Below are 57,671 nucleotides of genomic sequence, written 5' to 3' on the forward strand. Positions count from 1 at the left end.
GTATAGACATTGAATCAATCCTGTTGTATTTAAAATCAACCTTAGCCCAATGCGAGTAGTTTGCTTTCTTATTCTTTTTTCTGCTGTATTTATTTCTGCACAGGCACAAGTAATAAGTATAAAAGCCTTTGAGCCCGATAGTACCGAAACAGGATTTAAGGTTGTGCGGATAAAGGACCTAAAGTTAAAATATCCCACAAGGAGCGCAAAACTTACCAATCCCAGAACGGTACTTAATAGAGTGAAGCCCGTAACAAAAAGATACAAGCGTTTTGTCCCGACCTCTTTTTGGGACAAAGTGAATGAATTTGGCCTTAACATCAATGAAGTGGCTTTTGTGAATTGGAACGCTGGAGGGGATAATTCGATTTCCGCATTGGCCAACATGCGCTTTTTGAGAAACTATAAGTTCAGATATTTCAATTGGAACAATGAAATTAAACTACGCTACGGCATCAATGCTCAAGAAGGAAGGAAACTCCGAAAAACGGACGACCAAATAAGGTTGGCATCAACTATTAGTTATAGAAAAGATACCATTACCAATTGGTATTTTTCGTTCAAATCAAACTTCAACACCCAGTTTTCCAATGGTTTCAAGTATCCCGATAGGGACAACCCCATATCCCGGTTCATGTCGCCCGGCTATCTTTTCTTAGGTGTTGGATTCTCGTATATCCCCCCGGGGAAAGAGTTTGACCTATATATATCACCCGCCACCATGAAGTCCACATTTGTTTTGGATGAGACCCTGTCCCAACAGGGAGCCTTTGGTGTAGATCCTGGCGATAATGTTTTCTTGGAATTGGGTTTCTTGATCACAAATACTTGGGAAAAGGAAATCATCAAAAATGTTTTGATGAACCACCGCATCAGTCTGTACACCGATTACCTGATAAGTTTCGGCAACATTGATGTGGACTGGGAACTGAATTTCAATTTAAAGGTGAACGAATACATCAACGCCAATATCGGCACCCATGTTATCTTTGACGACGACATTAAGTTTGATGAAGTAATTGCAGAAGATGGTACTATAATTGAACCCGGGATTCCCAGAATACAGTTTAAGCAACTCTTGGGCATTGGTTTGCTGTACGCCTTTTAGAACTGCTGCCCCATTATTTTGTTATGCATGTGAACAGCGGCACTGTCGGATAGACTAGCCACAAAACAGCTGGTGTGCAGTAATATTTTATAAAGCGATATATCGGTGCTCCTATAGTTTTCCGGCAAACTTCGAATCAACAATCGATCATAGTTAGTGGCTTTGCCTTCCTTGGCATTGACCCGGCCAGATGTATATACTTCGAGCAAATCGGAAATGATCTTGTAGCCCGCCAATTCTTTATCGATTACTTCTGTAGACCTGTAGACTTTTTCAACACTTAGATCAATAATGTCCTCGACCTGCGCTTTGTATTTTCCTTTTTCCAACAAGGCAACATCAAAACTACCGTTCATTATTGCTGTTTCATTTTGCACAAAAACATCTATTGCGTCAGTAATCAATGTGTTGATGGCCAAAGCTCTCAAATAGCTTAATCGATCGCTTGAAGCGGTCATGGCATTGTACTTTTTGATATTGATGCCATCCTTGACCAGGTTTATGAGGTACTCCAAAGCATAATCTTCAGAGATTAAGCCCAAATTAATCCCATCTTCAAAATCAATAATGGTATAGCAAATATCATCGGCAGCTTCTACCAAATAAGTCAAGGGATGCCTATAAAAACCAACTCCATTATTAGATGGATTCTTGATTAACCCAATTTCATCCACCACTTCCAGAAAAAAAACCTTTTCGGACTGAAAGAACCCAAATTTTTTATCAGCAATGTGTTTCGATGGCTTTTTGGGAAGGGAAGCCTTCGGGTATTTCATAAAAGCGCCCAAGGTGGCATAGCTCAATCGTAGACCGCCAGGAACACCATCCCTTGATTCGGTCAAAAGCTTAAATCCATTGGCGTTGCCCTCAAAATCAATCAAGTCTTGGTATTCCTCCTTGGTAATTCTCTCTTTGTACTTTGCCCCATTCCCACTCTCAAAATAATTGCCAATGGCCTTTTCCCCACTATGACCAAAGGGTGGATTTCCAATATCGTGTGCAAGTGCAGCAGCGGCAACGATGGCGCCAAAATCATTGAAATGATACCCATGAACTTCACTAAGATGGGGGTACTTGGATAGGATTTCCTGTCCTGCTATTCGGCCTAAACTTCGACCAACAACAGAAACCTCCAAACTATGGGTCAGTCGGGTATGCACAAAATCCTTTTTGGAACCGACATTAATGGGCATTGGAATCACTTGTGTCTTATCTTGAAGACTTCTAAAAGCCGAGGAAAAAATAATCCGGTCGTAATCCACCTCAAAACCCAAACGAGTTTCCTTTTGCTCTTTACGCAGTCTTTTATGTGTGTCTCCGTGTCGTTTTAAAGAAAGTAGGCTTTCCCAGTTCATATTACCCTATTGGTGCAATATACAGCTAACCATACTTATATTCCAAGAAAAGTGAAATCTCTGTTTGTTGGCCCTCAAAGAATCAAAGTTTAATGATTACTTAATCTTAACATTACATCTAAGACATGTTTTTGGGCAATTTTTGAAGAGGATTTTTTTATGGTATTTAGTTTTTGTCAACTGTACTTTTAAATCCGAAAGCTACCCGTAAAAAGGTAGCTTTTTTTGTTTTTTAACCCTTAAAATAACACTGAAACAACGTTAACTTAACATTAAGTCTTGTTATTTGCGGTGACAAAAACAAGTACCGTAATGAATTCTATCAAGTTAGCTCTTTTAGGCTGCACTTTACTTTTTTCATTTGTGCCCTATACCAACGCACAAGAAATCAACTCTTCTCCTTTCGGCAAAGGACTGTTCAACATTGTGGGCAAGGATAGCAGCTGGACCATGAAAATTGGTGCCCGGATGCAGATTTTGGCCATTGCAGATTGGAGCAATCAAAACGACAATGGGTTTGGGAATCCAGAACAGAATTTTTTGGTCCGAAGGGCACGACTAAAGTTTGACGGATATGCCTACAGTCCAAAACTTCGATACAAAATTGAGTTGGGCCTTTCCAATCGGGATATTTCCGGCGTGTCCCAATTCACTCGAAACACCCCTCGATATATTCTGGATGCTGTGGTCATGTGGAACTTTTATGAAAACTTTGAACTATGGTTTGGACAAACAAAACTGCCTGGTAATATTGAAAGGGTAATATCCTCCGGTAATATGCAACAGGTAGATCGGTCTTTGGTGAACAGTCGGTTCAACATAGATCGGGACATCGGCTTTCAATTAAGACATCATTTTAATCTAGGTCCTAATTTCCTGGTCAGGGAAAAACTAGCCTTCTCTCAGGGAGAGGGCAGGAATATTACCGAAGGTAACCTTGGAGGGCACCAATACACGGGAAGGTTGGAATTGCTTCCGTTCGGTAAGTTCAAAAACAAAGGAGATTACAGCGGAAGTGACCTTGTGAGGGAGCCAAAACCAAAATTGATGTTGGCAGCGACCTATGATATCAACGATAACGCCGTGAAGACCAGAAGTAATTTGGGTTCCTATATGTTCACCGATACTGGTTTTTACGAAACGGACATTCAAACTTTGTTTGTAGATTTAATGTTCAAATACAATGGATTTTCCCTAATGGGGGAATTTGCCGACCGTAATGCGGACAATCCCATTGCACTAAACTCAGATGGAACAGAAACTGGCGATATTGTTCAGATAGGATTTGGACTAAACCTTCAAGGAGGATATCTTTTTACAAACAATTGGGAAGTTTCAGGACGGTTTACCACCATAAAACTGGACCAAGGTGTAACCGGAAGAAACCCAGAACAACAATATACCTTGGGTTTGTCCAAGTATATCGTGGGACATAAATTGAAGGTGCAAACGGACTTAAGCTACTTAAATGTGGAAAACGGAACTGACGAATTGATGTACAGATTACAATTGGATGTACATTTTTAAAAAATAACCTTTACATAACTTTACGATAGGGCTTTCTCTAGATATTTGAACAATTTTTTTTTGAATTTTAATCATGGACAATATTTACCTTTTAATAATGGTTGCTTTGGCAGTGCTTGCCATTGCCGACTTGGTTGTTGGTGTTAGTAATGATGCTGTCAATTTCCTAAATTCTGCCATTGGATCCAAGGCAATTTCCTTTAGGACCATTATGATTGTGGCCAGTATAGGTATTGCTTTTGGCGCAATTTTTTCAAGTGGTCTTATGGAAGTCGCCAGAAAGGGAATTTTTAACCCCGGTGAGTTCTACTTCGATGAAATCATGTTCATTTTTATGGCTGTGATGATAACGGACATCCTTCTTTTGGATTTCTTCAACACCTTGGGTATGCCCACATCGACAACAGTTTCCATTGTTTTCAACTTACTGGGGGCAGCGGTGGCCATGGCATTACTTAAGATCGGTGCGGAAAGCGGGAATTTTACTGATGTTATCAAATACATCAATACGGACAAAGCCATTAGTATAATTGTCGGCATATTGTCCTCTGTTGTAATCGCGTTCACTGTTGGTGCCTTTGTCCAGTGGATGTCCAGAGTACTGCTTTCCCATGATTTTCTTAAGAAACCCAAATGGGTCGGTGCTATATTTGGAGGTGCTGCATTATCGGCCATCACCTATTTTATCCTCATAAAAGGTATTAAGGGCACTCCTTTTGCCGATCAAACTTATGATATAATTGGAGGCATGAAAATCAAGGATTTTCTTGAAGCGGAAGTATATCGAATTGTTCTGATGAATTTTGCCATTTGGTCCTTGATTTCTTTCGTGCTTATCAAATTTGCCAATACGAACATTTACAAACTTATTATAGGGGTAGGTACGTTCGCTCTCGCGCTGGCTTTTGCCGGTAACGACTTGGTCAACTTTATCGGAGTTCCCATTGCTGCCTGGCAGTCTTACGAGGCTTGGGCCGCTTCGGGTGTGCCTGCTTCAGAATTTAGCATGGAAGTACTTTCCAAAAAGGTGGAAACCCCAACCCTTTTACTGTTTTTGTCAGGTATTGTAATGGTAGTGACATTGTGGGTATCCAAGAAAGCGCGCTATGTAGCGGACACAGAGATAAACCTTTCAAGAGAAGGCGATGCAAAGGAAAGATTCCAGCCAAACTTCCTGTCAAGAGGCCTTGTTAGATACTCAATTGCAGTTTCCGTTTGGTTTACCTCTATAGTTCCCAATTCATGGAAAAATGCCATAGACAAAAGATTTCAAAAGCCGGTAATAACACTTTCAAAAGATAAAATCTTACAACTGCCTGCCTTCGATATGGTTAGGGCCTCAGTAAACTTAATGGTGGCCAGTGTGCTCATTTCCATAGCAACCTCCATGAAATTGCCACTGTCCACCACTTATGTCACTTTTATGGTGGCCATGGGAACCTCGCTGGCCGATCGCGCGTGGGGGGCTGAAAGTGCAGTATATAGAGTAGCTGGGGTGCTTAATGTTATTGCAGGATGGTTCAGTACCGCCATAATTGCGTTCATAGCCTCGGGAACAGTGCTTGCGCTGATAAGCTTTGGAAAAGGTGCGGCCATTGCCATTTTGTTGTTTGCCGCAGTATTGTTATTAATAAGAAACTATTTGAGCTACAACAAAAAATCCAAAGAAATTAAGGCCGAAGACCATCTGAGAAGAGCTGAGAGCAGTTCAGTGCAAGGTGTAATTGAAGAAAGCGCTACTAACATTGCAAACGTTGTAAAAAGAAGCAACAAGATTTATTCCAATTCCATAAATGGTTTGGCCAAAAAAGACCTTGACCTTCTAAAGAAAAATAAGAAACAGGGCAATAAACTGGCCATGGAGATTGAAGATCTTAGGGAACATACTTTTTATTTCATCAAAAATCTGGAAGAAGCCCATCTAGGTGCCAGCAATTTTTACATAAATGCCATGGCCCATTTAACGGATATGTCCCAATCCTTGGAATATATTGGAAAAGTGAGCTATAACCACGTCAACAATAACCATAAAAAACTAAAATATAATCAAGTTAAGGAACTAAAGGAGATTGACGATAAACTGGAAGAAATCTTCAATAGTACCCAAAAAGCTTTTGAAGAAAGATCGTTTGAACAGATAGGAGCCATCCTGAATTCAAAACAAGATCTATACGATATGGTATCGCAAAAAATAGATATACAAGTGGCAAGGACCAGATCAGAGGAGTCAAGTCCAAAGAACACAATCCTGTACTTCTCCTTATTGCTTGAAACAAAAGATTTGATGACCGCCATGATGAATTTACTGGAACAATATTATCGTGAACACGACAGCACCGTGGAACCGGCGCGCATAGAAAAGCAGTAAAGCAACTAGAACTTTATGTACTTTTGTTCCCATGCGCAAACTTGTTTTTTCATTAATGGTACTGGCATGTAGTGGGATTAAACTACAAGCACAAGAACTAAGTTCTTCTGAATTATTGAATAAGGCCATAGCCTTTCACGACCCTAATGGACAATGGAATGCTTTTAAAGGCACCTTTAAGGTGTTGATGAAAACTCCGAATTCCAATGATCGGTTAAGTACTCTTTCCATGAATCATCCGGAACAAACCTTTAAATTGAGTGTGGAAAAGGATGGGGCCTCATATAGCTACACTTTTAATGGTGACCGCTGTATTACCGAACTCAATGGGTCTACTGAAATTTCTGAAGAAGACAGAAAAAAATTACGATTGACCTGCGAGCGGGGCAAAATGATGCGAAACTACTATACCTACCTATATGGGTTGCCCATGAAACTCCGAGATCCCGGGACCATTCTGGACTCTGTAGTGCAAACCAAAACATTCAAAGGAAAGGAATATTTGGTTTTGAAGGTGAATTATGATGAAGAGGTAGGCAAAGACGTTTGGTATTTTTATTTCGATCCCAACACGTTCGCCATGGAGGTGTATCAATTTTACCATGAAGAGGAAAAAAATGACGGCGAATACATCCTTTTGGAAGGGTTGGAGAAAATCAATGGCATTAAAATGCCAAAAGTGCGGGCCTGGTATTTAAATAATACCAACAAACACTTAGGTACCGATTACTTAGAAAAATAACCCGATGAAATCCTTGTTCCAACCCATAGTTCGTATCTTGCTTTTGCTCTCAGTTGTTATTGGGTTTGGGCAAGGGAAAGAAAAAGAGTGGATGATGGGGCCATTTCATAGGGTCCAAAACGCCAAACCTATAATCCAAAAAGACACTGCTTCCTTTTTTGAGGATCCCATCACGGGCCAAAAAGTTCTGTGGGAATCCATGGCTACCTTTAATCCTGCTGCTATCGTAAAAGACAATACCATATATGTGCTTTATAGGGCCGAGGAAAAATTAGGGGAAAAAGAAATTGGTGGACACCGCTCCAGAATTGGAATGGCCACCTCCAAAGATGGAATTAACTACTCCAAAAGACCCGCTCCGGTATTTTATCCTGGTGAAGATGCCCAAAAGCATAATGAATGGCCGGGAGGCACCGAAGACCCTCGCATTGTAAAAACCGAAGATGGGTTGTATGTGCTGACCTATACCCAATGGAACCGAAAAATACCCCGATTGGCCGTGGCCACCTCCACGGATTTGGTCAATTGGAAAAAACACGGTCCAGTATTTCAAAAATACCGAGAAGGAATCTATATGGACCAGGAAACAAAATCTGGGGCCATTGTTACCCAACTCAAGAATGAGGAATTGGTCGCTGCCAAAATAAATGGAAAGTATTGGATGTATTACGGAGTGCCCCATGTTTGGTTGGCCAGCTCGGACAATTTGGTAGACTGGGAACCTCTAGAAACCTATGAAGGCACTTTGGCCTCGGTATTGAGCCCAAGACCTGGCTATTTTGATTCTTGGTTGGTAGAAGCTGGACCTCCGCCCCTGCTCACCGATAAAGGTATCGTAGTCATGTATAATGCAGGCAACTCACAAAATATAGGCGTGGCTGATTTAGGCAATCGGGTTTACACCGGAGGCCAAGCACTCTTTGATGCCCAAGAACCCTGGAAATTGTTGGACCGCTGTACTGTGCCGTTTATTAAACCAGAACTTCCTTTTGAAAAATCCGGACAATACAAGGATGGAACAACTTTCTTGGAAGGTTTGGTATTGTTTCAAGGTGCTTGGCATCTCTATTATGGCACTGCAGATAGCATGGTGGGTGTTGTTAAGGCAAAACAATAGCCTTAAGTTGTGAAACTACCTATAAAAATTCATCTCATCCATATACTTCCACACAGCTTCTGGCAGCATTGGCCTCACATTTTTTCCCTTATTGTGTTGCTTTCGAATAAAAGTAGATGATATTTCCATGATGGGGGCGTCCACTTTCGTGATTTTTGAATGCCCTTTAAATTCATGGTCTATATTTCCTTCGGAAATTCTGGGATACACATAGAGCGAATAATGCTCTAAAATGGTATTGTAGTTCTTCCATTTGTGGAAACTTTTTAAATTGTCTTCACCCATGATCAGCGCAAACTGATATTGTTCCCCATACTGTTCATGCAAATGGGTCAATGTATCCACCGTATAGTTGGGTTGTGGAAGGTCAAACTCGATTGTACTCGGTTTTAGTTTGGGATATTCCTCCACCGCTTCATAGACCATTTGGTGCCGATGATGATTATCCAACAGGGACTGTTTGGTTTTGAAGGGGCTTTGTGGTGTGATGACAAACCACACTTCATCCAAATCTGAAAATTCCACCATATGATTGGCAATGACCAAGTGACCAATATGTATGGGATTGAAGGTTCCGAAAAACAGCCCAACCTTTTTCATGTTCTTATTCCTCTTCCTGGTTAGGTGTGGAGGCCCCAACAAAATCTGCAACTAGTTGATGGGCTTCTTTTAAGGCAATTTCCAGGTCGTAATTTTTAATGACTTTGTCAAACTGGGGTGCAGTTGCCAGTTCCACCGAAGCCTTGGCCACCCGCATATTTATTTTATCGTCGCTTTCTGTACTGCGCTTCTTCAACCTGATTTTTAGTTCATCCACACTGGGTGGTTTCACAAATACCGCAAGTGTCTGCTTCGGATATTTCTTCTTTATCCGCAATCCTCCTACCACATCGATATCAAAAATTACATTCTTCCCTTCTGCCCAAAGACGCGCTACTTCACTTTTCAAAGTACCATAAAAATTATCCCGATATACCTCTTCCCATTCTAAAAAATCATCATTTTTAATATGCTTCTTAAATTCTGAAATGGACATAAAATAATAATTGACACCATGCTTTTCCCTTCCCCTGCGAGGGCGCGATGTTGCTGAAACCGAAAAAGCGAGGTTCAGTTCGGGTTGCTCCAACAAATACTTGACGATTGTAGTCTTACCGCTTCCGGAGGGTGCCGAAAAAATAATAAGTTTTCCTCCTTCCGTCATAATACGTTGAGCATTTGTTCCTTTATCTTCTCCAATTCATCTTTCATCTGTACCACTAATTGTTGCATCGGAGCATAGTTGGCCTTGGAGCCGATCGTGTTGATTTCCCTTCCTATTTCTTGGGAAATAAACCCTAGCTTTTTTCCATTGGAATCATCGGAATGGAGGGTGGTTTCAAAATAATCCAAGTGATTGGCCAATCGCACTTTTTCTTCGGTGATATCGTACTTCTCAAGATAATAGGTCAACTCTTGTTCAAATCTGTTGGCATCCACCTCAACTTTTAGGTCGGCCACGGCCTTGTCCAATCGTTCCCTAATGGTACCCAAGCGTTCTGGGTCCAATCCCTTGATCTTCTCAAGCAAGATATTTAGATTCTTGATCCGCTGCACAAAGTCCTTTTCCAAAACCTTGCCTTCTTCACTGCGGAAGGCGCTGATTTCTTCCAATGCTTGATTCGTTGCCGCCTTTATGGCCTCGTATTCCGCAGCATCAATGTCATCCTTATCGGTTTTTAAGGTATCGGGCATGCGAAGGGCCAGTTCGAGCAACTTTAGGTCATCTCCTTGGGCTATTTGGGACAATTGCTCCATATATTTTTTCACCACCCCTTGATTTACCTCCGCTGTGGTTTCTTCGCCAGTGATTTCCACATACAGTCCAAAATCCACTTTGCCTCTTATCAAAGTGTCGGCGATCATTTTGCGTAATTCCAGTTCTTTTTCACGGTACGATTGCGGCATCCGGGCATTGATGTCCAAGTTTTTACTGTTGAGCGATTTCAACTCGACGGTAATCTTTTTGGAAGGCAGCTGAACCACGTGCTTTCCAAAGCCGGTCATGGATTGTATCATAAACAATGATAAATTTTGCCAAAGGTAACCAAAATAGCCATTTGCCCTTTTGATATAGTTGGCGCAATATTGGGCAAAACAATCACTAATCGAGCTCCCTGACCCAAATGTTCCTATAGCTAACCCGGCTATTGTCCCTATGGTCCTGAAGTATTATAGGAGCCTTGCCATGGGTTTTATATTTGGGCCATCCACGGTATTCTGTGGGACCTTCCAGTTCAAAATTATCTTGAATCAATACCCCATTATGAAGAACCGTCATGGTTGCCGGCTTTACAATATTACCCCCTCGGCTGAACTCAGGGGCATGAAATATTATGTCGTAGGTATTCCATTCGCCAGAGGGCACTGAAGCCATGGCCAAGGGGATGCTCTGCTTGTATATTGACCCCACCTGGCCGTTTACATAAGTATCGTTACCGTTATTGTCCAAAACCTGAACTTCGTACCGGCCCTGAAGAAAGACACCGCTATTCGCTCGACTCTGGCCTTTTCCTTTGACTTCTTTGGGCGATTTCCATTCTATATGCAACTGAACACTTCCAAAATTCCTTTTGGTTCTTATATCTCCGGTCTGGTCTTTTACCGTCATGCTGCCGTCCTCATTGAGGTGCCAATTTGCTTCGGTACTGTCCGCAACACTGATCCACTCATTCAAATTTGTGCCGTCAAAAAGAACAATGGCATCACTAGGAGCAGCCCCGTGCTTGCCAGGTACAACTTGTGGAGGTACCGGTTCATATAACTCGGTGTCCTCAGGTTCGGTGGGTTCTTTATCCTGGCCGAACGTAAAACCGAAAGTCAATGCAAACAATGCTATTAAAATAATTTGTGCTCTAATCATGCTATTTTTTTGATTTTAATGACGATGTTTCGGTGGGCTACAAATTTTTATAATCCCAATATTCTTTTCAGTTGGTCGGAATCGATTTCCGCGCCAGCAAAATCGTCAAATGTTTTTGTGGTTGCCTCTATAATATGGTCTTTAATAAACATAGCGCCTTCCCTAGCTCCTTGTTCCGGACTTTTAATGCAACATTCCCATTCCATAACCGCCCATACATCACATCCATACTGTGTAAGTTTGGAGAAAATGGTCTTGAAATCAATTTGTCCATCGCCTAAGGAGCGATATCTCCCTGCACGATCGCCCCAATCATTATATCCTCCAAAGGCTCCCTTTTTACCAGTGGGATTGAATTCGGAATCCTTTACATGAAACGCTTTGATGAACTCGTGGTAATGGTCGATGTACTCAATATAATCCAGTTGTTGCAGCACAAAATGACTCGGGTCGTACAGAATATTCACCCGTTGGTGGTTGCCCGTGGCTTCCAAAAACCTTTCAAAGGTATCCCCGTCATGCAGGTCTTCCCCTGGATGGATTTCGTAACAGACATCAACTCCCTCTTCATCAAAGTGATTTAGAATGGGCATCCATCTTTTGGCCAGTTCGTCAAACCCCATCTCCACCAATCCTGCTGGTCGTTGCGGCCAAGGATGGGCGGTATGCCAAAGCAAGGCTCCCGAAAATGTGGCATGCGCCTTTATTCCCATCCTTCGGCTGGCGGTAGCTGCTTTCTTTACCGTTTCAATCGCCCATTTTGTCCTTTCTTTCGGTTTACCCTTAAGGACATCAGGGGCAAAATTATCAAACATGATATCGTAAGCCGGATGGACCGCAACCAACTGCCCCTGCAAATGAGTGGATAGCTCGGTGATTTCCAATCCGTATGAATTTATTTTTCCTTTAAGTTCATCGCAATAGTCCTGGCTTTCGGCAGCTTTGTCCAAATCGATAAGAAAAGTCTCCCATGTTGGGATTTGAATACCTTTGTATCCCAGGTCAGAGGCCCATTTGCAAAGTCCGTCAAGCGAATTGAAAGGAGGTTGACTATCCACAAACTGGGCCAAGAATACCGCAGGTCCCTTTATTGTCTTCATTGAAATTGGTTTTTAGGTGTTGGTAAATCCGTCAATAATTACGATTTATACCATATATTTAAGAAAAATCTATGCTCCGTTATGTCTTCGTAGCAAGTCATAAATATAGCGATTCGTTAACAATTAGTGTGTCATAAATCTTCTTAAATACTACTTATGGAAAATGCTTCTGCCCGCAATCTTTGGGGCGATTTTTTAGACAAACACTTGGAGTTCGCCTCCGAAGATGCTCCCAAGGTGATTCATTTCTGCGATAATGAAAAGGATGCCAACATTTGTGCTGATTTGGTCTGCAAGGATGTTAAAAGAGCCACATCACATTCTCTTTTAGGGCTCCAACTCAGACACGAGGAACTGCCCCGAATTGGTGATTTTGCCGTGGTCACCGACTGGGCGGGCAAGGCAAAATGTGTCATCCGGACCACATCGGTTAGATTGATTCCTTTTTTCAGCGTTCGGGAAGAACATGCCCGATTAGAGGGAGAAGGTGATAAAAGTCTACAGCATTGGAAAGAAACCCATTGGGACTATTATACCCGTGAGCTTTCCGAATTTGGCAGAACACCGAGGGAAAGCATGATTATTGTTTTTGAGGAATTTGAAAATCTCTTTCAAAAATAATGGCCGCCCTTTGAGCGACCATCATCTTCATAATTTATAGCAAGGTAGCGTTAGTCCAATCCTACCCAAACATTGCCCTGTTTGTGCGATGCCACAGTACTTTCAATGAAATTAAGTCCGCGAACACCATCGGCCATGGTTGGGAATTCTCCATCATTGTATTCCTCTCCTCTAATGGCCCGTGCAACCCCTAGGTAGATGTTTGCCATGGCATCAAAAATGCCTTCGGGATGTCCGGGAGGTAGTTTGGTACCATCCAAAGATAATTTGGAATTGTACTGATGCCCTGGTTTGTAAACCTGAAGTGGTTCCGGGTCATTCAACCTGTATAGATAGTTAGGATTTTCCTGTTCCCATTTCAACCCCCCTTTTTGACCGTAAATGGCGATAGACAGTCCATTTTCTTCTCCAGTGGCCACCTGACTGGCCCTAATCACCCCTTTTACATGCTTGCCCATTCGAATCAATACCGTTCCATCCATATCCATTTGGTTGTCATCGTATAGGTAATTGAAATCGCACAGCAGTGATTCAACTTGCAATCCGGTGGTAAACTCTATCATATTAAAGGCATGTACACCAATATCGCCCATGCAAGAACTAATACCTGCTTTTTTTGGGTCTAACCGCCATACCGTGGAGCGTTTTTCCTTGTCATGGATTATCGGGTTCATCCATCCCTGATAGTATTGCGCATCCACTTTATGGACTTTTCCAATCACACCTTCCTTAATCATTTCGCGCATTTGGCGAACCATGGGATATCCTGTATAGGTATGGGTTACGGCAAAGACCGTTCCCGCCTTCTTCAGGGTATCTCGAAGAATTTTAGCTTCTTCGTATGTGGTGGTCATTGGTTTTTCGCAAATGACGTGAAACCCATTGTCCAAAAGCTTCTTAGCCATGGGGAAGTGTAAAAAATTGGGGGTCAATATGGAGCAGACTTGTATGCGCTCTTCCTTTGGAAGTTTTAACTCGGCCTCAACCAAGGCGTCCAAGTCATTATAGATACGATTTGTTGGAATGTCAATTTCTTGGGCAAACTTGATGCTTTCATCGTATTCTGCATTGAAGACCCCTCCGGTGATTACATAATTATCGTTAATGAAGGATGCCACTCTGTGCAATACCCCAATCAGGGAATCTCCCCCTCCTCCAAGTATTCCAAGTCTGATTTTTTTTGGCATAGATCTATTCTTTGTATTCTATTTCTTCATTTTTAAAAAGGATTGCAAAAAGTACCAGTACCACTGCGGCAAAAATAGCAGGGAAAGTCCAGATATGTTTCCAATCATGCACATTTTCAGATATCAAGTATGAATCTGTGATTTTTCCGGCCACCCAAAAACCAATCAGCATACCCACACCATAGGTGGCCAAAGTAATCAATCCTTGCGCCGCGCTTTTGTATTTTTCCCCCGCTTTGGAATCGGTATAAATTTGACCGGAAACAAAAAAGAAGTCATAGCAAATTCCATGAAGAGCAATTCCTATCAACAGCATAAAAGCAAGTTCGCCCCCGTCACCATAAGCAAATAGTAGGTAACGAACCGTCCAGGCGAGCATCCCGGCCAAAATGGTCATTTTAAATCCAAAACGTTTAAAGAAAAAAGGCAACAACAACATAAAAAGCACCTCAGATATTTGCCCAATGGTCATTTTACCCGCAGGATTGGTAACCCCAATCTCACCAAGAAACTGTCCTGCATGTTGATAATAAAACGCCAACGGAATACAGATGAGAATGGAAGCAATGAAAAAGATCAAGAAATTGCGATTCTTGAGTAGCTTAAGTGCCTCCAGTCCCAAGATGTCAGAGATAGATACCTTTTCTCCTTTAGAAGTTTTAGGAGGGGTTTTAGGCAGCGTAAAGCTAAAGATTCCCAATAGGGCCGATGCACCGGCGACCATCAGGAAAGTATTTTTTAGCAGTCCCTCCTGTACACCAACCTCGCTGTCCCATCCAAAATAACTGATGGCCAACCCTGCCACTATCCAGCCAATTGTGCCGAATACCCGAACGAAGGCAAATTCTTTCGAAGGATCCTTCATTTGGTTGAAGGCAACGGAGTTTACCAAAGCCAAGGTTGGCATATAAATGATCATGTAACCTAAAACATAGGGATAGAATGCTCCAAAATCCACGGCATTGGCTAATTGATACATTAAAACTGCACCTATCAAATGGGAAATTCCAAGTATACGCTCTGCATTGAAGTAGCGGTCCGCAATCATTCCAACAATAAATGGAGCGATAATGGCTCCCCATGACTGGGTGGAATAGGCCATAGCAATTTCCCCTGCGGAAGTTTTTAGTGTATTGGGTAAATAAATGCCCATAGTCACAAACCATCCACCCCAAATAAAGAACTCTAGGAACATCATAAGGGACAGTTGAAACTTTGTTGTTGAATTCATGGTATCAATTTAGTGGTTAGTTTGATTATCGTTTGTAAAAGATATAGTCCAAGGGTTCAGGAGCAAGTCCACTGGCTCTAAAGTCCATTAAAATCTGTCCCCGATGATGTGTGGAATGGTTCACTATATGGTAAAGAATATCTTTTAGTTCATTGGAAAAGGTCCGACCTTCGCTGTTTTCATAATCCACTCTTCTCGTAAAATCATCAGTGTTCGTTATAATTTCAAAGGATGTTCTTTGATTGTCATAGTGGATGTCACCCCATTTCGCCAAATCATGTATTTGCCATATGTCAAATTCTATTGGATTTGAAAGCATTCGTTGGTTCCAAATGTGATGCGCATTCAATATATGACTGAACAGCTTAATGCTCTGCTCTGGAATTTGTTCCATGGAAGTGCATTGCTCAATCAGTTTTCTGTTGCTATAGAAATTATAATCGAAGAGCTGTTGTAAAAATCCCTTCATAAGGTTTTTTTTAAGTCAAGGTGTCCATTGCGGTTTGCAATAGTTTTTTGGTAGCCATTATTCCATCTTTCTCGCTAAGCTCGTTCCCTTCATATTCAACTCCAATGAAACCACTGTATCCTGCGTTTTTCACAATTTGAAGCATTTTGGGGTAATCGATAACCGTTTCGTTGCCGTCCTCATCAAAATTATAAGATTTTGCACTTACTGCTTTGGCATACGGCATCAATTCCTCAACGCCTTTATACTTATCATACTCCTCCAGACATTTAGACTCATAATAAGACCCATCCTCCCGCTTGATGCAGAAATTACCAAAATCGGGCAGGGTGCCACAATTGTCCATATCAACTTTTTTCATCACCTCAACTAAAAGTTTGGCATTGGATGAGGGGCCTCCGTGGTTCTCCACGATAATGTTGATGTTTTTATCCTTGGCATAGGCAGCCAACATGCTTAACCCGTCCACAGAGGCATCGACCCAAAGGTCTGGGTCCATGACACCGTTTAAATTAACGCGTATGGAATGGCAGCCCATGGCGGCGGCGGCATCGACCCATTTGTGATGGTTCTCAACGTTCTTTTTTCTTTGGTCGGCACCTTCGGCAGCCAAGTCGCCTTGACCATCTACCATGATCAATAAATTTTCCAGTCCATGTTTCTTGCTTTCTGCATTACATCTATCCACAAAAGCTTGCATGGCCTCTTCAGAAAAATCACTCTTTTCCAGTTCTGAATAATAGAGGTAACTTACGTACTCTAACCCTTCAAATCCCCAATCTTTTGCCTTTTCTGCAAACAGGTAGGGGTCAACACCATCTTCTAATATCATCCTATGAATGGACCACTGTGCCAAGGAGAGTTTAAACAGAGGAGATGTCTGCTCTGCCATTGCATCCTCGGTTTTTGAAGCATCCTCTTCTTTTTTGTTATCAGTCTTACAGCTATAAATTCCAAACAGTGAAAGTGCGATGCCCGCTCTGGAACCATTCTGAATAAAATTTCTTCTTTTCATAGGATGCTAATTTGGCGATTTGCAGTGAATCCAAAAACTACAACGTTATAGTAGTGAATTCGCAATAAACATAGGGTTTAAATGTAGAAAATTAATTTAATAATTAATACATTTAGGAATTAAACAATACTCATAAATGAACAAATTTTATTACAACGAGGAGCAAGAATCCTATGATGCCATTGTGGTGGGAACGGGCATCAGCGGCGGTTGGGCCGCCAAGGAACTTTGTGAAAATGGCCTTAAAACTTTGGTCTTGGAGCGGGGCCCTATGGTAAAGCATCGTGAAGACTACCCCACTGCCAATAAAGACCTTTGGGATTTTCCACATGCTGGAGAGTTGCCCAAGGAAAAAGCGGCTCGACAGGAAAAGCAGGCCAGAACAGGGTATACGGTCAGAGCTCCTCATAATTTTTGGTTTGTAGACGATATTGATCATCCGTATAATGAAAAAAAGCGTTTCGATTGGATGCGTGGATACCATGTAGGAGGACGTTCCATAATGTGGGGAAGGCACAGTTACCGTTGGAGCGACCTCGATTTTGAGGCGAACAAAAATGATGGTATTGCCGTAGATTGGCCCGTGCGATATAAAGATATTGCTCCGTGGTACGACAAAGTAGAAAGCTATATTGGTGTATCAGGAGAAGCCTTGGGACTTCCACAACTGCCCGATGGGGTGTTCGAACCCATGATGGAATTGAACTGTTTGGAACAACACGTTCGGGAAAAAGTAGCTGAAAATTTTGATGGACGTGTTATTACCGCTGGGCGTGTGGCACACATCAATAGTGATAAAAAGTTTGAAGGTGATGGACGGGTGCGCTGTCAGTTTAGAAACCGTTGTATTCGAGGGTGTCCTTTCGGTGCTTATTTCAGTAGTGTGTCCTCAACCCTTCCTGCCGCTGAAAAAACTGGGAACATGACCCTTCGTCCCGATTCCATCGTACATGAGGTAATCTATGACCCAAATACCAAAAAGGCAACTGGTGTCAAAGTAATTGACAGAGAAACAAAAGAAGAGCATGTTTTTAACGCCAAGGTGATTTTCCTTTGTGCTTCAGCCATTGCTTCCACAGCAATTTTAATGCAATCAAAATCGGATAGATTCCCCGATGGTTTGGGCAATGACTCCGACCAACTCGGAAGAAACATTATGGACCACCATCTAAATGTAGGTGCTTCTGGAAAATTTGATGGTTTTGAAGATAAGTTTTACAAAGGCAGAAAACCGAATGGGGTATACGTTCCACGATTTAGAAATTTAGGAGGCAATTCCAATACAGATAAGTTCATACGAGGGTATGGGTACCAAGGTGGTGCCACACGCGATAATTGGGAAGATATTATTGCAGAAACATCGCATGGGAAAGACCTGAAGGAAGCCATATTAAAGCCTGGAGGTTGGAACTTCGGGATGGGTGGTTTTGGTGAGGTACTGCCTTACGAAGACAACCGAATGACCCTTGACTATGACAAATTGGACCAATGGGGTCTGCCTACAGTCACTTTTGACGCAGAACTAAGAGACAATGAATGGAATATGCGTGAAGATATAAAGGAGCAAGCGGTGGACATGCTCAAAATAGCTGGCTTAAGAGACGTTGAGCCTCATGACAATCCCGGTGCTTTGGGCCTTGGAATCCATGAAATGGGCACTGCTAGAATGGGACTCAATCCTAAAACCTCGGTGCTCAACGGATATAATCAAGTGCATGCGTGCAAAAATGTATATGTTACCGACGGGGCCTTCATGACCTCTGCTAGCTGCGTAAATCCATCGTTGACATATATGGCCTTTACGGCGAGAGCAGCCAACCATGCCGCACAAGAACTTAAAAAAGGAAATTTATAATGGAAAGAAGATCTGCGCTAAAAAATATGGGCATGGCTTTTGGCTATGTGGTAGCCACTCCGACACTCTTGGGAATATTACAGAGTTGTGAGAAGAAACCTGATTATGCAGAATGGGTTCCCAGTTTCTTTGACAAGGACAAGGGATATGCATTGGCCCAGACCGTCGACATAATCCTGCCCAAAACGGATACTCCCTCGGCAACTGAAATTAATGTCCATGGCTTCATTGATGCATTCATGGCCGAAGTTTTACCAGATGAACAACGGGATTTTGTGAAAATGAAAATGGACAAATTCTATGAAAAGGTCTTAATGAATTCTGGAAAGGAATCTTTGATGGATGTCGATTCGGAAGATATAGAACCTACGTTGAAGACCTATTTGAAAAAACGGAGTGAAGAAGACGAAGAATCACATATTGAAAGCATAAATAGCTATATGGAAGCTATAATGCAAGGCGGTGAAGCTTCACTTGATGATGATGTGGCCTGCTTTTCCTTTGCCAACGATATAAGGGATATCACCATCTGGGCCTACAAGTCTTCTGAGTATATTGGTGAAGAAGTATTGGCATATTTGCCCATCCCTGGGGAATATATCCCCTGCGAAGATGTGAATGTGCTGACTGGTGGAAAGGACTGGTCTGTGAAACGTTAAAGGCCATAGCCATAAATATAAAAAAGCCTCCTAAAAGGAGGCTTTTTTATTGTTGGCGTGTTTGCACAGCGCAAAAAAAATACCTCGGATGCCTTTCTTGTGGGGTGGACTTTCCGAGGTATTAAAATCAATAAACACTATCACATGCTAAACCAGTTTAGCACCAAATTATGATCCGCACATCAAGCAATCATCATCTGCTTGACCTTCCTTAGACCGCGCAATCAATTCTTTCATTTCAGCTTCCGTCATAGGCTTCACATCCATCTCTTGTTGTACCACAGGGGTGGTTTCTACTTTTAATGCCTTTGCCGCCACAGCTTCTACTTCCGCATCTGCGGCAACACTAACGGGCACTTCTTTCTTTTTGGTATTGTCCAAGGTAAACTTGATGGCATCCACGGCAGCTTTGGTCCTTAGGTAATACATTCCTGTTTTTAAACCACTTTTCCATGCATAAAAGTGCATTGAAGTCAGCTTGGAATAGTTCGCATTTTCCATGAAGAGGTTCAAGGATTGGCTTTGATCGATAAAATAACCACGTTGCCTACTCATATCAATGATGTCCTTCATACTGAGCTCCCAAACAGTTTTGTAGAGTTCTTTGATTTCATCTGGAATTGCATCAATGTGTTGAACCGAACCGTTGGCTCTCATCAATTCTTGTTTAAGACCTTCGTTCCAAAGATTCAATTTTACCAAATCTTCCAAAAGGTGCTTGTTCACCACAATGAACTCACCTGACAATACCCTTCGTGTATAAATATTGGAGGTATAGGGTTCAAAACATTCGTTGTTGCCCAAAATCTGAGAGGTGGATGCGGTCGGCATTGGAGCTACCAAAAGGGAATTTCGCACACCATGTTTTTTAACATCTTTTCGGAGCTTGCCCCAATCCCATCGACCGGATAGTTCTTCATCTTTGATTCCCCATAAATTATGCTGAAACTCTCCCTCGGCTATTGGAGATCCTTTATAGCTGGAATAAGGGCCTTCTTCTTTGGCAAGTTCCATGGAAGCAGTTGTAGCCGCAAAATAAAGGGTTTCGAATATTTCTTGGTTCAATTTCTTGGCCTCATCACTGGTAAATGGTAATCGTAACATGATGAAAGCATCAGCAAGACCTTGTACGCCCAAACCTATGGGCCTATGCCTCATATTGGAATTTTCCGCTTCTTTTACAGGATAAAAATTGCGGTCTATTACTCGGTTCAAGTTTTTGGTTACTCGTTTGGTGACCTTAAAAAGCTCTTTGTGGTCAAACTCTCCCTTTTTGATGAACATGGGCAACGCAATGGATGCCAGATTGCACACAGCTACTTCATCTGGCGAGGTGTATTCCAAAATTTCTGTGCAAAGGTTTGAGGAACGAATAGTACCTAAATTCTTCTGATTGCTCTTTCTGTTGGCTGCATCTTTGTAAAGCATATAAGGAGTTCCCGTTTCAATTTGGGATTCCAATATCTTTTCCCACAGTTCTCGGGCTTTTATGGTCTTACGGCCTTTTCCTTTGGCTTCATATTCGGTATAGAGTTTTTCAAACTCTTCGCTATGCGAATTGTACAGTCCGGGGCACTCATTGGGACACATCAACGTCCATTCGCCATCGGCCTCTACTCTTTTCATGAACAAATCAGGAATCCACATGGCATAGAACAAATCACGGGCTCGCATTTCTTCTTTTCCATGATTCTTTTTCAAATCCAAAAAGTCAAAAATATCAGCATGCCACGGCTCTACATAAATGGCAAAGCTTCCCTTTCTTTTTCCACCACCTTGATCAACATATCTGGCAGTATCATTAAATACGCGGAGCATGGGTACAATCCCATTGGAGGTTCCGTTGGTTCCAGCGATATATGATCCGGTGGCCCTAACGTTGTGGATAGACAATCCAATTCCACCTGCTGATTGTGAAATTTTTGCGGTTTGCTTTAAGGTGTCATAAATACCATCGATGCTATCTTCTTTCATCGTCAAAAGGAAGCAGGAGGACATTTGTGGTTTTGGAGTCCCTGAGTTGAATAGTGTTGGCGTAGCGTGGGTAAAATATTTTTTGGACATCAACTCATAGGTCTCAATGACGGAATCCAAATCATCCAAATGTATTCCCACAGCTACTCGCATGAGCATGTGCTGGGGACGTTCTGCTATTTTCCCATTGATCTTGAGAAGATATGAACGCTCCAATGTCTTGAAGCCAAAATAATCATACCCAAAATCCCTGTTGTAGATTATGGTGGAATCCAAGATGTCGGCGTTTTCTGAAACCACTTTATATACCTCGTCGGACAAGAGAGGGGCTTTCTTCCCTGTTCTAGGATTAACGTACTCGTACAAATCCTTCATGGTTTCAGAGAAGGATTTTTTAGTGTTCTTATGTAAGTTTGAAACGGATATTCGTGCAGCCAGTTTTGCGTAATCTGGATGTGTGGTGGTCATAGTAGCGGCAATTTCAGCGGCCAAATTGTCCAGTTCAGAGGTGGTTACCCCATCATAAAGGCCTTCAATGACCCTCATCGCCACTTTTACCGGGTCTACCAAATTGTTGAGCCCATAACAAAGTTTTCTTACCCTGGCCGTGATCTTATCAAACATTATCGGCTCTTTTCTTCCGTCTCTTTTAATTACATACATGTTCTACTAGTGTTTTAAGTGATATGTTGGTTATACCAATTTGCATTTGTGTGCAGCGAAAATACACTGCATGGTTAAGATCAAATAAACCCTTGAGGCGGGGGTTTGTTTTTTATTAAAAGTCCGCGTCGAAACTTATCTTTTGCGAATCTGCATCCTTTTCTTTGTTGAGCACTCCCGCTTTCTGGTATTCGGACACCCGTTTTTCAAAGAAATTTGTCTTCCCTTGAAGTGAAATCATATCCATGAAATCGAATGGATTGGTCGAATTGTAGACCTTTTCACATTGCAGTTCCACCAATAATCTATCCGTTACAAACTCAAGGTATTGGGTCATCAACTTTGAGTTCATCCCGATAAGGCTTACCGGCAACGATTCGGTAATGAATTCCCTTTCTATGTCCAAAGCATTCGTAAGGATTTCGGTGATGCGCTCTTTAGACACTTTGTTCACCAAATGGTTGTTATGTAGGTGCACGGCATAGTCGCAGTGCATTCCTTCATCCCTTGAGATCAACTCATTGGAAAAAGTGAGTCCTGGCATCAAACCTCTTTTCTTCAACCAGAAAATGGAACAGAAAGCTCCGGAAAAGAAAATACCTTCTACGGCTGCGAAAGCTATCAAACGTTCAGCGAAGCTTGGCGAGTCAATCCATTTAAGCGCCCAATCGGCTTTCTTTTTGATGGCAGGAAAATTTTCGATGGCCTTGAAAAGAATTCCTTTTTCTTTTTCATCTTTCACATAGGTGTCGATGAGTAGAGAATAGGTTTCTGAATGGATGTTTTCCATCATAATCTGAAATCCGTAGAAAAATTTAGCCTCGGAATACTGTACTTCGTTTACAAAGTTTTCTGCCAAATTTTCATTTACAATTCCATCCGATGCGGCAAAAAAGGCCAGGATGTGCTTGATGAAATACCGCTCATCATCACTCAATTTGTTGTTCCAGTCCGCTAAATCCTGGTGGAGGTCAATTTCCTCCGCCGTCCAAAAACAAGCCTCACATTTTTTGTACCATTCCCATAGATCATGGTGTTGAATCGGAAAAATTACAAATCGGTCTTCATTTTCTTGCAAAATAGGCTCGTGGGCAGTAGACATAGTGTTCTGTTTAAAAAAATTAATGAATTCGGACTGAAAGTTACCTTGCGGTAGGGACTTACAAAGATTCAAAAATGTTAGGGAATTGTAAAGTTTGTTTGGGCAGAAAGAGCTCAAAGTTTTTAACACAAACTGTTGAAATCTAGGATGGCCAGTGATGTTCGTTGGGCTTCTGCCATTGTAATTGTTAGGAAGTTTTTTTTTGAAGGTTGAACAAGAAAAAAAGACCAAAAAGTATATTTCGATATACTCTTTGGTCTTGTTCATGAATGGATATTACGCACTATGTTGCGTTTGTTCCCTATTACCAACCTGTACGGCCACTTCGTTCTTTTCCATGTGTTGGAAATGGTTCTAGGTAGTTCCCCCGAAACCCAAAACCCATCCTCGATGGTCCAGCCGAAGCTATTTTTTACAAGCGGTTCCCATTAAAAAGGAGATTGGTTGCTCGGCCGTACGGTTCTTTGGTAATATGTTATGAACTTATTTAGGTTGGACCTCGTTGTCTCGGAGTCCATGTTTCATTGCAAAAGCAAAGCAGCCAAAACCAGCGCCATCACAAATACAACAAATAGTATGGCACATCTTTTCATAATGACTTTTTGAATGTTTTTCTTTAGACAGGGCCAAGTTAACGAAGCAAGTGTCCAAGGTTTTGTTGATTTGTATGGACGGTCCTGTTTTTTGTATAATCGGTCCTTTCATTTTTTATTAAGAACGCATTGTTTTTAATTTTCACAGATTACACCCTGCTCCTTATCGAATTCCACGTGTTGTCCTTTTCTATCCAGTTATACGCGCAAAATGTCCATTAGCACATAATTTTGAAAACTGTATACATAATAATCCTAAATTTGGATTGTATTACTATTTTAAGGATGTTAGAAGCTGTTATTGTCGATGATGAGGTAAAGGCACTTCAAAGCTTAAGTTGGGAACTGACCAACCTAAGCGATGAGGTGGACATTGTTGCTTCTTTTACGGATGCCCACGAGGCTTTGAAGTATCTTGAGCAGAACACCCCGGATTGTCTCTTCTTGGATATTGAAATGCCTGCCATGGACGGCTTTCAGTTCATCAAAAATTTAAAGAACAAAAATTTTCCCGTGGTCATCACCACAGCCTACAATCAATATGCGCTCAAAGCCTTGAAGAATGAGGCCATAGACTATCTGCTAAAACCGATTGATACGGATGATTTGGAACTTACCATTGCCAAAATAAAAAAATACAACGCCAAGAACTTTACGGCTGAGAAACTGGAAAAAATCCTGTTGAACTTCAATGCAGAATCGCACAACAAAAAAATCACCATCAACACGGATGGCAAATTAGTGTTCCTGAACAGTGATGACATTCTTTACGCAGAATCTGACGGAAATTACAGCACGCTTTTTTTGAGTGATGGGCACAAAATGTTGCTGACAAAAAAATTAAAAGAAGTAAACGCCATTTTGCCAGAAAACAGTTTCTTCAGAATCCATAACTCCTACATCATCAACCTGAACAAAATAAAGGAGTTTCTTAAAACGGACGGCTATGTTGTGCTCGAATCCAATCATAAAATCCCTGTTTCCCGGCAAAAGAAATCCGACTTTTTGGATATGCTGTAACTTCCCCCTTACCTGTGTTCAATATTGACCATTTTACCATAACGAAATCATTTCTGCTGCAAAAGGTTGTTCCGGTGGCCCTTTTTGCGCTCTTTTCTTTGCGCCCGGCTCACTCCCAAAAAATTCCTGAATCTTTTAGGAGCAAAACCGAAAAACTGGTCAAAATGGCCCCAAAGACTTACTTGTCACTGGATACAGACCTCAAGTCCGAAAAAAGGGATACCACCTTGCTTCGTTATTTTGCAAACAAGGCCAAAGAAGCAAATTATCTAGAAGGTCAAGCCTATGCCCTTAACCAAATAGGCACCAAGTATCGGAACATCTCTCAATTTAAAAAAGCAGCTGACCTGCATACGGAGGCTTTGCAGCTATCTGAAAAAGCCAACAGTACAGAGCTTAAGGTGCTCAGTTTGAACATGCTGGGAGTTGTCTATAGGCGAACGGATGCCATCAAAACAGCCCTGGATTACAACCAAAAGGCTTTGGAATTGGCCGAACAGGTAGAGAATCCCTCACATCATATTAGAAGAAGCATCAATGTTTCTTTGAACTGTATTGGCAACCTTTACCAAACCCTAGAGCAATACGATTTGGCCATCATGCAGTTTAGAAGAGCCCTTAAACTTGAAGAGGAACTTGGGAACAAACTGGGGTTGGCCATAAATCATCAGAATATTGGTGATTGCTTGGAAGAAAAAGGAGACTTGGAAGGTGCCCTGGAGAATTATAGAAAGTCTTTGGCCTATAACGAAGAAATCAATTCTGATATTGGAAGGGTCATTTGCAAAAATAGTTTGGCACAGGTATATCTTAAACAGGATATGCCCTACGCAGCACTGGTGCTTTTAGAGCCGCTTCATGAGCAATCAAAATCCATTGGAGATTTTTATATAACCTCGTCCGTTTTTATAAATACGGGATGGGCGCATACCGTTTTGGGTGAATACGACAAAGCAGAACAGTTTATTGAAGAGGGTTTGGAAATGGCCCAAAATCACAATATGCCCAGCAACGTACTCTTTGGTCTTCAAAAACGCTCAGCATTGGAAAGCAAAAGAGGCAATTTTAAAGAGGCTTATGAGTACTACAAGAAGGCCGATGAATTTGATCGTGAGATTTCCAGTGCCACCAACCTAAGGTACATGAACGACATTATTGTGCGCTATGAAGCGGACAAGAAGAACAATCAAATTTCCGTACTGGCCAAGGAAAATGAGATTGTTCGATTAAGGCTCCGAAAAAACCAGACCACCCTTTTGGTCAGCGCCCTTATTGTGGGTCTGGTTGCATCCATTCTGTATATTTTGTACCGTCAGTACCAGAATAAGAACGAGAAAAGAGTACTAAGTCTGGAACAGAATATGTTGCGAAGCCAAATGAACCCGCATTTTTTGTTCAACTCGTTAAACTCCATTAAACTTTACATCATCAACAATGAACAGAAGAACGCCGTTCATTATCTGAACAAGTTTTCAAAATTGGTTCGGAAAATACTGGAAGCCTCCTCGGTAAAAGAAATTTCATTGGAAGACGAGTTGGAAACCGTAGAGCTGTACATGAATATCGAAAACATCCGGTTTTCCAATGAAATTGATTTTAAAATCACCTTAGATGATGATATCAATCCCGATGTGATCAAAGTACCTTCGTTGACCCTGCAGCCCTTTTTGGAAAATGCCCTGTGGCACGGTCTTTCTCCCAAAAAAGGAGAGAAAAAAATCCATATTCATGTGAAAAGAAAGAACAAGAACCATGTTTCCATCGAAATTGAGGATAATGGTGTTGGCCGCGGAGCTGCTGAAGTCAACAAAGAAAAAAGGGTGCTAAAAAGAAAATCGGTAGGCATTCGGATCACCAAAGAGCGTTTGGCCAACTTCGCCAAAGACTATCAAAACAACTTTGATGTGGATATTGTGGATTTGTTCGATGACAACGGAAACCCCAAAGGAACCAAGGTAGTTCTTGACATTCCTACCGTTTAGCAGTCTGTGAAGCTACTTCTTCCAACTCCTTGTACCATGCCTCGCCAAATTTTCGCATCAGTGCCTCTTTTACGAACTTGTAGATGGGCACTTTCAACTCTTTTCCCAAACTGCATGCTGCATCACAGATTTCCCACCGATGGTAATTTACAGCTGTAAAAGAAGAGTACGCTTTTGTTCTTACGGGATACAAATGGCAGGATATGGGCTTTTTCCATTGGGTAGCTCCAGCTTCATGAGCGGCTTCCAAACCACATTTGGCTATACCCGATTCTGAAAAAGTGACGTAGGCACATTCCCTGTTCTCGACCAAAGGGGTCTCCCATTCGCCATCCTCCCCTTTTACAAAAGTCCCTTGCTGTTCAATGGCCCTTATTCCCTCTGGCCTTAGATAAGGTTTCACATTTTCAAAAATCTGCTCTAGCATTTCGGTTTCCAAATCTTCTAAGGGGGCACCATATTCGCCCCCTACACAACACGCACCTTTGCACGCATTCAAATTGCAAACAAAATCATGCTCAATTATTTCCTCTGAAACAATGGTTTTTCCGATTTGGAACATTGGATGGGACAATTTTCAGCAAAGGTAACCCAAAACAAAATTTTGATGTTTTCTATACCTTATTTTATCATCCAAAAGTCTTTTTTACACGTAAATTTGCCAATCTAAAAAGTAAGTCGATGAATTTGAACTTTAAGGAAATAGCAACGGCTGGGATGATTCTTTTTGCCGTTATTGACATTGTGGGCAGCATCCCGATAATTATATCACTACGCAAAAAGGTGGGACATATACAGTCGGAAAAGGCATCGATAGTAGCCGCATGTATTATGGTTGCCTTTCTCTTTGTGGGAGAACGTATTTTGCACCTCATTGGAATCGACGTCAATTCTTTTGCGGTAGCAGGGGCGTTCATCATTTTCTTTTTGGCCATTGAAATGATTTTGGGCATTACCCTTTATAAGGATGACGAACCAGAAACAGCCTCCATAGTACCTATAGCATTCCCCCTTATTGCTGGAGCGGGCACCCTTACTTCCCTATTGGCACTTCGTGCTGAGTATCATGTGGAGAATATCATCGTGGCCATTATTCTAAACACTATCTTTGTGTATATCGTTCTTAAATTCAGTGCCAAAATAGAAAGGGTTTTGGGAAAGAATGGCCTCAGTGTTATCCGTAAGGTTTTTGGAGTAGTGCTTTTGGCCATTGCGGTAAAGCTTTTTGCTGCGAACATAAATCAACTTTTGGCCCAATAATTAATGTATAGTCATGAACAAGACATTGAGTATAATACTAATTGTTCTAGCCCTTGGCTTGATTGCCTATAATGTAACTTTGGTAGACTTTGAAAATCCTTTCCAAGGAGACAGCACTATAGCATTGATCGGGATTTTGGCCTCATTATGCGCCGTGGTCCTGTTGCTGATTTTTATTGCCTCAAAGAAAATTGAGAAAAAGTTAAAAGAGGATTAATTCTCTACATGTGAAATTTCGGCCCCTGCGGGTTTTATTTCTAAAGCATCCAGGGCTTTCACCTTTTTCAACATGGCATCGTGTTCACCTTTGATTTGTGCAGAAATGTTGGGTGAGAACAGTTGTTCGGCAATATTGGCTTTGAGGTAAGCCTTTATTTTCTCCTCCTGGGCATAAAAGTCAAGCCTGATTTTTCGGTTCAGGACGAAGTCGATAAAATTGTCGAACAGAATATCGTCAACCCTGAACTCTTCCAAGAATTGATTTTTTGTATAATCGGCATAACGATTTCTGTCCTCTTCCAGGTGTTCAAAGATAAATCGGGAGAAAAACTGATAGGTGTCATCCATACTTTCTATGGCTTCTTCCTCATTACTGCCAATGGGCACAAAAACGTCTGGAATAATTCCCCCTCCCCCGTAGACCACTTTACCTTTTGGAGTTACAAATTTCAGGGAATCGGCCACTTTAATACTGTCCACAGAAATCATTTCTCCAGAACGATACCGTTCCATAAATTTTTGATAGTAATCCCGATGGCCATTTTCATACGATTTTTGGATGGACCGCCCAGTTGGAGTATAGTATCTTGAAACTGTCAAACGGACGGCAGAACCGTCTCCTAGATCCATTTCCCTTTGCACCAATCCCTTGCCAAAAGAGCGTCTGCCCACAATGGTTCCAATATCGTTGTCCTGCAAGGCCCCAGCAATGATTTCACTGGCCGATGCCGACCGTTCATTGATTAAAACGTATACTGGCTTGTCCTCAAAATCGCCTTTGTCCGTAGCATAGGCTTTCTTTATTCTTCCCTTTTTGTTCTTGGTAAAAAGAATCAGTTTGTCCTCCTCCAAAAACTCGTCCGTCAACTTTTCGGCAATGCCCAAATACCCTCCTGGATTATCCCTAAGGTCCAGCACTAGCTTTTCGGCCCCTCGTAACTTAAGCTTTCTTAATGCATCTTTGAATTCATTAAAGGTAGATTCGGCAAAACGGTTAATTTTTAAATAGCCCATATCTTTAGTGAGCATGTAATAAGCCACCACGCTTTTGATTGGGATTTTGTTTCGGGTCACCGTTACATCCATGAAGCGGTTCTCCGTTTTTCGAAAAACTTTCAGGTCTACCTTGGTACCTATTCTTCCTTTCAATTTGGAGACTACGGTATCGTTTGGTATTCTTTTTCCAAATAAGGTGTCCTTGTCGGCCATTAAAATGCGATCGCCTGGCATAATTCCGGTGATATAGCTTGGACCGTTTTTGATGGTGCGGATTACCGTGATGGTATCGCGAAACATATAGAAACTGATTCCGATTCCTCCAAAATCACCTTTCATGTTCTCAGACACTTCCTGCATTTCACTCCTAGGAATATATACCGAATGGGGGTCTAGTTTTCCAAGTATATTATTTACGGTGACATCGACAATACTATCGGTGTCCACATCATCGACATATTCATAATCGATGTAGTCAATCAATCGGTTCAGCTTGTCTTTCTTGGAATTTGTGGAAAAGAGTCTTTCCGGGGTGTCGTTAAAATGGAGCTTGCCCCCAATAAAAACACCAAGGGCCACCGCAAGGGCGAACAATGTGGGCCATAAATAACTATTTTTCTTTTCCATGGGGCTTAATAATCTATACCATTTCCTCCAAAATGGGCAAATGGTGGGTTTGTACTCCGGCTCTTTCCAAAAACTTCAAACCGGAGTCATCTTTATAGGTTTTTTGGTACACCACACGTTTTATGCCAGATTGATGAATCAATTTACTACATTCCCGGCAAGGAGATAGTGTTATATATAATGTGGCTCCCTCACAGGATTGGGTTGATGAGGCCACTTTTGAAATGGCATTGGCCTCTGCATGCAGCACATACCATTTTGTATATCCTTCGTCATCCTCACAAAAATTCTCAAAACCAGTAGGTGTGCCATTATATCCATCGGATATGATCATACGATCTTTTACAATGATCGCCCCTACCTGCTTTCTTTTGCAATAGGATAGTTTGCCCCATTCCTGGGCCATGCGCAAATAGGCCTTATCGTATTTCTCTTGTTTTCCTTCTTTCATTTTGAAATTAAACGGACAGTAAACTAAAGATACCTGCTTTGGCAGACCCATACAACCTTATTCGATTAAATTTAACGAAGGCCCTATGATGGAAACGTGGCGATGAGCAAGGGTATTGTAATGGCAATGACTAAAATTGATGCCAAAGTGATAAATACGGGCCTTTTTACTTTCAAAAAGTCCAAAAACAAGAATGCCAAGGCAAGTACTACCAAAATAATAGTTACCTGGGCAATTTCTATTCCTGTTGCAAAACCCAATAACGGGGTGAGCTTATCTTCCTCCTCTGCCATGAGCATTTTAAAGTAATTGGAAAACCCGAAACCGTGAATCAATCCGAAAAAAGCCGTTGCCGCAACATGAAGCCATAGACCTACTTGCATCGCTTCTTTGAACACATAGGTAAAATTGAACAGCGCTGTCAACATAATGGTCACGGGAATCAAAAATTCTATGATGCCCACATCGACCGTAAATATTTCATAGACCGACAGCCCAAGCGAAACACAGTGCGCAATGGTAAATATAGTGGTCAAAATCACAACCCGTTTCCAATACTTAAAAGTGAATGGAATCGCCAAGGCTGAAAGAAACAGAATATGGTCATAAGCGCCAAAATCCAATACATGATTCAATCCCAATTTAATGTAAAACCAAAATTCTTGCATATCCTTTTCTATGAAATTCCTCGTTCTTTTTGAATGGTGTCGTAGGCCTTTTGCACTTCCTTGAACTTCTCCTCGGCTCCTTTTTTTATGGCTTCATTTTCAGTGACCACACGATCGGGATGGTATTTTTTGGCCATACGTCGGTACGCCTTTTTTACCTCTTCATCTGTAGCTGTTTTTTCAATTTCAAGAATCTTGTACGCATTGTCCGCCGATTTGATAAACATGGCCATAATACTCTCAAAATCATATTGCCCCACCCGAAGGTAACCAGCCAATTCACGTAATTTATTTACTTCCGCTTTACTTATTTGTCCGTCGGCCTGAGCGATGCCAAATAGGAAATGAATCAATTGTAACCTCACTTCGTAGCGTGTACGTTGCACTAAATAAGAACAAATTCGTTGGGCGGAAATTTCCCTTTTTTTGATTACATCATTAAAGGTCCTAAAAATGGCATTGGCCTTCTCCTTGCCATAGGTGCTGATAAAATATTGACGCACATAATCCAACTCCCGTTGACTTACCGTTCCGTCTGCTTTAATGACAATGGAGCACAATGATAAAAGATTCAGCTCAAAATCGGCGGGGGATACCGTTTGTCTGGTAAAATCTTCAAATAGGGTACTCCCTTGCCTGGACCCTCCGAGACCATCCAAAAAACTTCCGACAATAAATCCCAGTATCGCTCCAGGTAGTCGAAAAAGAAAATATCCAAGCACAGCGGCAACCCACTTAATCATTCTTCTAAAATTTAAAGCCCAAATATAGGGTTTTGACCAACAAGGAAAGCTTTACAGGATGTTAACGATGGTGAAAAAAATGCTGTAAAAACCGTATCTTTGAAACCCAAACAAAAAAATAGACTATGTATCCAGAAGAATTGGTTAAACCCATGCGAGAGGACTTGGCTTCTGCCGGGTTCGAAGAACTATATACCAGTGAAGCGGTTGAGAACGCACTTAAACAAGATGGTACCACATTGGTCGTGGTAAATTCCGTTTGTGGTTGCGCAGCGGCCAACGCCAGACCTGCTGCAAAATTAAGTTTGCAAAATGAAAAAAATCCAGACCATTTGGTAACTGTATTTGCCGGAGTAGACATGGAAGCCGTCGAAACAGCACGAAACCACATGGTGCCTTTTCCTCCATCATCACCTAGTATGGCCCTTTTCAAGGACGGTGAGTTGGTACACATGATTGAAAGACACCATATTGAAGGAAGACCCGCCGAATTGATTGCCGAAAACCTAATGGAGGCCTACAACGAATTTTGCTGATTAATCCCTTTCTATAAAAAAACAAGCCACCCTTAAAGGGTGGTTTTTTATTTTTACATCAAATATTGGCATTACCAAACAATGTTACCATGGCAAAATTGCTTTCTTATCTTTTGACCATACTTTTCTTTCTCTTTTTTGGATTGACGTTGATCATCTTCCATCCCATCCAGTGGTTTTGCCTAAACGTTTTAGGATATAGTGCGCATAAGCAAAGTGTTTCCATTTTAAACTGGTTTCTTATGCGATGTACCAATATTCTGGGAACGCGATATACGTTTGAAAACCAACATGAAATTCCAACTGATCGGCCATTAATTATAGTCTCCAATCATCAGAGCATGTATGATATCCCTCCCATAATTTGGTACATGCGGAAGCACCACCCAAAGTTTGTGAGCAAGATGGAGTTGGGAAAAGGAATTCCGAGTGTGTCTTTTAATCTTAGGCATGGAGGTTCCGTGTTGATTAATAGGAAAGACCCCAAGCAATCCATTGCCCAGTTGGAAAAGCTAGGAACATACATTGAAAAACATAACAGAAGTGCAGTTATTTTCCCTGAAGGAACTCGGAGTAGAAACGGAATCCCCAAAACTTTCCGCACCACAGGCCTAAAGGTTCTAATGCAAAATGCACCTTCGGCACTTGTGGTACCAATCAGCATCAACAATTCTTGGAAATTGCTCCGTTATGGAAAATTTCCGATGGGCCTGGGCAACCATTTAAAGTTCAAGGTTCATAAACCTTTGGAAAACCAGGAGCCTCCGGAAAAGATAATCGCTCAGGTAGAGGAGCAAATTACAAAGCATGTAAAGCCTTAGCATGGAAGATACAAATCTTATAAAGCGCACCATCTCCTTTGTAAAAGAGACTCTTAAAAACGCGGAGGGCGGACACGATTGGTTCCATATTGAAAGAGTTTTCCGTACAGCAAGAATCATTTCCAAAGAGGAAAAAGTAGATGCTACAGTAGTTGAACTGGCAGCTCTGCTTCATGATATTGCCGACCCGAAATTTCATAACGGGGACGAGGAAATTGGTCCGGAAACTGCCCAAAATTTCATGGAATCTGAGGAAATTGACAAGGATGTTGTAGTTCATGTGGTCAGCATCATAAAACAGATGTCGTTCAAGAACAGTTTAGAAACTAAGACAAATACATTCTCGTCGAAAGAACTACAAGTGGTTCAGGATGCTGACAGATTGGATGCCCTGGGTGCCATTGGCATTGCACGTGCTTTTAATTATGGTGGCTATAAGAACAGACCCTTATACAATCCTGATGTTCCCCCAAAATTCAATATGTCCAAAGAAGAATATAAAAATACCAAGGGCCCGACCATAAATCACTTCTATGAAAAATTACTGTTGCTGAAAGACAAAATGAATACAGAAACAGGGAAAAAACTTGCCATTAAAAGACATGAGTTTATGCTGACTTTTCTAGAGCAATTCAAAAACGAATGGGAATCCCTTGAACCCATTGACTAAATTCGTCGGCCTTAACTAAAACATCTGATGGCTACTTTGAGGGCAATCCCCGTGTAAGCCAGCCCCCTTTGTTCACAGTGGCAATCGAGTAAGGTGTGATCCAAAATAAACCAAACGTATAAAGAATACTATACGAATATGCCCAAAAGGATTCTGACAAATTATACCGTCTCGCATAGAAAATGACCGGAAAGGTAGTGAACAACAAAACCCCAAACAAAGTAGAGCTTAAAAACAATATGGGATGTGAAAATACAAAGAACAGCATGAATGCCATTGCTGGGTAACTCATCATTATGTCCACGGATTGACTTATGAACAGCAGCCTTGCGCCGAATTTGGAATCTTTTCTAAAATTGGTAAAAACATATTTGGACATGGCAATGTTTTCCCTAACATTGCTTCTTCCCCATCGGATAAACATTTTATAGAGTCCCCTATAGTTCTCGGGTACCTTAGTATATGCATAGGCATTTCGCTGGAAGAGCACATGATGCCCCCGTTTCAATATCATGTTGGTCAAAGCACGGTCTTCTCCTATATCCGAAAGCTCACCCATAAAGGTTTGATCCATCCATTCTGTAAGACAGTCCATTACGGCCGACCTCCTATATGCGGCTAGGGCTCCAGGAGTGCACAATACGGTGCGTAAGTTGCTCTCCACTGAACGAACGAACTCGAAACTTAAAACAAAACTGACATCCAGCATTTTTGGAAGTAACGCCCGCTCGTTGTTCAGCACCCTGATATTTCCGGCAACTGCTCCACATTCAGAATTGGTCACCAAAGGACTTACCAAATTTCTTAAAGTATCCTGATTAACCACGGAATCACTGTCAACCGTGACGAAAATTTCTCCCACACCTTCTTTAAAGCCATGGTTCAAGGCATGTTTCTTCCCTTTATTCTCGGGTTGCTTGTATATGGTCAATGTATTTCCTAGTGCTTCTTTGGCTTCCTGAATCCAATGCCAAGTATCATCCTCACTGCCATCATCAATGGCTAAGAGCTGAAGTTTTTCCTTCGGGAAATCGCTCTCAGCCAGGCTCATTAGTGTATGCCATACTTGTTTACCTTCATTGTATGCCGGCACAATTACAGTACATGTGGGAAGCTCTTCATCTTTTACTGATTTGATGGGCCTGTATTTGAAGTAATGATAGAGCGTATATAAAAAGAAACATGCTTTGAACACAAACAATGCACCGCTGAAAATGAGAAACGCAAACCCTAATCTTGATTGCATTTGGTGTGTATTGAAAAGTGTAAAGTCATTTTGTAAAATATGAACCAAGTAGGCAGATCCAATCATTAGAACAAACGTGCTTCCCAATACAAAAACACCCCATGGATCAGCAGAATCAAGAAAGTTTTTTACTCTATTAGACCATTTGGACTTGTTTTCCACAGCGTGGTAAAATTTCATTTTCATGTTGTTTCAATTATCTTTTTGGTTACTCAGAATTCTAAAATGGGATGTCAACATTCACATTTACGAGTGAATCGGAATTTTAGATTTTGACTATTGGTTTTTAACGCATCTCTAACATCAAAGTGGCATCAATATCCATGCACATGAGCTACGACTAAGAATACGATTCATTGTAATTTGATGAAAAGGCCGATTTAAGCTTCATGTTTTTTGTATCTTGATTAGCTCAAAATCCAATATCAGATGCAAAGAAGAAAGTTTCTTAAAAATGCTGCGGCCGCCTCCGCGGCTTTTTCCATTGTACCAAGTCACGTACTTGGAAAATCACACGTACCGCCCAGCGACACCCTTTATGTAGGTGCCTTTGGTGTTGGCGGTCGTGGAAATGGCGTCATCACTGGTATGGCGGCCACGGCAAAAGTTAAATTTGTTGCCTTCTGTGATGTGGACGACCGGCGCGCCCAACCTACATACGAGCTATTTCCCGATGTAAAAAAATTTAAGGACTTCCGGAAAGTGTACGACAAGCATCTAAAAGACATTGACGCGATAATGGTAGCCACTCCAGACCACACACATGCGAGCATAGCTCTTCCCTTTATGCGTGAAAAGAAACATGCCTATGTCGAAAAGCCTTTGACCCATAATATTCGTGAGGCCCGTTTGATGACACAAGTGGCCTCCGAAAACGGGATTGTTACCCAAATGGGCAACCAAGGAGCTTCCAGCGATGACAGTCGTATAGCTCGCGAATGGGTGGAATCTGGAATAATAGGCAAGGTACATACCATCGATTGTTGGACAAACAGACCCGTTTGGCCACAGGGAGTGCCCGTTCCTACCGAAAAACATCGTGTACCTAGGGAATTGGATTGGGATCTTTGGTTGGGACCCGCCACCACACGCGATTATAATGATGCCTATTTGCCCTTCAAGTGGCGGGGTTGGTGGGATTTTGGCACAGGCGCTTTGGGGGATATGGGTTGTCATATTATGGAAACCCCTTTCAGTGTTTTGGACCTCAGCTATCCAACAGAGGCAGAAGCCAGCTGTACCACGGTTTGGGTAGGTGATTTTGTAGAAGCGGATTACAGCCCATCATGTCCCCCATCTTCTAAAATCCATCTAAAATTTGAACACGAACATCATGGGGACATAGCCCTGAATTGGTATGATGGTGGAATTAAACCGGACTTACCTGATGAACTAAAGGATAATGAAACCATAGGAGATGGTGGCGGCGGAACGGTGATGTATGGTGACAAAGGAATCATTGTCTGCGACACCTATTCCAGAAATGCAAGGTTATTGCCTTCGGACTTAATGGGACTTTTCAAATCCCCTGCCCCCAAATATCCAAGAATACCCAATAGTATGGATGGCCATATTGCCAGTTTTGTGGATGCATGCATTCAAGGGGGAGAAACCGCATCTGATTTTGCAAAAGCAGGTCCCCTTACCGAAACTGTACTTATGGGAAATTTGGCTGTTAAAGCTTATCAATACAAAGTATTGAAAGAAGGCAAACAAGTGGGCGATTGGGCCCCATACGAATATCCGGGCAGGCGCAAATTGCTTTGGGATGGTGAAAACATGAAAATCACCAATTACGAAAAAGCCAATGAATGGGTTTCTAGGGAATATCGTAAAGGTTGGGAATTGACCTAAGGCTGAAGAAAATTGTATCTTTGCATGCAAAATTTTGAGAACCTAACAACATAAACATGAAAAGAACGCTTGTACTGCTTTTTGCGGCATTATCCTTCTTTACCTGTAAACAAAACTATCAAAAACAACACGAGCAAAGTACGGTCGAAGAACCAAAAGGGGCAGATAATATTGCCCATCAATGGAGTGAAATAGCCATCACGGCGACGGCCAACGACACCGACCGATTTACACCACGCCCTACCATTACCTCACGCTATTTAGGGCTTATTTTCGTCTCTATTTTTGATGCATGGTCTCGTTATGACGAAAAATCCATCCCTGTTTATCTTGAAGGTGTGGAAAGAAGACCATCGGATGAACACACTTTGAAAAACAAGGAAATTGCCATTAGTTATGCAGCTTTCAGGGCAATGAATGAATACTACTATACGGACAAGGAACTATTTGCCAACTTTATGAAAGAATTGGGCCTAGACCCCAATGATGAATCGCTGGACCCTACCACTCCTGAAGGGATTGGAAATCTTGCCGCAAAAGCTGTTATAGAAGCCAGAAAAGGAGATGGTGCCAACCAATATGGCGAAGAAGAAGGTTCCAATGGGGAAGCCTATTTCAATTATGTAGGATATGAGCCCATCAACTCAGCAGATAAAAATATGGACCCCAACCGCTGGCAACCCAAATATTTTTCTGATGGCAAGGGAGGAAAGTTCGCTCCCGGTTGTCTTACCCCATTTTGGGACAAGGTAAAGCCCGTTGCGTTAAAATCAGCTGACCAATTTCGGCCAGGACCACCTCCAATGATTGGCTCGGAACAATTAGAAAAAGAGGTGCAAGAGGTTATTGAAATGCAGGCCAACCTTACAGACGAGCAAAAGGCTTTGGTAGAATTTATGCGAGACGGTCCACAGTCTGTGCAACAAGCAGGTCATTGGCTTAAATTTGCCCAAGAAGTTTCCATACGCGACGACCACACTTTGGATCAAGATGTAAAAATGTTCTTTTACAACCAATTGGTGGCCATGGATGGCTTTATAGCTTCCTGGGATTCCAAAATGTTCTACGATTACGCAAGGCCCTATGCACTGGTACATGAATACTACGACAAGCAAAAAATAAAGGCTTGGGGCGGAGTTGGAAAAGGCGTCGTGGAAATAGAGGGAGGCGAATGGAGACCCTATTCCCCTGACACCTTTTTATGTCCCCCATTTCCAAGCTATGTATCCGGACATAGTACCATTAGTGGTGGATGTGCCGAAGCTTTAAAATTATGGACAGGAAGTGATGCGTTTGGCTCTGAAGTGGAACTGGTAGCAGGCTACTTAACAGAACCTGATAATTTGGGAGATACGGTAACTCTCAAGTTCCCAACCTTTACCAAAACTGCTGAAATGGCAGGAGTATCCCGTGTTTTAGGAGGATATCATATTCAAGCTGACAATGTCGCCGGATTGGAATTGGGGCGGGATGTGGCCAGAGAAGTCTGGAAATTCTATAAAAAACATGTAGGGGAAGAATTATAAACCTATCAGGTTCAGTTTTCTTTCGAGATGTTTTTTCACCAATTCGTTTTCAACATGACCGATGGCCTTTTGCAGGGCTTCTGTTTGTTCCTTTGAACGATTCAACTCAGCTAATAGTTCCGCCTTGATGGCATAAAACAAGCTCTGTTCATCAAAATCCGAGCCTTGTTCCAGTTTCTCAAGTTGATTCAGTGCTTTTTTAGGTCCACGGACCTTGGCATACGGAATTATTCGGTTCAGCGCAACCATGGGTGTATACTGCAGCTTCAATTGTACATCATAGAGATATAGAATGCTCTTCCAGTCCGTTTCATCAAAATTTTTGGCGATGCAGTGATAGTAGGACCGGGCTGCCTCCAAATGATAGTTGGATGGTGTTTTATCCAAAGTCCCCGCATTTTCCAGATGATGGATTCCTATTTGTATGAGCTCTTGGTTGTATTTGGAGCGGTCCTGATGTTCCAAGGTTGCCAATGCACCATTTTCATCCAATCGGGCTTCAAACCGGGAAGTATGAAAACACATTAAAGCTATCAATGCCTCCAAATTAGGGTGCTGACAATATTTGTTCTTCCTAAGCAGCAAGGCCAAACGAAGTGCTTCATAGCATATGTCCTTTTTTACAATCTGTACCCCCGTGGTGGCCTTATAGCCTTCGGAGAACATCAAATAAATGACCTGAAGCACTCGAAATAAACGAGATTGCAATCCCATTTGAACAGGGATATGAAGCAATTGAACCTTCTCTCGGAATTTTTTCTTGGCGCGAGTGAACGATTTGGCCACAGCCTCCTCCTTTTTTAAAAGGGCCTCCGCCAATTCTTTGTTGCTGAATCCTCCGATGAGTTTTAAGCTCAAAACCAGTTGATGCTCCTGTGAAAGTACTGGGTGACAACAGGCGAATATCATTTTTAACTGGCTGTCTGAAATGGTATGATCCCAAGAGGTTTCACTATCTACATGCCCGTGTTCACCCTTCTTTGCTTCTTGGGGGTCTTGAAGACTTACCTTCCTCTCCCTACGAAGCACATCTATCAAAGCATTGTTCGCCACGCGATACAACCATGCGGTGGGACGGTCGGGAATGGACTGATACGCCCATACTTGCATGGCCTTTATAAATGTATCTTGGGTCACATCTTCTATTCGTTGCAAATGGGATGGGCCATATTTATGGGTCAAAACCGCGACCACCTTTCCGTACTCTGTCCGAAATAGGTGGTCTATGGTTTGGTTCACGTTGTTTCCCATGGTTTTGTAGCCCTTAATTTTTATAGCCCTGTCATTTCGATGATAGCTATCTACTGCTCCAAACTGAGTATCTCCCTTACTTCCACAAATGCACCTTCATAATCGAAAATGGGGCATCCTTTTGAAATTTCCACTGCTTCATCTATGTCCTTTGCAGAAACAATTAGGTATCCTCCTACCATTTCTGCTCCTTCGGCGAATGGTCCGTTGGTGACTACCTCCCCCCGGTTCCTTACTACTTTACCATCTTTGTCCAAGGGAAGTCCATCCAAAAGCGTCCCCTTTTCCCTTAGGCCACCCATCCATTTCCCCCACAGTTCCATATGGGCCTGTTTTTCTTCTTGGGACAGTTTGGCATAAGCCTCATCCCCGCCTCTAAACAAATACAAAAAATTACTCATTGGTCTACGTTTTACGTTCTGTTATAAGAACTGGTTATACTTATTTTCATCATTTCGACGAAAAAGAAACCGCTCTTTGGACAGTTCTTTAAATTTATTCAATATCAAGCTTTCTTCTTGAGCAAATGTGAGAAATCTTTTTTTTCGACTACCCAACCCACGTTACATATCCTGTGTTGAACCAACGCCATCAAAATAATCGCATTTGTCCATTCTTGAATTGTTCATGTAAATCTGTTCTCAGCGTCGGAAAAGTGCGCCCCTTAAAGTAACGTTGTCTTGCTAATTTGGCCATGTCATGTATTTGGGTGGCAATTTTTCCTTCCCCTCGATTTCGAAGTCCAAAGCGGCTGTCGTTCAACGAACCACCATGGCACTCTTGAATCATATTGAGCACTTTTTGGGCCTTGTCAGGCATAGCCTTGTGGATCCAATCGGTAAAAATTTGGCCTATAGCACCATTCAATCGCACTAAGGTAAACCCAAAGGAAAGCGCCCCATGGTCGGCAACCGTTTTCGCCAAAGGCAACAATTCGTGACTATTGATTCCGGGTATTATTGGAGCCAACATGGCATTGACCGGAATATTGTTTTCTGAAAGCTTCTCAATGGTTTCCAATCTTTTTTGGATGGATACGGTTCTAGGCTCTAATTTTCTTCGCGTTTTTTCTGAAAGCGAGGTCACGGAAATATGCACACCGACAAGGCCTTCTGCGTTGAGCTTCTTTAAAATATCCAAGTCTCGCAGTACAAGAGCGTTTTTGGTTATAATACCAACGGGGTGCCTGTACTTCAAGAAGACCTCTAGACATTTTCTGGTAATTTCAAACTTTTGTTCAGCGGGTTGATAACAGTCGGTGTTTCCAGAAAGCACAATGGTCTTGGTCCTCCAGTTTTTGTGCTTTATTTTGGCCTCCAATAATTCCGGGGCGGATTTTTTTACCAATATTTTTCGCTCAAAATCCAATCCTGCACTGTATCCCCAATACTCGTGAGCGTTACGGGCATAGCAATAGACACAACCATGCTCACAACCTTGGTAGGGGTTCATGGAATAGAGCATGCCCACATCTGGACTATCGACTTTGTTAACGATGCTCTTGGGGAAAATGGGAATATAATTTGTTTTGTTACTTTCAGCATTTTCCCCTTCCAAGCGACAGAATTCCAAAAAATCTTCTCGTATTTCATAGATATGTTGAAAGAACTTATTCGGCGTGTTTTTTTGGGCACCTCTTCCTTTTATGAAGTCTTTATTAATCATTATTGTTATTTGGATTAATTCCAAAATTATGGATTATTTCCTTTTTCTTGATTAAAAATTAAGGAATCAATAGGTAACGGTACTAGGTAGACACGAATTACACGAATGTGCACGAAAGATTTTGTCGCTGGGCTATTAGTTTTATTCTGAACAAAGTGAAGAATACCCGGTTGGGTTAAGGGTTAAGGGGTTGGGAAGAAAGATAAGAGTGTTGACACGAATTTTACCAATTAGCACCAATCAACATAGGTGCCATTCGTCATTTCGAAGCGAGCGTGAGGAACCTGTTATAGGGCAATAGGTTAAAGGTTAAAGGCGAAGTGGTGAACAAGCGGGCCAGTTGGCAGGTTTGCCAATTGGAAGTTGTTTCTCTGGAATCCGTACCGGGATTACCGACATCTTACCCATTAACTTTGATAACCAGTCTTATAAAATATCAGGTATAAAAAAACCGCCGATAACCCTTGGGCCACCGACGGTATTTTATTTATTTTTTGGTGAACTAGTTTTAGTTACAATCTACCTGATAACCCAAATTCCCAACAAACTCCCATCCATGATTGCTGAACAGATTGTTTGCGGCCAAAAGAGCATCATTGCCGCAATAGGTAAGGCCATCCACACCGAGGACAATATTCTGCGGACCATTGTTCTGTTCCACAAAATCGTTCCAGCCTATCAAGGTGCTGCTCAGGTTTTCTGGGGACATCCCAGAATCGTCTAGCATAAGTTGGGCTGCTGTTACGCTGGAAATATCCCAGGAACCAAGGTTCTGGTCAAAGACATCGGCAGCAGCGAACATAGAATTCATAAAGATCACATTGGAGGTGTCCCAATTCCCGATATCTTGGTTAAAGGACAAGGCTCCAGAAAACATAGCAACCATATTTGTCACATTGGAGGTGTCCCAACTCGATATGTCCTGGTTGAAAGATTCGGCTAAATAGAACATTAAATTCATAGAAGTTACCTTGGAAGTGTCCCAATCCCCGATGTCTTGGTTGAAAGATTCGGCTAAATAGAACATACCGCTCATGTGCTCAACACTTTCAGTATTCCATCCCCCGATATCTTGGTTAAAAGATGCTGCATATGAAAACATACTTGCCATATTAATGACATTTGAGGTGTCCCAATCCCCGATATCACCGTTAAAGAGGCCGCAATCTCCGAACATGCCTGCCATCGACTCCACATTGGAGAGATCGGGCGTATCTGTCGCGGTATATTCGGCAAGTTTTGTACATTCAAAAAAAGCGGATTTCATGGTCTGCCATTGGATGTCGCCCCACTGCTGTATGCCCACCAGTTTGTTGGCCGTGGCATTGCCGCTGCTCATTTGTATTGCGGGGAACTGCCCCTCTATGGCAATGGTATAGGTCCCTGGCTCCACATAGGCATGGAAGAACACTGACTCATTGGAGAAGGAAATGTTTTCCACCTTGCCATCGCCCCAGTTTATGGTAAAATCATATTCTGTATTTTCCTGAACGCCTATAATTATGGACTCAAAGGCCTGTTGGGTGGACCACGTGGTCACAAAGGTGGAGGGATCCTCGGCGGAGGTGACATTCTCTACGATCACGGTCACAAAAATCTCGAGCTTGTTGGCCCCGTCGCTGGCGATCACGGTGATATTGTGGGCCGTGTTGGTCTCATAGTCGAGGTTCTTGCCCTCGGCCAGGCTGAGTTCCCCATTGTCGTTGATCTCGAAAAGGTCGTTGTCGTTGGGGTCTATGGTGAAAGTGATGGCCTGTCCCTCGGGGTCCTCGGCGGTGATCACGCCGATGGTCTCGGTATCGGCAATGGTCTCGGCCACCGTGAACTCGTATTCCACGTCCCCGGTGGGCGCAAGGTCCTCGGTGACGTTGATGGTGATCTCGGCGGTATCGGTGCCCCCGTTCCCATCGCCCACCTGCACGGTGATCATGTGCTGTGCCTGTTCTTCAAAGTCCAGGGTGGTGCCGGCCGTAAGGCTCAATACCCCTTCGGGGGTTATCTCAAAACGGTTGTTGTCGTTCACGGTGATGGAGAAGGACAGTGCGTCCTGGTCCTGGTCCGTGGCCGTTACGGTCCCAATAGCCTCGGTATCGGCGATGCTCTCGACCACCTCAAAGGCTTGGGCCGCGATTACCGGGGCCACATTGTCGGGCTCGGGCTGTGTCACGGTAAAGTTGTCTGTGCTGGTGGCGGTCTTCCCGTCCACGGCGACGCTCACCTTACCGGATGCGGCGCCCTGGGGCACGGTTATGGTCAGTTTGGTGGCGGTGGCGGACCCGACCGTTGCTGTGGCGCTGCCGATCTTCACGGTGTTGGCGGAAGCGGTGGTACCGAAGTTGGTCCCAGTGATGGTGACAAGGGTGCCCACAGGGCCCGTTTTGGGGGTGAATCCGGTTATGGTCGGCGTCTGTGCCGTTGGCGTGCTGGGCCCGTCGTCCTTGGAACAGGAGCTGACCGCGATGGCCAAGAGGGCCACAAAAAATACGTTCTTCAGTTTCATGATAATAATGATTAATAAGTTCTAAAACGGCAAGTTCCAATCTTTTGTGAACACTCTGGGGCATGGATTGACGGATGGGGGATATCGGTTGATGGATAAGGGGTAAGGGCGAAGGGTCAACGGTCAATGAACAATTATCCATGTCATTTCGAACCGAGCGGAGAGTGTATAGAAATCTATAACAGAAGAAGAGGTTTCTCAATCGTCACGTTGTTCCTCATGTCGAAATGACAGAAACTATGCAAAATGTAAAGAAATGAAAAAGCCGGGCAGTGCCCGGCTTGTCTTACATAAATATTTGTTTAAACATTGGGAACAGGACTTATTAATTTAAACCAAAGTATGCTGCCACTTCATTGTAGTCTGAAGTGTCAACTCCAGCGGCCTTTAATTCTGTCATTATATTTTCACTACTCTTAGCCCCGTTTGAAAGTTCTATTGCAACTACAATAACTTGGGTATATTCACCACCTGGAATAACGGCATTCGAATCATCACTTACATTGTGAAATCGTATTGTAAGCTCTCCTATACTTAAGTCGGTAAAGACTCTTGCATAAACAGCATTATTATTAAGATGACCTGGCATGGAATATCTAAGACCATTATTGTGATCTATATAAAATAAATAAGCATAATTCTGAGGTTCATTTACGATGTTGTTCAAGTCAAGGGTAAGTAAGCTGTAATTAAAAAATACATCTAGGTTAAAAGCAAACTCTTGTACGTTGGCATTGCCATCAACACCGTCTGTACCATTTGCACCATCAGCGCCATCAGCACCATCGGCACCATCCGCTCCCTGGCAATCTAGAGCGTCAAAATTGCCGTCATCGTTCAAATCTTCTTCAGGATCTCCAATGCCATTACCGTTAAGATCCCAACAGGCCAAACCGTCGGCACCATCAGCACCATCAGCACCATCAGCGCCATCAGCACCGGCTACACCTGCAGGTCCTGTAGCACCATCTGCTCCGTCTTCTCCATCGGAACAGGAAACTAGGGTTATGGCCAAACACAACAAGGCCATATTAAATAACTTGATTGTTTTCATAATTCTTTTGTTTTAAATTTTTAATAAGGTTATGGCCCAAAAGTAGGGGTGTTGGTTTGGTATTTTATGTTATAGTTGATACAGCCCAACTATGGATTGATGGATGGGGGTTTGTGATTGATGGACAAATTATCGAAGTAGGATTATTCCTATAGCAAACTGGAGGCTTGAAGATGCCAACAAGAATTTTGGGCTGTTTAGAGGTCTATCGTGGGCGGCAAAACAAAAGTGAGGACATATTGAATCCGGAATTGTCAGGGACTACAAAAGATATTTGAATCGAAAACTTTTCGAAACGTTTAATCTTTAGTTTTTAAATTAGCAAAGAGCAATCAATTGAAATTGACCTTGACCAACTGTTTTTTACCTCCGCGTTTTGCATAGAAGAGCATGTTCTCGTCGGCATCGTTCTTTAGCGGTTTGGAAACCATAAGGGGAAGACGGGCCTCCTGGCTATCGATTATTTTTTCATAGTCCATTTTGCCTTGTTCGTCCAAAGAGATTAAAAAGACATTGCGATTTCGGCTCAAGCCTTGTTTGAAGATCAGGCGTTCATTGTTGATCAACTGTGGATTGTCCGCAGCTGTGCAGATGAAAAAATAGGTTTTACCATCTTTGGCATAGGAACTGTAGGAAGCGTAGGCTCCATCGCCTTGGGTGACCTCTGTTTTGTTGATGTTCCTTGCCCACTTCATTTCCCCGCTGGGGCTCAGTTTTACGCTAACAATGTCGTTATGGTGATAGCGTTCTATCCGCACGCGTTGTCCAGCCCCGGTAACCTCGAGTCCTGAGGTCACGAAATATTCTTCGGCATTGAAGAATATTTCATTGTTGGCCGTAACCTCAACGCCTTTAAACACCAGATTTTTGATGACCTTGTCTTCCTCTCTTCCGAATTTGTCCTCCATGAATTGCTCCGAAAATGGATTGTACATTCGTTTGTTGATCTCGAGGGAGTTGGGATTAACATCAAAAAAGGCAATTCCATTATAGCGATTGTCCTTTCTGTCCGCATAAAAACCTACACAGACCAGTCTGTTTTGTAGCCAGATGGGATACAGCGCTTCGGGGTACTTTCCAGAATCAACGAAAGACTGGGTATTACTGGACCCTTCTGTTATTTTAACCAATTCGTACTGGAACTTGCGCTCATCGACCCGAAATCGCTTTTTCTTGAAATAGGCTTTTCCCACCACGTAGGCCGTTTGTAGGTCGGACGAAAAACTTACATTTTCAAAGGCGTAGTTCTTCTCTTCAATTTCATCGGAAAAATCGTGCTCAAATTTTTTGTTCAAGGCCGTGTCATAAACATGGATAAGATGCTTGTTTGTTTTGCCACGTTTGTGGTGCGTGCTTATGACAAATCCCGTTTTTTCATTGTTGAACAATACGGTTGTTGAAAATCCACGTGTGAAGTTTCGGTTGTAATAGTTTTTCCCTACAGGATTTTGGACCTGTTCGGATGCTATGGAAAGTAGTTTTTTGGACTTGAAGTTGAAAGCAATTATTGGACTACTGTGCACCCAATATTCATATTGGCCGCGATCATAGTTATAGTCTAAAAACAGAAGGTGCAGCTGTCCGTTTTTAAAGAACCCATCCACAAAATTGAGGCCTTTCAACTTATAATTGTATTCTTCAATAAGTTCCAACTTATTGTTGTACCGTTCTATCAAGTATCCTTTGGGCTTTAAGATCAACCCTTGAAAATAGGCCCTGACCAAAATATACCCTCCTGCGCCATCATCTTCCATGGTAAGTAGATTGGAATATCGGTATCGGTCGCCATACTTTTCACCAAAATCGTAGGAAACTGGCGTTTTTTGGGCATCGACTGTAGCCCATAGCGCCATCAAAAAACACAAAAAGACAAGTGGTTTTTTCATCATAGCTTAGTTGGATTATTTAACCAACCACTATGATCCGGGAAAGTCTGCTTTTCGTTTCTCCAAAAAGGCCGATGTTCCTTCTTTAAAGTCATCCGTGCCAAAACAGGTGCCAAAAGCTTCAATCTCCGCGGCATAGCCGTCGGCATCATACATAAAACCAGCATTTACCGCTTTTATTGCATATTTTATCGCCACAACGGAATTATTCGATATCCTGCTGGCTATTTTAATGCATAGGGGAAGTAATTCCTCAGGAGACACCACATGGTTAACCAAACCATATTCCACTGCTTTTCCACCATCAATCATGCCTGCCGTCATAATTAATTCCATGGCACGACCTTTTCCTATGAGTTGCGGAAGTCTTTGTGTACCGCCATAGCCAGGAATTACGCCCAAGGATACTTCGGGCAATCCCATTTTGGCATTGGTGCTGGCCACCCGAAAATGACATGCCATGGCCAATTCCAGTCCGCCACCCAAGGCAAATCCATTGACGGCCGCTATAACCGGGGTGGATAGGTTTTCCACCATGTTAAATAGTTTTTCTTGACCTTCGGCTGCCAATTTTTGTGCTTCCTTCACCGAAAAATCGGCAAATTCAGAGATGTCTGCCCCAGCCACAAAAGCCTTCTCGCCGCTTCCTGTTAAAATGATCACCTTGATTTCTTTGTCATCTTCCAATTCCTTAAAGGCCACATGGAGTTCTTCAATGGTTCTTCTATTAAGCGCATTAAGTTTTTTGGGGCGATTAATGGTAATAATGCCTATTTGATCGTCTTCTTCAATGTAAATGTTTTCGTAGTTCATATATGTCAAGTTTATGTGGGGCCGTTCCCCCTATCACACATCTATATTACTTTTTTCTTTAGGAAATTTGATGGTAAACACAGTTCCCTTTCCAATTTGGGAGGTAAAGCTAATAGTGCCATTATAGTTTTCCACAATATTTTTTACCATGCCAAGCCCAAGCCCCATTCCGCTGGATTTGGTGGTAAATTTTGGTTCGAAAACCTTATGCTTTAAGTCATCCGAGATGCCGATGCCATTGTCTGCCACCGATATTTTAACCGTATCTCCCTCGCTGGCCACGGTAACCAGAATACGTGGTGATTCTACATCGGGCACAGCTTGTATGGCATTTTTTACAAGATTGGTAATGACCCTGATCAATTGGGTCCGGTCCAATTTAGCTATGATCTCTTCTTCATCAGAAATGAAATGAATGTAATCTTCATTGAATATTTCCAATGCCAATTTTACAATTTTCACCACGTTCAAGGTTTCATTTTGTTGCGCCGGCATTTTTGCAAAACTGGAAAATGCTCCTGCAATATTGCTCATGGTATCTATTTGCTGAATTAAGGTTTTGGAAAATTCCTTGATCTTGGTTTGGGCATTGGGGTCGGTGGGGTCGAACTTTCTTTCAAAACTCTGAACGGTCAATCTAAGCGGGGTCAATGGATTTTTAATCTCATGGGCCACTTGCCTTGCCATTTCCCGCCAAGCTTGTTCGCGCTCACTTCGAGCCAGTTTTACGGCACTTTCCTCAAGTTCATCTATCATTCGGTTATAGGAGTCCACCAGTTTTCCAATTTCCTCTCCAGGGCTTTCTATATAGATTTTTTCATTGCTTCCCGTAAAATTGGTATGCTGCATCTTATCAGAAATCGTCTGCAAGGAACGGGTAATATATTTTGAAATGAAATAGGCCAAAATAATGGCAGAGAGCAACATCAACAAATACACCCCACCCAACCGGAACAAGAATTCCCGAAGCTCCATATTGTTGAAGGAATTGTCCTCAAAATAAGGAAGGTTCATAATGCCAATGGGCTTGAACTTGTTATCGTTTATATAGGTATATGATGATTTGTAATTATCCCCAGCTGCAGATTTTTCCTCAATAAATCGCTTATCCGGACTAGCCAAAAGGTTATTCAAGATTTCCGCATCGAGACAATTGGAAATGGAATCCGCCTCAAAACTTGGGCGCGAGCTTTTCACCAAGCCCCCTTCTAAATCGTAAATGTTGAAGTTCACATTTTGGACATCCGCGATCTTGTAAATCTCGTCCATGAAAATGTACTTCAAATTATCTTCGCTGATGGGGTAGGTGGTTTCCCTGAACACATAGGAAATGCTCTGCAAAATTTGCTCTTCTTTCCGTTCCAATCGGTTCTCGTGATAGTCTTGGCTCTGCTCCCTATATTGGTAAATAGTGACCCCGGCAATCAATACAGAGGCGATGACCACCAAAAGAATCATTGAGAAAAAGATGCGGGACCGTAACGAAAGTTTCCTGAACAAGCTTTGCTGATTTGAAGTAAATTTAATCAATTATTGAGCCAAACAAGACAAGTATAAGTGGGTGAGACTTCTAGGCATTAGGATTCTTGTCCCTAATTCGTTTGTACAGCCTTATCCCCAACATCAAAAGAATGGCCAGAACAAAAATTCCAACAACGCCATAAATCCAATTGAATGCATTTTTCAAAACCACCAAGAATATGACGGCAAAGAGCACCAGGGTTGCCACCTCGTTCCAAATGCGCATAAAATGGGAGGAGTATTTTACCTCATCCCGTTGTAATTGTTTGAACATTTGATGGCATTTGAAATGGTAGATAAACAGCAACACAATAAAAGCTAGTTTTACCTGCATCCAAGCTTGATAAAGCCAGGCAGGCATTAATACCATCAGCCAAATTGCGAATAGGGTACATAGAATGGCCGAAGGCCACGTGATGATATACCACAACCTTTTGGTCATCAATTTTAATTGTGTTGTCAAAATCTCCTTGTCCGGGGATGGTTTTTGCCACGCTTCAATATGGTAAATGAACAATCTTGGGATGTAGAACAAACCTGCAAACCAAGTGACCACAAAAATGAGGTGTAGGGATTTGATGTAGCCGTAGAGTTCCATATTGATGGGAGAATGTTCAAGGATCAAAGGTAAAAAGTAGATACGAAACCTAAGCCTTTCACCCTTGAACTTTTACCCTTCTTGCTTTAATCCTCCACAAAAAGATAGTTTAACTGCAATTTGTTGAACTCCGAATTGAATACCTTGATTTCCTCGTCTACCAAAGCATCGAAAGCACTTAACTGGGATTTGATCTTGGTGGAGAGCTCATTTTTGACCCCAATATCTTGATCCGTTGGTGGAAAATCGTCAATGGAAACCAAACTGTTTAAATGCCCCAATTTGTTGGTTAACCTAATCGGAAAATTCAAAGGGTCTTGATTGCTACGGTTCTTGGTTTGGTACAATGCCTTTTCAATCTCACCAAAATCCTCTTTCATTTTCTTGGCCTTTTCCACCAGTTCTTTGGTGCTTTCATTATCCTTGTACTGTTTCATAAAAGCATCCAATTGGCTGTTGATTTTCCTGATCTTTTTTATGGATTGATGCGCCCTGTCCACCGTTTGGTTGATATCTGCAATAAAATCATATTGCTTTTGCATATCAGCTACTGAAACTTCGGCACGTGGATCGGGTAAAATCTTGAACTGGTGCGACTGGCTCTCTCCATTCACATTCAAGTGAACTTTGTATGTTCCCGGAACCGCTTTGGCGCCTTTCAAATTGGCCCACCAAAAAATCATACCTTTCAATTTTTCCGCTCCCTTGCCCCGGGTATCCCAGACATGGGTGTTTCCACCCTTTTTTATTTCTAGCTTTTTGTCCTTTTCATCGGCATAGGTGCTGAAGGTGGACAAGGTATCTCCATTCATTTTGGTGTAGGTAAGTGCGATGCTGTCTTTTTCAGAAAAATCTTTTAGATAGAAATGGGTTATTACGCCGTTGGGATGATTTTGTCCTTCGGTCTTAGAAGGTTCTTTTGCTACTGCCCCTTTGGTTCGATAGCTATCCTTGGGTTGATATAAAACAGCACTTGCAGATTTCTTTGAGTTATCCAATTGATGTAAAACGGTAAGATCATCAATGATCCAAACACTTCGTCCTTGGGTGGCAACAATCAGATTGTTATCCTTAATGGTTAAATCGGTAATAGGGACAATTGGCAGGTTCTGTTGAAACCTCTCCCAGCTTTCCCCATCATTGAAGGAAATATACATTCCTGTTTCGGTTCCTGCATACAACAATCCTTTTCTCTTGGGGTCTTCGCGCAATACTCTTGTAAAATGTTCGGAATCTATCCCATTTGTGATTTCGGTCCAAGTTTTTCCGTAGTCCTTGGTTTTGTACAGATAAGGTTGAAAATCCCCCAGTTTATATCGCGTTGCGGCCACATAACAAGTCCCTTCATCAAAAGCTGAAGGTTCAATACTGTTGATCATACTCCATTCCGGGAGATTGGTCGGAGTAATGTTCTCCCAAGCGTTCCCACCATCTTTGGTGACATGTATCAATCCATCGTCACTTCCCACCCAGAGCAGTCCTTCTTTAAGGGGGCTTTCATTGGCGGCAAAAATGGTACAGTAATATTCCACACCTGTGTTATCTTGGGTAATGGGTCCTCCGCTGGAAACCAATTTGGCAGGATCATTTCTGGTGAGGTCATCACTTAATAAGGTCCAGCTCTGACCTTCATTGGTAGACATGTGCACATGATTGGAAAAAGTGTACAACTTTTTCGGGTCATGTTTGCTGAAGATAATCGGGAAGTTCCACTGAAAACGATATTTCATTCCCTCGGCTCCATAACCCATAGGGTTATCGGGCCAAACATTGATTCCCCTGACAGTATTGTTTTCATGATTCACCCGGGTCAAAAAACCACCGTAACTGCCTCCGTAAACAAGGTCATTGTTGGTTGGATCTACAGCAATATGGGCTGATTCTCCACCTGCTGTGGGCTCCCAATCGTCTTCACCAATGGAATTGTCATCACTTCGGTGATTTATCCTAATGGTTGAATTATCCTGTTGTGCTACATAAATACGATATGGAAAGGCATTATCTGTTGTCACCCGATAAAACTGTGCTGTAGGTTGATTGTAATACGTACTCCAAGTTTCACCTCCATCATAGCTCACCTGTGCCCCACCGTCATCTCCGATTATCATGCGTTTGGAATTTTCAGGAGCAATCCACAAATCGTGATGATCCCCATGAGGTGCGTTAAAGGTATTGAACGTCTTTCCGCCATCAGTAGACTTATGGTAGCGCACATTGAGTACATATACCACATCCTCATCTTCGGTATCGGCATAAACGCGAGTATAGTACCAGGCGCGTTGTCGAAGCTTACGCTCTTCATTGATCTGGGTCCATTTTTTTCCGCCATCTTCAGAACGATATAATCCTCCTTTTTCTTTGTTTTCAACAATCGCCCATACCCTATCACTGTTCTTCGGGGACACGGTGACCCCGATAATTCCTAAAGTATCTTTTGGAAAGCCTTCATTTTTTGAAATCTCGGTCCAAGTCTCGCCACTATCGGTACTCTTCCAAAGTGCAGAACCATCACCACCGCTGCTCAAACTATAGGGCGTTCTTTGTACCCTCCATGTAGCGGCATATAGTATTCGTGGATTGTTGGGGTCGAGAATCAAGTCTACTGCCCCGGCTTGATTGTTCACAAACAATACTTTTTTCCAAGACTTTCCGCCATCAATGCTTTTATATATGCCTCTTTCTTCTGTGGGTTTATAGATATTTCCCATAACAGCCGCATATACTATGTCGTGATTGGTTGGATGTACTTTGAGACGGGGGATATGACGGGTTTTTTCCAAGCCCATTGATTTCCATGTCTTTCCTGCATCAACAGTTTTCCAAATCCCATAGCCGGATGATACATTTCCCCGAACCGTTTTTTCACCACCACCAACATAAATTACATTTGGGTCACTTTTGGCCACTTCCACTGCACCTATACTCCCTCCAAAATAACCATCAGAAATGTTTTCCCAGGTGCGTCCACCATCGGTGGTTTTCCAAACACCACCACCGGTTGCCCCAAAATAAAAAAGATTGGGCTTCCCAGGAACCCCAGTTACTGCAGCAGAGCGTCCGCCACGAAAAGGGCCCACCAGTCTATATTCCAAACTAGAATATAAAGCCTCAGGATAGACTGGTTGGTTGTTGGAATTTTTTCTTCGTTGGGATTGGATTTCGGGAATGCTCAAAAAGAGCGCCATCGCCAAACAAATGGCAATCGTAGCGTTAGTTTTCATTTTAAATGATGTTGAATTAGTCAATCCTAAAAGTAGCGAAAAACGATGACGCGGCTACAACATAATCTTCTAAAATAGATGGATTCCCATACTATAAGAATAGATGACCTTGATTTTTCTTAAAGTCACAACATATTTTTTAAATACTTGGTGCTATGGACTAGTTTTGGAAAAAATGAAAATGTCGAAACTCCGCCTTTTTTCAATTTTACTAGTTGTTCTTTGGATGGGTCCAATGACCTGTGGCGAAGTTTATGCCCAAAAAGCGACTCCCGTAGCGGTTAACGATACCTATTCCGCCGGAATAAACAGTACCCTTACCATTGCGGCAGCGAATGGTGTGCTTGCCAACGATTCCGATGCGAACGGAAATGGCACCATGAGTGTGCAAACCACTCCTGTTGTTGACGTTTCTTCGGGAACCTTGGCATTAAACAGTGATGGTAGTTTTGATTATACCCCCAATCCAGGCTTTGTGGGCAACGATAGTTTTACCTACCGAGTCTGCGATGATGGCAGCCCTAGTGAGGTTGTATCCCGTTTTGACTTTGACACCTCAACGATTACCGATGCCACAATAGGGCCGGACGCCACGTCAGTGAACCCTAATGCGGCACAGACAGGATGTGGAATCCATTTTCCTTCGGGAGCTGGCGGTTCCACCGGTTTCGATATTGTTGTGCCCAATTCCTCAGGGATTTTTAATTTTACGAGTTTCGCAGTGTCCTTTGAATATCAAGATCAAGAAAGCCAGGCCGATATTGTTACGGCAGGCAACTTCAGGATCTATCATTTTCGACCCAACGAAATGGGTGTTGAAATCGATGTAATCAATTCTACTACCGGGCTTACAGAAACCTTTACCCAAAATTTAGGGAATTTTTTGAGTGGCAACAATCCATATACGGTGGCCTACAGTGAAACCACAGGAGATGTAACCTATACTGCCAACGGAACTACAACTGTATTTCCGCTAGCCCCCCCAAACTCTCCGTTGGACAGCAGTTTATCATCCGATGTTGTCATTGGCGAACGCATGGATGGCTCCGGTTCATCTTCACCTTCTTTATGTAGTATGGAATTTGTTGACAATAGCGTGTTATGTGATGAGGCAGATGTAACCCTAAATGTGGTTTCCAACATCATTACAAACCGGAAAATAACTTACAGGGTAAATCCTAATTAAAGACAGAATACCCCACACTTTGATTTGTTAGGCTTTGTGCTCGAGCAAAGATTCGAATGAAACATAGTCCAGTGCTTTTTCATGCGTAGACTCCAAAATCACTGGTGGAGCAACTCCTTCCAAATAAGCTTCTTTCCACCTGGAAATACATAAGCACCATTTGTCTCCTGCCTTTAGTCCAGGAAATTGATAGTATGGTATTGGTGTAAGTAGATCATTGCCCCTACCCTTCGAAAACTGCAGAAAATCATCCGTCATTATAGCACAGACAACGTGGGTTCCTAAGTCTTCGGTACCCGTTTTACAAAAGCCATCCCTGTAGTACCCGGTTTTGGGTTCAAAACAACAAGATTGCAGGGGCATTCCCAAAACATTAGTTGGCATGATATAGATTTTGATCATCCCCAGCTTTGTTGTTCCTGCTATTAATTAGAGCTTGTTTGATGTTTGGGTCAAAGCGGACGCCATCAATATGCATATCAGCTAATGGACGGTCTATCGTATAAAATGTTTTCTTTTTCATAGTAGGGATAATTTAAGGGCTGAATGAGAAGCCACAAATCCATAATTAATACTAATCAGCACTAAGATATCAAAATTTTGTTTAACTTTATAGATAAATAATTAAACATTCTATTTTTGACATGCCCATAAAATGAATACATTAAGCAGCATGTAAAAGAATGCTGGCAAGGACTTAAGGAATCCGTCTTTTAATCGAAAACGAACCAAAAGACCGAAAAACATCAAAACACTTAAACCGGAGCTACCAATGATTAAAAGGGGTTGATAATAGAGTCCCAACAGTAAGGAAAGACCACCGGCCATTTGGAGGTAACCATTAAGTTCCCTGAACCGAGCAAGCCCATATCTTTTGAACTCCAACACCATAAATGGTGAAGTTAAACAGGCATAACCAAAGAATAAGAAAGACAAGGCCGAAAAAATAATTGCCGTTTTAAGGTAAATCGCCATATAGGAAAGTAAGATTCATAACAATAGTACAGTATAAAATCGTAAAATTTAAAACATGGAAAATATAAGCATTGTAATTAAGATTTTCATCTTTATCAGTATCATCAACGTATGGTTTGTTCGTTTCAATAAAAGTACTTCATGGCGAGGTGGTGACGCCTCCGATATGAAGGACGAATTCAAAAAATATGGATTATCCGAAACCATGTTGTATATCGTAGGCGGGTTAAAAGTGTTGAGTGCTCTGGCCTTGCTAATTTCTATTTGGATTCCGTCATTGACTGTTCCGGCGGCATCCCTGATGGCAATATTAATGGCTGGTGCCGTTTCAATGCATGTGAAAATCAATGATCACTTGCGTAGTTCAATTCCAGCATTCTCATTTCTTGTCCTTTCAATAGTACTAATTGCATTTAATCAAGGATGGCTGTAATTCTAAGATAATGGGGCAAAACATATTTGACAACGAAGTGCCGCATTGGATTTTGAAAGCCCGGGAAAAGTGGGAATACTTTGGACAAGCTCGCCCACCTTTTGCTGAAATACCAAAAGCTGGCCAACGCTCCGTTTGGGATTTTCCTAGACCCCCGGCTATCGAAAAATCCTTGAAAAAACTTAAAATCAAGCATGGGGCAGAACTTGTGGCAGCTTCACATAATGCTTTGGCAATTCTTGAAACCGCTAGTCCTTCAACATATTATGTTCCCCCAGAGGACATCAATTATAAACTCTTGGTCAAAATTCCAAAAAGGGAATCCCTTTGTGAATGGAAAGGGAATGCAGTCTATTGGGCCTTAAAAAACGATCCAATGGCCCCAATTGCATGGTCCTATCCCAAACCTTTTCAGGAATATATAATCCTTAAGGATTATTTTGCTTTTTATCCGCAACACTTGGAATGCTATCTCGATGGCGAACGCATTGTTCCCCAAACCGGCGAGTTCTATGCAGGATGGATCACCAGTGATTTGTCAGGACCTTTCAAAGGTAAACCTGGTACGGGACATTGGTAATCTTTTACAGGTTGTTACATCATCGTTCGATTTTACACTCAACCAAGGAAAGAATTCTTCTTTTTTATTAGCTTTAAAAAATTAATGCTAAAACACTATACCCATGGATATTTTCGGAAAAATCAAGGAAAAACTCAGTAATGAGTTTATCGACATTGTTGAATGGCTCGACTATACGGATGATACGATTGCCTATCGGTTTGAACGTTATCAAAATGAAATTAAGAATGGCGCTAAATTAATTGTCCGTGAAGGACAGACTGCCGTGTTCATAAACGAAGGCCAATTGGCCGATGTTTTTGCTCCCGGTACCTATGACCTTACCACAAAAAATCTTCCTATTTTGGCGACACTAAAAGGTTGGAAGTATGGATTCAACTCTCCTTTTAAGGCCGAAGTCTATTTTGTAAACACACATCTCTTTACCGATGAAAAATGGGGGACCAAAAACCCCATCACTTTAAGTGATGACCGTTTTGGATTGGTCGAGATTCGAGCGTTTGGAACCTATGCCTTTAAAATTTCGGATGCTGGAAGGTTCATTATCGACATTGTAGGCACGGACAGTAATTTCACCAATTTTGAAATTAATGAACACCTGAAAAGTCTCATAGCCACAAGGTTTACGGACACTGTTGGTGAAGCCAATCTCCCCATAGAGCTTTATGCCGCAAATACCTCTGAGCTATCGGAAACCTGTAGAGATGTCATGGCCCCGGAATTTGAATCAGTAGGAATTTCCCTGGAAAAGTTCTATATCGAAAATGTTTCAATGCCCGAAGATCTTAAAAAGGAAATCTTTGAATACAGCCGCATTGACAAACTGGATTTGGACAAGTTGACCAAGTTCAAAACTGCCAAAGCAATTGAGGCTGCCGCTAAAAACGAAGGTGGGACAGCAGGTGCCGGAATGGGCATGGGCATGGGATTTGTTTTGGCCCAACAAATGGGTGGAATGATGAGTCCACAAATGGGTGGAAATCCACAAATGCAGCAAGCTGGAGCTCCTGTCCCTCCATCAATGCCGACAGTGGTTCAATATTTTTATGCCGTGAACGGTGCTCAACAAGGGCCGGTCTCTTTTGAGCAGTTGCAATCCCTATTCGCCAATCGAACCATAAACCGGGATAGTTTGGTCTGGAAACAAGGCATGGCCAATTGGACAGCTCTAAAAGATGTTGAAGAGTTAAAATCATTCTTGGGCGGCAATACCCCTCCGCCATTGCCAAATTCCTAATCATTGGAGCCAGCAATTAAAAAAACAGCGCTTAAAAAGTCTTGTGTCAATTGTGGTGCAGAGCTCAAATACAAGCCTGGCACTACCAGCATCAGCTGTGAGTACTGTGGCCACCAAGAGTCCATCAAAATTGATGAAAACGGGTTTGAGGAATTAGAGCTTCACCCCTACCTGCAGCAAATGGGCGCCCAAAAGCACAGCGAAGAAATTTCCATGCTGCATTGCAAAAATTGTGGAGCCAATCAGCACGTAGAAGAGAATTACAAATCGCTGCATTGTGTATATTGTAGCATGCCCTTGGTAATAGAAGATGCCTATAAAGAAGAATGGATTTTGCCTGGGGCTGTGCTCCCTTTTCAAATTGACCAAAAACAATCTTTTCGAATATTTCAGAAATGGGTCAAATCGCTTTGGTTTGCCCCCAACAATTTGAAGAAGGCCGCGCTGGACCCACAATTCACCAAAGGCTTGTACTTGCCCTATTGGACTTTTGATGCACAACTACATGCTTCCTACATCGGAAAACGGGGTGAATATTATTATG

The 57,671-nt window shown here is 42.2% G+C and carries 54 protein-coding genes (2 of these 54 cut by a window edge); 23 read left to right on the forward strand and 31 right to left on the reverse strand.

Annotated features, from left to right (window positions below; all coding sequences use genetic code 11):
• A protein-coding gene (dxs, locus tag GTQ34_RS06025; protein ID WP_166522886.1) for a 1-deoxy-D-xylulose-5-phosphate synthase crosses the window boundary here: on the forward strand, positions 1–59 show its 3' portion. 1,720 nt of this gene lie to the left of the window's left edge; the window shows 59 of its 1,779 coding nt (coding positions 1,721–1,779); its start codon lies off the left edge, out of view; the stop codon is at positions 57–59.
• Positions 50–1,108 carry a DUF3078 domain-containing protein gene (locus GTQ34_RS06030; protein WP_166522887.1) on the forward strand — a complete coding sequence of 353 codons (1,059 nt, stop codon included), beginning with the start codon at positions 50–52 and terminating at the stop codon, positions 1,106–1,108. Before dxs ends, GTQ34_RS06030 begins: the two co-directional genes overlap by 10 nt.
• On the opposite strand, the gene dgt is transcribed toward GTQ34_RS06030, so the two are convergent.
• On the reverse strand, positions 1,105–2,463 hold the full coding sequence (gene dgt, locus GTQ34_RS06035) for a dGTP triphosphohydrolase (protein WP_166522888.1): 1,359 nt from the start codon (positions 2,461–2,463) through the stop codon (positions 1,105–1,107). The genes GTQ34_RS06030 and dgt overlap by 4 nt on opposite strands.
• 312 nt (positions 2,464–2,775) lie before the next feature.
• Here dgt and GTQ34_RS06040 point away from each other — a divergent pair, with 312 nt between their 5' ends.
• From GTQ34_RS06040 to GTQ34_RS06055, 4 genes are all read left to right on the forward strand, one after another.
• Positions 2,776–3,990: a porin gene (locus GTQ34_RS06040; RefSeq protein ID WP_166522889.1), complete on the forward strand. Its 1,215-nt coding sequence runs from the start codon at positions 2,776–2,778 to the stop codon at positions 3,988–3,990.
• Positions 3,991–4,063: 73 nt separating this feature from the next.
• The gene (locus tag GTQ34_RS06045; protein ID WP_166522890.1) at positions 4,064–6,358 is read left to right on the forward strand and encodes an inorganic phosphate transporter; all 2,295 of its coding nucleotides are present in this window, start codon (positions 4,064–4,066) and stop codon (positions 6,356–6,358) included.
• 31 nt (positions 6,359–6,389) lie between these two features.
• On the forward strand, positions 6,390–7,100 hold the full coding sequence (locus tag GTQ34_RS06050) for a DUF6503 family protein (protein WP_166522891.1): 711 nt from the start codon (positions 6,390–6,392) through the stop codon (positions 7,098–7,100).
• Between the two features lie 4 nt (positions 7,101–7,104).
• Positions 7,105–8,217 (forward strand): glycoside hydrolase family 130 protein, encoded by a 1,113-nt coding sequence (locus tag GTQ34_RS06055; RefSeq protein WP_166522892.1) that lies wholly within the window; start codon positions 7,105–7,107, stop codon positions 8,215–8,217.
• A 15-nt stretch (positions 8,218–8,232) separates the two neighbouring features.
• Here the strand turns inward: GTQ34_RS06055 and nadD are convergent, their stop codons facing one another.
• The 5 genes from nadD to GTQ34_RS06080 all read right to left on the reverse strand — a co-directional run bounded on the left by nadD (position 8,233) and on the right by GTQ34_RS06080 (position 12,219).
• Positions 8,233–8,817 (reverse strand): nicotinate (nicotinamide) nucleotide adenylyltransferase, encoded by a 585-nt coding sequence (gene nadD, locus GTQ34_RS06060; protein ID WP_166522893.1) that lies wholly within the window; start codon positions 8,815–8,817, stop codon positions 8,233–8,235.
• Positions 8,818–8,821: 4 nt separating this feature from the next.
• Positions 8,822–9,421, reverse strand: coding sequence for a guanylate kinase (gene gmk, locus GTQ34_RS06065; protein ID WP_166522894.1), 600 nt, complete (start codon positions 9,419–9,421; stop codon positions 8,822–8,824).
• Entirely contained in the window at positions 9,418–10,275 is an 858-nt protein-coding gene (locus tag GTQ34_RS06070) for a YicC/YloC family endoribonuclease (RefSeq protein WP_166522895.1), read from the reverse strand. Before GTQ34_RS06070 ends, gmk begins: the two co-directional genes overlap by 4 nt.
• A gap of 85 nt (positions 10,276–10,360) precedes the next feature.
• Positions 10,361–11,119: a 3-keto-disaccharide hydrolase gene (locus tag GTQ34_RS06075; RefSeq protein ID WP_166522896.1), complete on the reverse strand. Its 759-nt coding sequence runs from the start codon at positions 11,117–11,119 to the stop codon at positions 10,361–10,363.
• A 47-nt stretch (positions 11,120–11,166) separates the two neighbouring features.
• The gene (locus GTQ34_RS06080) at positions 11,167–12,219 is read right to left on the reverse strand and encodes a sugar phosphate isomerase/epimerase family protein (RefSeq protein ID WP_166522897.1); all 1,053 of its coding nucleotides are present in this window, start codon (positions 12,217–12,219) and stop codon (positions 11,167–11,169) included.
• A 156-nt stretch (positions 12,220–12,375) separates the two neighbouring features.
• On the opposite strand from GTQ34_RS06080, the gene GTQ34_RS06085 reads away from it, so the two are divergent.
• Positions 12,376–12,840 (forward strand): ASCH domain-containing protein, encoded by a 465-nt coding sequence (locus GTQ34_RS06085; RefSeq protein ID WP_166522898.1) that lies wholly within the window; start codon positions 12,376–12,378, stop codon positions 12,838–12,840.
• Between the two features lie 50 nt (positions 12,841–12,890).
• On the opposite strand, the gene GTQ34_RS06090 is transcribed toward GTQ34_RS06085, so the two are convergent.
• From GTQ34_RS06090 to GTQ34_RS06105, 4 genes are read right to left on the reverse strand one after another with little or no spacing between them, the layout of a single operon-like run.
• On the reverse strand, positions 12,891–14,027 hold the full coding sequence (locus tag GTQ34_RS06090; protein WP_166522899.1) for a Gfo/Idh/MocA family protein: 1,137 nt from the start codon (positions 14,025–14,027) through the stop codon (positions 12,891–12,893).
• A 4-nt stretch (positions 14,028–14,031) separates the two neighbouring features.
• Positions 14,032–15,258, reverse strand: a complete 1,227-nt coding sequence (locus GTQ34_RS06095) for a nucleoside permease (protein WP_166522900.1) — start codon at positions 15,256–15,258, stop codon at positions 14,032–14,034.
• Between the two features lie 25 nt (positions 15,259–15,283).
• Positions 15,284–15,727, reverse strand: coding sequence for a DinB family protein (locus GTQ34_RS06100; RefSeq protein ID WP_166522901.1), 444 nt, complete (start codon positions 15,725–15,727; stop codon positions 15,284–15,286).
• Between the two features lie 10 nt (positions 15,728–15,737).
• Entirely contained in the window at positions 15,738–16,742 is a 1,005-nt protein-coding gene (locus tag GTQ34_RS06105) for a sugar phosphate isomerase/epimerase family protein (RefSeq protein ID WP_166522902.1), read from the reverse strand.
• Between the two features lie 136 nt (positions 16,743–16,878).
• Here GTQ34_RS06105 and GTQ34_RS06110 point away from each other — a divergent pair, with 136 nt between their 5' ends.
• Together GTQ34_RS06110 and GTQ34_RS06115 are read left to right on the forward strand one after the other, a co-directional pair.
• A complete protein-coding gene (locus GTQ34_RS06110; protein WP_166522903.1) occupies positions 16,879–18,597 on the forward strand; it encodes a GMC oxidoreductase in 1,719 nt (572 codons plus the stop codon).
• Positions 18,597–19,256, forward strand: a complete 660-nt coding sequence (locus GTQ34_RS06115; RefSeq protein WP_166522904.1) for a gluconate 2-dehydrogenase subunit 3 family protein — start codon at positions 18,597–18,599, stop codon at positions 19,254–19,256. The genes GTQ34_RS06110 and GTQ34_RS06115 overlap by 1 nt, the downstream gene beginning before the upstream one ends.
• 168 nt (positions 19,257–19,424) lie before the next feature.
• Here the strand turns inward: GTQ34_RS06115 and GTQ34_RS06120 are convergent, their stop codons facing one another.
• A complete protein-coding gene (locus tag GTQ34_RS06120; RefSeq protein ID WP_166522905.1) occupies positions 19,425–21,893 on the reverse strand; it encodes a ribonucleoside-diphosphate reductase subunit alpha in 2,469 nt (822 codons plus the stop codon).
• Positions 21,894–22,008: 115 nt separating this feature from the next.
• The gene (locus tag GTQ34_RS06125; RefSeq protein WP_166522906.1) at positions 22,009–22,995 is read right to left on the reverse strand and encodes a ribonucleotide-diphosphate reductase subunit beta; all 987 of its coding nucleotides are present in this window, start codon (positions 22,993–22,995) and stop codon (positions 22,009–22,011) included.
• An 878-nt stretch (positions 22,996–23,873) separates the two neighbouring features.
• Here GTQ34_RS06125 and GTQ34_RS06130 point away from each other — a divergent pair.
• Together GTQ34_RS06130 and GTQ34_RS06135 are read left to right on the forward strand one after the other, a co-directional pair.
• Positions 23,874–24,608: a LytR/AlgR family response regulator transcription factor gene (locus GTQ34_RS06130; protein WP_166522907.1), complete on the forward strand. Its 735-nt coding sequence runs from the start codon at positions 23,874–23,876 to the stop codon at positions 24,606–24,608.
• 164 nt (positions 24,609–24,772) lie between these two features.
• Positions 24,773–26,590, forward strand: coding sequence for a tetratricopeptide repeat protein (locus GTQ34_RS06135; protein WP_166522908.1), 1,818 nt, complete (start codon positions 24,773–24,775; stop codon positions 26,588–26,590).
• On the opposite strand, the gene GTQ34_RS06140 is transcribed toward GTQ34_RS06135, so the two are convergent.
• A complete protein-coding gene (locus GTQ34_RS06140) occupies positions 26,580–27,152 on the reverse strand; it encodes a DUF3109 family protein (protein WP_166522909.1) in 573 nt (190 codons plus the stop codon). The genes GTQ34_RS06135 and GTQ34_RS06140 overlap by 11 nt on opposite strands.
• A 119-nt stretch (positions 27,153–27,271) precedes the next feature.
• Here GTQ34_RS06140 and GTQ34_RS06145 point away from each other — a divergent pair, with 119 nt between their 5' ends.
• On the forward strand, positions 27,272–27,850 hold the full coding sequence (locus tag GTQ34_RS06145; RefSeq protein WP_166522910.1) for a MarC family protein: 579 nt from the start codon (positions 27,272–27,274) through the stop codon (positions 27,848–27,850).
• Positions 27,851–27,863: 13 nt separating this feature from the next.
• Positions 27,864–28,067, forward strand: coding sequence for a hypothetical protein (locus GTQ34_RS06150; protein WP_166522911.1), 204 nt, complete (start codon positions 27,864–27,866; stop codon positions 28,065–28,067).
• Here GTQ34_RS06150 and GTQ34_RS06155 read toward each other — a convergent pair.
• The 4 genes from GTQ34_RS06155 to GTQ34_RS06170 form a co-directional block, all read right to left on the reverse strand.
• Complete coding sequence (locus GTQ34_RS06155; RefSeq protein WP_166522912.1) at positions 28,064–29,692, reverse strand: S41 family peptidase; 1,629 nt, start codon at positions 29,690–29,692, stop codon at positions 28,064–28,066. The genes GTQ34_RS06150 and GTQ34_RS06155 overlap by 4 nt on opposite strands.
• A gap of 13 nt (positions 29,693–29,705) precedes the next feature.
• A complete protein-coding gene (locus GTQ34_RS06160) occupies positions 29,706–30,143 on the reverse strand; it encodes a deoxycytidylate deaminase (protein WP_166522913.1) in 438 nt (145 codons plus the stop codon).
• A gap of 83 nt (positions 30,144–30,226) precedes the next feature.
• Positions 30,227–30,811 carry a HupE/UreJ family protein gene (locus GTQ34_RS06165; RefSeq protein WP_166522914.1) on the reverse strand — a complete coding sequence of 195 codons (585 nt, stop codon included), beginning with the start codon at positions 30,809–30,811 and terminating at the stop codon, positions 30,227–30,229.
• An 8-nt stretch (positions 30,812–30,819) separates the two neighbouring features.
• Positions 30,820–31,554: a TerB family tellurite resistance protein gene (locus GTQ34_RS06170; RefSeq protein WP_166522915.1), complete on the reverse strand. Its 735-nt coding sequence runs from the start codon at positions 31,552–31,554 to the stop codon at positions 30,820–30,822.
• Between the two features lie 125 nt (positions 31,555–31,679).
• Between GTQ34_RS06170 and GTQ34_RS06175 the strand changes: the two genes are divergently transcribed.
• The 3 genes from GTQ34_RS06175 to GTQ34_RS06185 all read left to right on the forward strand — a co-directional run bounded on the left by GTQ34_RS06175 (position 31,680) and on the right by GTQ34_RS06185 (position 33,581).
• Positions 31,680–32,090 carry a BrxA/BrxB family bacilliredoxin gene (locus GTQ34_RS06175; RefSeq protein WP_166522916.1) on the forward strand — a complete coding sequence of 137 codons (411 nt, stop codon included), beginning with the start codon at positions 31,680–31,682 and terminating at the stop codon, positions 32,088–32,090.
• A gap of 89 nt (positions 32,091–32,179) precedes the next feature.
• Complete coding sequence (locus GTQ34_RS06180) at positions 32,180–32,911, forward strand: lysophospholipid acyltransferase family protein (RefSeq protein WP_166522917.1); 732 nt, start codon at positions 32,180–32,182, stop codon at positions 32,909–32,911.
• 1 nt (position 32,912) lies between these two features.
• On the forward strand, positions 32,913–33,581 hold the full coding sequence (locus tag GTQ34_RS06185) for an HD domain-containing protein (protein ID WP_166522918.1): 669 nt from the start codon (positions 32,913–32,915) through the stop codon (positions 33,579–33,581).
• Positions 33,582–33,612: 31 nt separating this feature from the next.
• Here GTQ34_RS06185 and GTQ34_RS06190 read toward each other — a convergent pair whose 3' ends face one another.
• On the reverse strand, positions 33,613–35,007 hold the full coding sequence (locus GTQ34_RS06190) for a glycosyltransferase family 2 protein (RefSeq protein WP_417936259.1): 1,395 nt from the start codon (positions 35,005–35,007) through the stop codon (positions 33,613–33,615).
• 249 nt (positions 35,008–35,256) lie between these two features.
• Between GTQ34_RS06190 and GTQ34_RS06195 the strand changes: the two genes are divergently transcribed.
• The gene (locus tag GTQ34_RS06195; protein ID WP_166522920.1) at positions 35,257–36,681 is read left to right on the forward strand and encodes a Gfo/Idh/MocA family protein; all 1,425 of its coding nucleotides are present in this window, start codon (positions 35,257–35,259) and stop codon (positions 36,679–36,681) included.
• 56 nt (positions 36,682–36,737) lie between these two features.
• The gene (locus GTQ34_RS06200) at positions 36,738–38,207 is read left to right on the forward strand and encodes a vanadium-dependent haloperoxidase (RefSeq protein WP_166522921.1); all 1,470 of its coding nucleotides are present in this window, start codon (positions 36,738–36,740) and stop codon (positions 38,205–38,207) included.
• Here GTQ34_RS06200 and GTQ34_RS06205 read toward each other — a convergent pair.
• The 10 genes from GTQ34_RS06205 to GTQ34_RS06250 form a co-directional block, all read right to left on the reverse strand.
• A complete protein-coding gene (locus GTQ34_RS06205) occupies positions 38,202–39,458 on the reverse strand; it encodes an RNA polymerase sigma factor (protein WP_166522922.1) in 1,257 nt (418 codons plus the stop codon). The two genes, GTQ34_RS06200 and GTQ34_RS06205, sit on opposite strands and share 6 nt — an antisense overlap.
• 50 nt (positions 39,459–39,508) lie before the next feature.
• Positions 39,509–39,859: a YciI family protein gene (locus GTQ34_RS06210; RefSeq protein ID WP_166522923.1), complete on the reverse strand. Its 351-nt coding sequence runs from the start codon at positions 39,857–39,859 to the stop codon at positions 39,509–39,511.
• Between the two features lie 190 nt (positions 39,860–40,049).
• Positions 40,050–41,123, reverse strand: a complete 1,074-nt coding sequence (locus GTQ34_RS06215) for a PA0069 family radical SAM protein (RefSeq protein WP_166522924.1) — start codon at positions 41,121–41,123, stop codon at positions 40,050–40,052.
• Between the two features lie 508 nt (positions 41,124–41,631).
• Positions 41,632–43,623 (reverse strand): BspA family leucine-rich repeat surface protein, encoded by a 1,992-nt coding sequence (locus GTQ34_RS06220; RefSeq protein ID WP_166522925.1) that lies wholly within the window; start codon positions 43,621–43,623, stop codon positions 41,632–41,634.
• Between the two features lie 325 nt (positions 43,624–43,948).
• Positions 43,949–44,677, reverse strand: coding sequence for a hypothetical protein (locus tag GTQ34_RS16720; RefSeq protein ID WP_208103852.1), 729 nt, complete (start codon positions 44,675–44,677; stop codon positions 43,949–43,951).
• Between the two features lie 332 nt (positions 44,678–45,009).
• Positions 45,010–46,563 carry a hypothetical protein gene (locus GTQ34_RS06230; protein ID WP_166522926.1) on the reverse strand — a complete coding sequence of 518 codons (1,554 nt, stop codon included), beginning with the start codon at positions 46,561–46,563 and terminating at the stop codon, positions 45,010–45,012.
• A gap of 30 nt (positions 46,564–46,593) precedes the next feature.
• Positions 46,594–47,376: an enoyl-CoA hydratase/isomerase family protein gene (locus tag GTQ34_RS06235; RefSeq protein WP_166522927.1), complete on the reverse strand. Its 783-nt coding sequence runs from the start codon at positions 47,374–47,376 to the stop codon at positions 46,594–46,596.
• 33 nt (positions 47,377–47,409) lie between these two features.
• Complete coding sequence (locus GTQ34_RS06240; protein WP_166523637.1) at positions 47,410–48,834, reverse strand: sensor histidine kinase; 1,425 nt, start codon at positions 48,832–48,834, stop codon at positions 47,410–47,412.
• Positions 48,835–48,946: 112 nt separating this feature from the next.
• Entirely contained in the window at positions 48,947–49,495 is a 549-nt protein-coding gene (locus GTQ34_RS06245) for a CopD family protein (RefSeq protein ID WP_166523638.1), read from the reverse strand.
• Between the two features lie 86 nt (positions 49,496–49,581).
• Entirely contained in the window at positions 49,582–52,680 is a 3,099-nt protein-coding gene (locus tag GTQ34_RS06250; RefSeq protein WP_166523639.1) for a WD40/YVTN/BNR-like repeat-containing protein, read from the reverse strand.
• 217 nt (positions 52,681–52,897) lie between these two features.
• On the opposite strand from GTQ34_RS06250, the gene GTQ34_RS06255 reads away from it, so the two are divergent.
• Positions 52,898–53,902, forward strand: coding sequence for an Ig-like domain-containing protein (locus GTQ34_RS06255; protein ID WP_208103853.1), 1,005 nt, complete (start codon positions 52,898–52,900; stop codon positions 53,900–53,902).
• Between the two features lie 27 nt (positions 53,903–53,929).
• On the opposite strand, the gene GTQ34_RS06260 is transcribed toward GTQ34_RS06255, so the two are convergent.
• The 3 genes from GTQ34_RS06260 to GTQ34_RS06270 form a co-directional block, all read right to left on the reverse strand.
• On the reverse strand, positions 53,930–54,286 hold the full coding sequence (locus tag GTQ34_RS06260; RefSeq protein WP_166522928.1) for a DUF2237 family protein: 357 nt from the start codon (positions 54,284–54,286) through the stop codon (positions 53,930–53,932).
• Positions 54,276–54,425: a hypothetical protein gene (locus GTQ34_RS06265; RefSeq protein WP_166522929.1), complete on the reverse strand. Its 150-nt coding sequence runs from the start codon at positions 54,423–54,425 to the stop codon at positions 54,276–54,278. Before GTQ34_RS06265 ends, GTQ34_RS06260 begins: the two co-directional genes overlap by 11 nt.
• A gap of 110 nt (positions 54,426–54,535) precedes the next feature.
• Positions 54,536–54,877 carry a DoxX family protein gene (locus tag GTQ34_RS06270; protein WP_208103854.1) on the reverse strand — a complete coding sequence of 114 codons (342 nt, stop codon included), beginning with the start codon at positions 54,875–54,877 and terminating at the stop codon, positions 54,536–54,538.
• Between the two features lie 55 nt (positions 54,878–54,932).
• Between GTQ34_RS06270 and GTQ34_RS06275 the strand changes: the two genes are divergently transcribed.
• From GTQ34_RS06275 to GTQ34_RS06290, 4 genes are all read left to right on the forward strand, one after another.
• Positions 54,933–55,310, forward strand: coding sequence for a DoxX family protein (locus tag GTQ34_RS06275; RefSeq protein ID WP_166522930.1), 378 nt, complete (start codon positions 54,933–54,935; stop codon positions 55,308–55,310).
• A gap of 10 nt (positions 55,311–55,320) precedes the next feature.
• A complete protein-coding gene (locus GTQ34_RS06280) occupies positions 55,321–55,890 on the forward strand; it encodes a DUF427 domain-containing protein (RefSeq protein ID WP_166522931.1) in 570 nt (189 codons plus the stop codon).
• Between the two features lie 103 nt (positions 55,891–55,993).
• Positions 55,994–57,127 carry an SPFH domain-containing protein gene (locus GTQ34_RS06285; protein WP_166522932.1) on the forward strand — a complete coding sequence of 378 codons (1,134 nt, stop codon included), beginning with the start codon at positions 55,994–55,996 and terminating at the stop codon, positions 57,125–57,127.
• Positions 57,128–57,130: 3 nt separating this feature from the next.
• A protein-coding gene (locus tag GTQ34_RS06290; RefSeq protein ID WP_166522933.1) for a TFIIB-type zinc ribbon-containing protein crosses the window boundary here: on the forward strand, positions 57,131–57,671 show its 5' end (the start). Its footprint extends 548 nt past the window's final position; the window shows 541 of its 1,089 coding nt (coding positions 1–541); its start codon is at positions 57,131–57,133; its stop codon lies beyond the right edge, outside the window.

Source organism: Flagellimonas ochracea (assembly GCF_009903685.1).
GTDB lineage: Bacteria > Bacteroidota > Bacteroidia > Flavobacteriales > Flavobacteriaceae > Flagellimonas > Flagellimonas ochracea.

Excerpts from the sequence above, each read along its gene's own strand:
- GTQ34_RS06280 (WP_166522931.1), top strand. The coding sequence starts at position 55,321 with ATGGGGCAAAACATATTTGACAACGAAGTGCCGCATTGGATTTTGAAA.
- GTQ34_RS06145 (WP_166522910.1), top strand. The coding sequence starts at position 27,272 with ATGAATTTGAACTTTAAGGAAATAGCAACGGCTGGGATGATTCTTTTT.
- GTQ34_RS06235 (WP_166522927.1), bottom strand. The coding sequence starts at position 47,376 with ATGAACTACGAAAACATTTACATTGAAGAAGACGATCAAATAGGCATT.
- GTQ34_RS06050 (WP_166522891.1), top strand. The coding sequence starts at position 6,390 with ATGCGCAAACTTGTTTTTTCATTAATGGTACTGGCATGTAGTGGGATT.
- GTQ34_RS06125 (WP_166522906.1), bottom strand. The coding sequence starts at position 22,995 with ATGTCTACTGCCCACGAGCCTATTTTGCAAGAAAATGAAGACCGATTT.
- GTQ34_RS06270 (WP_208103854.1), bottom strand. The coding sequence starts at position 54,877 with ATGGCGATTTACCTTAAAACGGCAATTATTTTTTCGGCCTTGTCTTTC.
- GTQ34_RS06210 (WP_166522923.1), bottom strand. The coding sequence starts at position 39,859 with ATGAGTAATTTTTTGTATTTGTTTAGAGGCGGGGATGAGGCTTATGCC.
- GTQ34_RS06240 (WP_166523637.1), bottom strand. The coding sequence starts at position 48,834 with ATGATTCTTTTGGTGGTCATCGCCTCTGTATTGATTGCCGGGGTCACT.
- GTQ34_RS06260 (WP_166522928.1), bottom strand. The coding sequence starts at position 54,286 with ATGCCAACTAATGTTTTGGGAATGCCCCTGCAATCTTGTTGTTTTGAA.
- GTQ34_RS06160 (WP_166522913.1), bottom strand. The coding sequence starts at position 30,143 with ATGAAAGAAGGAAAACAAGAGAAATACGATAAGGCCTATTTGCGCATG.
- GTQ34_RS06055 (WP_166522892.1), top strand. The coding sequence starts at position 7,105 with ATGAAATCCTTGTTCCAACCCATAGTTCGTATCTTGCTTTTGCTCTCA.
- GTQ34_RS06100 (WP_166522901.1), bottom strand. The coding sequence starts at position 15,727 with ATGAAGGGATTTTTACAACAGCTCTTCGATTATAATTTCTATAGCAAC.
- GTQ34_RS06155 (WP_166522912.1), bottom strand. The coding sequence starts at position 29,692 with ATGGAAAAGAAAAATAGTTATTTATGGCCCACATTGTTCGCCCTTGCG.
- GTQ34_RS06135 (WP_166522908.1), top strand. The coding sequence starts at position 24,773 with ATGGCCCCAAAGACTTACTTGTCACTGGATACAGACCTCAAGTCCGAA.
- dgt (WP_166522888.1), bottom strand. The coding sequence starts at position 2,463 with ATGAACTGGGAAAGCCTACTTTCTTTAAAACGACACGGAGACACACAT.
- GTQ34_RS06150 (WP_166522911.1), top strand. The coding sequence starts at position 27,864 with ATGAACAAGACATTGAGTATAATACTAATTGTTCTAGCCCTTGGCTTG.
- GTQ34_RS06140 (WP_166522909.1), bottom strand. The coding sequence starts at position 27,152 with ATGTTCCAAATCGGAAAAACCATTGTTTCAGAGGAAATAATTGAGCAT.
- GTQ34_RS06130 (WP_166522907.1), top strand. The coding sequence starts at position 23,874 with ATGTTAGAAGCTGTTATTGTCGATGATGAGGTAAAGGCACTTCAAAGC.
- GTQ34_RS06190 (WP_417936259.1), bottom strand. The coding sequence starts at position 35,007 with ATGAAATTTTACCACGCTGTGGAAAACAAGTCCAAATGGTCTAATAGA.
- GTQ34_RS06090 (WP_166522899.1), bottom strand. The coding sequence starts at position 14,027 with ATGCCAAAAAAAATCAGACTTGGAATACTTGGAGGAGGGGGAGATTCC.
- GTQ34_RS06185 (WP_166522918.1), top strand. The coding sequence starts at position 32,913 with ATGGAAGATACAAATCTTATAAAGCGCACCATCTCCTTTGTAAAAGAG.
- GTQ34_RS06245 (WP_166523638.1), bottom strand. The coding sequence starts at position 49,495 with ATGGAACTCTACGGCTACATCAAATCCCTACACCTCATTTTTGTGGTC.
- GTQ34_RS06255 (WP_208103853.1), top strand. The coding sequence starts at position 52,898 with ATGTCGAAACTCCGCCTTTTTTCAATTTTACTAGTTGTTCTTTGGATG.
- GTQ34_RS06105 (WP_166522902.1), bottom strand. The coding sequence starts at position 16,742 with ATGAAAAGAAGAAATTTTATTCAGAATGGTTCCAGAGCGGGCATCGCA.
- GTQ34_RS06205 (WP_166522922.1), bottom strand. The coding sequence starts at position 39,458 with ATGGGAAACAACGTGAACCAAACCATAGACCACCTATTTCGGACAGAG.
- GTQ34_RS06095 (WP_166522900.1), bottom strand. The coding sequence starts at position 15,258 with ATGAATTCAACAACAAAGTTTCAACTGTCCCTTATGATGTTCCTAGAG.
- GTQ34_RS06250 (WP_166523639.1), bottom strand. The coding sequence starts at position 52,680 with ATGGCGCTCTTTTTGAGCATTCCCGAAATCCAATCCCAACGAAGAAAA.
- GTQ34_RS06200 (WP_166522921.1), top strand. The coding sequence starts at position 36,738 with ATGAAAAGAACGCTTGTACTGCTTTTTGCGGCATTATCCTTCTTTACC.
- GTQ34_RS06045 (WP_166522890.1), top strand. The coding sequence starts at position 4,064 with ATGGACAATATTTACCTTTTAATAATGGTTGCTTTGGCAGTGCTTGCC.
- GTQ34_RS06040 (WP_166522889.1), top strand. The coding sequence starts at position 2,776 with ATGAATTCTATCAAGTTAGCTCTTTTAGGCTGCACTTTACTTTTTTCA.
- nadD (WP_166522893.1), bottom strand. The coding sequence starts at position 8,817 with ATGAAAAAGGTTGGGCTGTTTTTCGGAACCTTCAATCCCATACATATT.
- GTQ34_RS16720 (WP_208103852.1), bottom strand. The coding sequence starts at position 44,677 with ATGAAAACAATCAAGTTATTTAATATGGCCTTGTTGTGTTTGGCCATA.
- GTQ34_RS06030 (WP_166522887.1), top strand. The coding sequence starts at position 50 with ATGCGAGTAGTTTGCTTTCTTATTCTTTTTTCTGCTGTATTTATTTCT.
- GTQ34_RS06275 (WP_166522930.1), top strand. The coding sequence starts at position 54,933 with ATGGAAAATATAAGCATTGTAATTAAGATTTTCATCTTTATCAGTATC.
- GTQ34_RS06265 (WP_166522929.1), bottom strand. The coding sequence starts at position 54,425 with ATGAAAAAGAAAACATTTTATACGATAGACCGTCCATTAGCTGATATG.
- GTQ34_RS06175 (WP_166522916.1), top strand. The coding sequence starts at position 31,680 with ATGTATCCAGAAGAATTGGTTAAACCCATGCGAGAGGACTTGGCTTCT.
- GTQ34_RS06085 (WP_166522898.1), top strand. The coding sequence starts at position 12,376 with ATGGAAAATGCTTCTGCCCGCAATCTTTGGGGCGATTTTTTAGACAAA.
- GTQ34_RS06165 (WP_166522914.1), bottom strand. The coding sequence starts at position 30,811 with ATGCAAGAATTTTGGTTTTACATTAAATTGGGATTGAATCATGTATTG.
- gmk (WP_166522894.1), bottom strand. The coding sequence starts at position 9,421 with ATGACGGAAGGAGGAAAACTTATTATTTTTTCGGCACCCTCCGGAAGC.
- GTQ34_RS06115 (WP_166522904.1), top strand. The coding sequence starts at position 18,597 with ATGGAAAGAAGATCTGCGCTAAAAAATATGGGCATGGCTTTTGGCTAT.
- GTQ34_RS06070 (WP_166522895.1), bottom strand. The coding sequence starts at position 10,275 with ATGATACAATCCATGACCGGCTTTGGAAAGCACGTGGTTCAGCTGCCT.
- GTQ34_RS06215 (WP_166522924.1), bottom strand. The coding sequence starts at position 41,123 with ATGATTAATAAAGACTTCATAAAAGGAAGAGGTGCCCAAAAAAACACG.
- GTQ34_RS06220 (WP_166522925.1), bottom strand. The coding sequence starts at position 43,623 with ATGAAACTGAAGAACGTATTTTTTGTGGCCCTCTTGGCCATCGCGGTC.
- GTQ34_RS06170 (WP_166522915.1), bottom strand. The coding sequence starts at position 31,554 with ATGATTAAGTGGGTTGCCGCTGTGCTTGGATATTTTCTTTTTCGACTA.
- GTQ34_RS06120 (WP_166522905.1), bottom strand. The coding sequence starts at position 21,893 with ATGTATGTAATTAAAAGAGACGGAAGAAAAGAGCCGATAATGTTTGAT.
- GTQ34_RS06110 (WP_166522903.1), top strand. The coding sequence starts at position 16,879 with ATGAACAAATTTTATTACAACGAGGAGCAAGAATCCTATGATGCCATT.
- GTQ34_RS06075 (WP_166522896.1), bottom strand. The coding sequence starts at position 11,119 with ATGATTAGAGCACAAATTATTTTAATAGCATTGTTTGCATTGACTTTC.
- GTQ34_RS06195 (WP_166522920.1), top strand. The coding sequence starts at position 35,257 with ATGCAAAGAAGAAAGTTTCTTAAAAATGCTGCGGCCGCCTCCGCGGCT.
- GTQ34_RS06180 (WP_166522917.1), top strand. The coding sequence starts at position 32,180 with ATGGCAAAATTGCTTTCTTATCTTTTGACCATACTTTTCTTTCTCTTT.
- GTQ34_RS06080 (WP_166522897.1), bottom strand. The coding sequence starts at position 12,219 with ATGAAGACAATAAAGGGACCTGCGGTATTCTTGGCCCAGTTTGTGGAT.
- GTQ34_RS06285 (WP_166522932.1), top strand. The coding sequence starts at position 55,994 with ATGGATATTTTCGGAAAAATCAAGGAAAAACTCAGTAATGAGTTTATC.
- GTQ34_RS06230 (WP_166522926.1), bottom strand. The coding sequence starts at position 46,563 with ATGAAAAAACCACTTGTCTTTTTGTGTTTTTTGATGGCGCTATGGGCT.